This window comes from Mycobacterium persicum, from assembly GCF_002086675.1.
Lineage (GTDB): Bacteria > Actinomycetota > Actinomycetes > Mycobacteriales > Mycobacteriaceae > Mycobacterium > Mycobacterium persicum.
On sequence record NZ_MVIF01000004.1, the window covers coordinates 56,591 to 112,836 of the forward strand.

At 65.7% G+C, this 56,246-nt stretch carries 57 protein-coding genes (2 of these 57 running past the window's edge); 22 read left to right on the forward strand and 35 right to left on the reverse strand.

The annotated features are described in order from the left end of the window. Window positions 1–631 carry the 3' end of an RNA polymerase sigma factor gene (locus BST40_RS02790; protein WP_083153398.1) on the forward strand. Its footprint begins 926 nt before the window's first position, so 631 of the gene's 1,557 nt are visible here — the last part of the coding sequence; its start codon lies off the left edge, out of view; it ends in the stop codon at window positions 629–631. Window positions 632–669: 38 nt separating this feature from the next. Here the strand turns inward: BST40_RS02790 and BST40_RS30675 are convergent, their stop codons facing one another. Next, window positions 670–825, reverse strand: a complete 156-nt coding sequence (locus tag BST40_RS30675; RefSeq protein WP_162877260.1) for a hypothetical protein — start codon at window positions 823–825, stop codon at window positions 670–672. Window positions 826–1,028: 203 nt separating this feature from the next. Here BST40_RS30675 and BST40_RS02795 point away from each other — a divergent pair, with 203 nt between their 5' ends. After that, the gene (locus BST40_RS02795) at window positions 1,029–1,400 is read left to right on the forward strand and encodes a RidA family protein (protein WP_075549977.1); all 372 of its coding nucleotides are present in this window, start codon (window positions 1,029–1,031) and stop codon (window positions 1,398–1,400) included. Here the strand turns inward: BST40_RS02795 and BST40_RS02800 are convergent. After that, a complete protein-coding gene (locus BST40_RS02800) occupies window positions 1,385–1,753 on the reverse strand; it encodes a DUF952 domain-containing protein (protein WP_083153360.1) in 369 nt (122 codons plus the stop codon). The genes BST40_RS02795 and BST40_RS02800 overlap by 16 nt on opposite strands. A 126-nt stretch (window positions 1,754–1,879) precedes the next feature. Between BST40_RS02800 and BST40_RS02805 the strand changes: the two genes are divergently transcribed. The 3 genes from BST40_RS02805 to BST40_RS02815 all read left to right on the forward strand — a co-directional run bounded on the left by BST40_RS02805 (window position 1,880) and on the right by BST40_RS02815 (window position 3,935). Next, a complete protein-coding gene (locus tag BST40_RS02805) occupies window positions 1,880–2,065 on the forward strand; it encodes a DUF7455 domain-containing protein (RefSeq protein WP_075549975.1) in 186 nt (61 codons plus the stop codon). Between the two features lie 74 nt (window positions 2,066–2,139). Next, window positions 2,140–3,072: a YihY/virulence factor BrkB family protein gene (locus BST40_RS02810; RefSeq protein ID WP_075550027.1), complete on the forward strand. Its 933-nt coding sequence runs from the start codon at window positions 2,140–2,142 to the stop codon at window positions 3,070–3,072. A gap of 377 nt (window positions 3,073–3,449) precedes the next feature. Continuing rightward, on the forward strand, window positions 3,450–3,935 hold the full coding sequence (locus BST40_RS02815) for an Rv1419 family lectin (RefSeq protein ID WP_075549974.1): 486 nt from the start codon (window positions 3,450–3,452) through the stop codon (window positions 3,933–3,935). Window positions 3,936–3,984: 49 nt separating this feature from the next. On the opposite strand, the gene BST40_RS02820 is transcribed toward BST40_RS02815, so the two are convergent. Next, window positions 3,985–4,224, reverse strand: coding sequence for a DUF3039 domain-containing protein (locus tag BST40_RS02820; RefSeq protein ID WP_075549973.1), 240 nt, complete (start codon window positions 4,222–4,224; stop codon window positions 3,985–3,987). 45 nt (window positions 4,225–4,269) lie between these two features. Between BST40_RS02820 and BST40_RS02825 the strand changes: the two genes are divergently transcribed. From BST40_RS02825 to ideR, 3 genes are all read left to right on the forward strand, one after another. Next, window positions 4,270–4,704, forward strand: a complete 435-nt coding sequence (locus tag BST40_RS02825; protein ID WP_075549972.1) for a DUF3099 domain-containing protein — start codon at window positions 4,270–4,272, stop codon at window positions 4,702–4,704. A 150-nt stretch (window positions 4,705–4,854) separates the two neighbouring features. Next, complete coding sequence (gene sigB, locus BST40_RS02830; RefSeq protein WP_075511208.1) at window positions 4,855–5,814, forward strand: sigma-70 family RNA polymerase sigma factor SigB; 960 nt, start codon at window positions 4,855–4,857, stop codon at window positions 5,812–5,814. A 180-nt stretch (window positions 5,815–5,994) separates the two neighbouring features. Then, on the forward strand, window positions 5,995–6,687 hold the full coding sequence (gene ideR / locus BST40_RS02835) for an iron-dependent transcriptional regulator IdeR (RefSeq protein ID WP_023372597.1): 693 nt from the start codon (window positions 5,995–5,997) through the stop codon (window positions 6,685–6,687). Here ideR and BST40_RS02840 read toward each other — a convergent pair whose 3' ends face one another. Next, a complete protein-coding gene (locus BST40_RS02840) occupies window positions 6,688–7,764 on the reverse strand; it encodes a DUF4192 domain-containing protein (RefSeq protein ID WP_083153362.1) in 1,077 nt (358 codons plus the stop codon). It abuts the gene before it with no gap. Between the two features lie 114 nt (window positions 7,765–7,878). On the opposite strand from BST40_RS02840, the gene sthA reads away from it, so the two are divergent. The 4 genes from sthA to BST40_RS02860 all read left to right on the forward strand — a co-directional run bounded on the left by sthA (window position 7,879) and on the right by BST40_RS02860 (window position 12,374). Further along, complete coding sequence (gene sthA, locus BST40_RS02845) at window positions 7,879–9,285, forward strand: Si-specific NAD(P)(+) transhydrogenase (protein WP_089024986.1); 1,407 nt, start codon at window positions 7,879–7,881, stop codon at window positions 9,283–9,285. Between the two features lie 297 nt (window positions 9,286–9,582). Beyond that, window positions 9,583–10,560 carry a proteasome assembly chaperone family protein gene (locus tag BST40_RS02850; RefSeq protein ID WP_075549970.1) on the forward strand — a complete coding sequence of 326 codons (978 nt, stop codon included), beginning with the start codon at window positions 9,583–9,585 and terminating at the stop codon, window positions 10,558–10,560. 56 nt (window positions 10,561–10,616) lie between these two features. Continuing rightward, window positions 10,617–11,642 carry an alpha/beta fold hydrolase gene (locus tag BST40_RS02855; protein WP_075549969.1) on the forward strand — a complete coding sequence of 342 codons (1,026 nt, stop codon included), beginning with the start codon at window positions 10,617–10,619 and terminating at the stop codon, window positions 11,640–11,642. 45 nt (window positions 11,643–11,687) lie between these two features. Beyond that, window positions 11,688–12,374 (forward strand): PhzF family phenazine biosynthesis protein, encoded by a 687-nt coding sequence (locus tag BST40_RS02860; RefSeq protein ID WP_075549968.1) that lies wholly within the window; start codon window positions 11,688–11,690, stop codon window positions 12,372–12,374. 2 nt (window positions 12,375–12,376) lie between these two features. Here BST40_RS02860 and BST40_RS02865 read toward each other — a convergent pair whose 3' ends face one another. The 3 genes from BST40_RS02865 to BST40_RS02875 form a co-directional block, all read right to left on the reverse strand. After that, the gene (locus BST40_RS02865) at window positions 12,377–12,862 is read right to left on the reverse strand and encodes a peroxynitrite isomerase (protein WP_075549967.1); all 486 of its coding nucleotides are present in this window, start codon (window positions 12,860–12,862) and stop codon (window positions 12,377–12,379) included. Window positions 12,863–12,892: 30 nt separating this feature from the next. Further along, window positions 12,893–13,357 carry a transcriptional regulator NrdR gene (gene nrdR, locus BST40_RS02870; protein ID WP_075549966.1) on the reverse strand — a complete coding sequence of 155 codons (465 nt, stop codon included), beginning with the start codon at window positions 13,355–13,357 and terminating at the stop codon, window positions 12,893–12,895. Between the two features lie 166 nt (window positions 13,358–13,523). Further along, the gene (locus BST40_RS02875; protein WP_075550026.1) at window positions 13,524–14,027 is read right to left on the reverse strand and encodes a LysM peptidoglycan-binding domain-containing protein; all 504 of its coding nucleotides are present in this window, start codon (window positions 14,025–14,027) and stop codon (window positions 13,524–13,526) included. A 326-nt stretch (window positions 14,028–14,353) separates the two neighbouring features. Here BST40_RS02875 and lexA point away from each other — a divergent pair, with 326 nt between their 5' ends. Next, a complete protein-coding gene (gene lexA, locus BST40_RS02880; protein ID WP_075549965.1) occupies window positions 14,354–15,034 on the forward strand; it encodes a transcriptional repressor LexA in 681 nt (226 codons plus the stop codon). 42 nt (window positions 15,035–15,076) lie between these two features. On the opposite strand, the gene BST40_RS02885 is transcribed toward lexA, so the two are convergent. Continuing rightward, the gene (locus BST40_RS02885) at window positions 15,077–17,329 is read right to left on the reverse strand and encodes an LGFP repeat-containing protein (protein ID WP_176357468.1); all 2,253 of its coding nucleotides are present in this window, start codon (window positions 17,327–17,329) and stop codon (window positions 15,077–15,079) included. A gap of 291 nt (window positions 17,330–17,620) precedes the next feature. On the opposite strand from BST40_RS02885, the gene BST40_RS02895 reads away from it, so the two are divergent. After that, window positions 17,621–18,799 carry a TerC/Alx family metal homeostasis membrane protein gene (locus tag BST40_RS02895; RefSeq protein WP_083153365.1) on the forward strand — a complete coding sequence of 393 codons (1,179 nt, stop codon included), beginning with the start codon at window positions 17,621–17,623 and terminating at the stop codon, window positions 18,797–18,799. A 13-nt stretch (window positions 18,800–18,812) separates the two neighbouring features. On the opposite strand, the gene BST40_RS02900 is transcribed toward BST40_RS02895, so the two are convergent. The 7 genes from BST40_RS02900 to BST40_RS02930 form a co-directional block, all read right to left on the reverse strand. Then, window positions 18,813–19,973 carry an acyl-CoA dehydrogenase family protein gene (locus tag BST40_RS02900; protein WP_075549963.1) on the reverse strand — a complete coding sequence of 387 codons (1,161 nt, stop codon included), beginning with the start codon at window positions 19,971–19,973 and terminating at the stop codon, window positions 18,813–18,815. Window positions 19,974–20,055: 82 nt separating this feature from the next. Continuing rightward, complete coding sequence (gene hflX, locus BST40_RS02905; protein WP_083153367.1) at window positions 20,056–21,498, reverse strand: GTPase HflX; 1,443 nt, start codon at window positions 21,496–21,498, stop codon at window positions 20,056–20,058. Window positions 21,499–21,544: 46 nt separating this feature from the next. Then, window positions 21,545–22,417 (reverse strand): diaminopimelate epimerase, encoded by an 873-nt coding sequence (dapF, locus tag BST40_RS02910; protein WP_083153368.1) that lies wholly within the window; start codon window positions 22,415–22,417, stop codon window positions 21,545–21,547. 4 nt (window positions 22,418–22,421) lie between these two features. Continuing rightward, a complete protein-coding gene (miaA, locus tag BST40_RS02915; RefSeq protein ID WP_083153370.1) occupies window positions 22,422–23,351 on the reverse strand; it encodes a tRNA (adenosine(37)-N6)-dimethylallyltransferase MiaA in 930 nt (309 codons plus the stop codon). Further along, window positions 23,348–24,049, reverse strand: a complete 702-nt coding sequence (locus BST40_RS02920) for a class III extradiol ring-cleavage dioxygenase family protein (RefSeq protein ID WP_075549959.1) — start codon at window positions 24,047–24,049, stop codon at window positions 23,348–23,350. Before BST40_RS02920 ends, miaA begins: the two co-directional genes overlap by 4 nt. Window positions 24,050–24,120: 71 nt before the next feature. After that, window positions 24,121–25,110 carry a DMT family transporter gene (locus BST40_RS02925; RefSeq protein WP_075549958.1) on the reverse strand — a complete coding sequence of 330 codons (990 nt, stop codon included), beginning with the start codon at window positions 25,108–25,110 and terminating at the stop codon, window positions 24,121–24,123. A gap of 445 nt (window positions 25,111–25,555) precedes the next feature. Continuing rightward, complete coding sequence (locus BST40_RS02930) at window positions 25,556–26,458, reverse strand: DMT family transporter (protein WP_083153371.1); 903 nt, start codon at window positions 26,456–26,458, stop codon at window positions 25,556–25,558. A 588-nt stretch (window positions 26,459–27,046) separates the two neighbouring features. Here BST40_RS02930 and BST40_RS02940 point away from each other — a divergent pair. Next, on the forward strand, window positions 27,047–28,825 hold the full coding sequence (locus BST40_RS02940) for a serine/threonine-protein kinase (protein ID WP_075549955.1): 1,779 nt from the start codon (window positions 27,047–27,049) through the stop codon (window positions 28,823–28,825). A 197-nt stretch (window positions 28,826–29,022) separates the two neighbouring features. After that, window positions 29,023–30,381 carry a DUF349 domain-containing protein gene (locus tag BST40_RS02945; RefSeq protein WP_083153373.1) on the forward strand — a complete coding sequence of 453 codons (1,359 nt, stop codon included), beginning with the start codon at window positions 29,023–29,025 and terminating at the stop codon, window positions 30,379–30,381. Here BST40_RS02945 and BST40_RS02950 read toward each other — a convergent pair. The 4 genes from BST40_RS02950 to recA form a co-directional block, all read right to left on the reverse strand. Then, the gene (locus BST40_RS02950; protein ID WP_083153374.1) at window positions 30,378–30,992 is read right to left on the reverse strand and encodes an Rv2732c family membrane protein; all 615 of its coding nucleotides are present in this window, start codon (window positions 30,990–30,992) and stop codon (window positions 30,378–30,380) included. The two genes, BST40_RS02945 and BST40_RS02950, sit on opposite strands and share 4 nt — an antisense overlap. After that, window positions 30,976–32,562 (reverse strand): tRNA (N6-isopentenyl adenosine(37)-C2)-methylthiotransferase MiaB, encoded by a 1,587-nt coding sequence (gene miaB, locus BST40_RS02955; RefSeq protein WP_425270688.1) that lies wholly within the window; start codon window positions 32,560–32,562, stop codon window positions 30,976–30,978. The genes BST40_RS02950 and miaB overlap by 17 nt, the downstream gene beginning before the upstream one ends. A 100-nt stretch (window positions 32,563–32,662) precedes the next feature. Continuing rightward, window positions 32,663–33,193 carry a recombination regulator RecX gene (recX, locus tag BST40_RS02960; protein ID WP_075549951.1) on the reverse strand — a complete coding sequence of 177 codons (531 nt, stop codon included), beginning with the start codon at window positions 33,191–33,193 and terminating at the stop codon, window positions 32,663–32,665. After that, entirely contained in the window at window positions 33,159–34,211 is a 1,053-nt protein-coding gene (gene recA / locus BST40_RS02965) for a recombinase RecA (protein ID WP_075549950.1), read from the reverse strand. Before recA ends, recX begins: the two co-directional genes overlap by 35 nt. A gap of 175 nt (window positions 34,212–34,386) precedes the next feature. Between recA and BST40_RS02970 the strand changes: the two genes are divergently transcribed. Next, on the forward strand, window positions 34,387–35,037 hold the full coding sequence (locus BST40_RS02970; protein WP_083153378.1) for a (2Fe-2S)-binding protein: 651 nt from the start codon (window positions 34,387–34,389) through the stop codon (window positions 35,035–35,037). Window positions 35,038–35,129: 92 nt separating this feature from the next. Here BST40_RS02970 and BST40_RS02975 read toward each other — a convergent pair whose 3' ends face one another. After that, a complete protein-coding gene (locus BST40_RS02975; protein ID WP_425270687.1) occupies window positions 35,130–35,324 on the reverse strand; it encodes a DUF3046 domain-containing protein in 195 nt (64 codons plus the stop codon). Window positions 35,325–35,354: 30 nt separating this feature from the next. Beyond that, the gene (locus tag BST40_RS02980; protein WP_075549947.1) at window positions 35,355–36,509 is read right to left on the reverse strand and encodes a glycosyltransferase; all 1,155 of its coding nucleotides are present in this window, start codon (window positions 36,507–36,509) and stop codon (window positions 35,355–35,357) included. 72 nt (window positions 36,510–36,581) lie between these two features. Between BST40_RS02980 and BST40_RS02985 the strand changes: the two genes are divergently transcribed. After that, window positions 36,582–37,022 carry a limonene-1,2-epoxide hydrolase family protein gene (locus tag BST40_RS02985; RefSeq protein WP_083153381.1) on the forward strand — a complete coding sequence of 147 codons (441 nt, stop codon included), beginning with the start codon at window positions 36,582–36,584 and terminating at the stop codon, window positions 37,020–37,022. Window positions 37,023–37,035: 13 nt separating this feature from the next. Here the strand turns inward: BST40_RS02985 and pspM are convergent, their stop codons facing one another. The 4 genes from pspM to pgsA all read right to left on the reverse strand — a co-directional run bounded on the left by pspM (window position 37,036) and on the right by pgsA (window position 39,883). Continuing rightward, complete coding sequence (gene pspM, locus BST40_RS02990; protein WP_083153383.1) at window positions 37,036–37,848, reverse strand: phage shock envelope stress response protein PspM; 813 nt, start codon at window positions 37,846–37,848, stop codon at window positions 37,036–37,038. A 9-nt stretch (window positions 37,849–37,857) separates the two neighbouring features. After that, window positions 37,858–38,679 carry a phage shock protein PspA gene (gene pspA, locus BST40_RS02995; RefSeq protein ID WP_083153384.1) on the reverse strand — a complete coding sequence of 274 codons (822 nt, stop codon included), beginning with the start codon at window positions 38,677–38,679 and terminating at the stop codon, window positions 37,858–37,860. A 147-nt stretch (window positions 38,680–38,826) separates the two neighbouring features. Beyond that, the gene (gene clgR / locus BST40_RS03000; RefSeq protein WP_075550023.1) at window positions 38,827–39,156 is read right to left on the reverse strand and encodes a transcriptional regulator ClgR; all 330 of its coding nucleotides are present in this window, start codon (window positions 39,154–39,156) and stop codon (window positions 38,827–38,829) included. 157 nt (window positions 39,157–39,313) lie between these two features. After that, window positions 39,314–39,883, reverse strand: coding sequence for a CDP-diacylglycerol--glycerol-3-phosphate 3-phosphatidyltransferase (gene pgsA / locus BST40_RS03005; protein ID WP_083153386.1), 570 nt, complete (start codon window positions 39,881–39,883; stop codon window positions 39,314–39,316). Window positions 39,884–39,955: 72 nt separating this feature from the next. Between pgsA and BST40_RS03010 the strand changes: the two genes are divergently transcribed. Beyond that, the gene (locus BST40_RS03010) at window positions 39,956–40,480 is read left to right on the forward strand and encodes an amino-acid N-acetyltransferase (protein ID WP_075549943.1); all 525 of its coding nucleotides are present in this window, start codon (window positions 39,956–39,958) and stop codon (window positions 40,478–40,480) included. A gap of 51 nt (window positions 40,481–40,531) precedes the next feature. On the opposite strand, the gene BST40_RS03015 is transcribed toward BST40_RS03010, so the two are convergent. Beyond that, window positions 40,532–43,063 (reverse strand): FtsK/SpoIIIE family DNA translocase, encoded by a 2,532-nt coding sequence (locus BST40_RS03015; RefSeq protein ID WP_244174267.1) that lies wholly within the window; start codon window positions 43,061–43,063, stop codon window positions 40,532–40,534. A 206-nt stretch (window positions 43,064–43,269) separates the two neighbouring features. Here BST40_RS03015 and BST40_RS03020 point away from each other — a divergent pair, with 206 nt between their 5' ends. Genes BST40_RS03020 through BST40_RS03030 form a run of 3 tightly spaced genes read left to right on the forward strand, consistent with a single transcriptional unit; the run spans window position 43,270 to window position 45,293 of the window. After that, the gene (locus BST40_RS03020) at window positions 43,270–43,584 is read left to right on the forward strand and encodes a putative quinol monooxygenase (protein ID WP_075549942.1); all 315 of its coding nucleotides are present in this window, start codon (window positions 43,270–43,272) and stop codon (window positions 43,582–43,584) included. Next, window positions 43,584–44,417, forward strand: coding sequence for a mycofactocin-coupled SDR family oxidoreductase (locus BST40_RS03025; RefSeq protein WP_075549941.1), 834 nt, complete (start codon window positions 43,584–43,586; stop codon window positions 44,415–44,417). The genes BST40_RS03020 and BST40_RS03025 overlap by 1 nt, the downstream gene beginning before the upstream one ends. Window positions 44,418–44,420: 3 nt before the next feature. Beyond that, the gene (locus tag BST40_RS03030; protein ID WP_075549940.1) at window positions 44,421–45,293 is read left to right on the forward strand and encodes an SAM-dependent methyltransferase; all 873 of its coding nucleotides are present in this window, start codon (window positions 44,421–44,423) and stop codon (window positions 45,291–45,293) included. A gap of 31 nt (window positions 45,294–45,324) precedes the next feature. Here the strand turns inward: BST40_RS03030 and BST40_RS03035 are convergent, their stop codons facing one another. The 9 genes from BST40_RS03035 to BST40_RS03070 all read right to left on the reverse strand — a co-directional run. Continuing rightward, complete coding sequence (locus BST40_RS03035) at window positions 45,325–46,605, reverse strand: wax ester/triacylglycerol synthase family O-acyltransferase (protein ID WP_244174269.1); 1,281 nt, start codon at window positions 46,603–46,605, stop codon at window positions 45,325–45,327. A gap of 574 nt (window positions 46,606–47,179) precedes the next feature. After that, a complete protein-coding gene (locus BST40_RS03040; RefSeq protein WP_083153391.1) occupies window positions 47,180–48,856 on the reverse strand; it encodes a ribonuclease J in 1,677 nt (558 codons plus the stop codon). A gap of 19 nt (window positions 48,857–48,875) precedes the next feature. Next, window positions 48,876–49,778: a 4-hydroxy-tetrahydrodipicolinate synthase gene (gene dapA, locus BST40_RS03045; protein WP_075550021.1), complete on the reverse strand. Its 903-nt coding sequence runs from the start codon at window positions 49,776–49,778 to the stop codon at window positions 48,876–48,878. Window positions 49,779–49,847: 69 nt separating this feature from the next. Beyond that, the gene (thyX, locus tag BST40_RS03050) at window positions 49,848–50,600 is read right to left on the reverse strand and encodes an FAD-dependent thymidylate synthase (protein WP_075549937.1); all 753 of its coding nucleotides are present in this window, start codon (window positions 50,598–50,600) and stop codon (window positions 49,848–49,850) included. Between the two features lie 718 nt (window positions 50,601–51,318). Beyond that, window positions 51,319–51,666, reverse strand: a complete 348-nt coding sequence (locus BST40_RS29235; protein WP_131808389.1) for a hypothetical protein — start codon at window positions 51,664–51,666, stop codon at window positions 51,319–51,321. 382 nt (window positions 51,667–52,048) lie between these two features. After that, the gene (locus BST40_RS03055) at window positions 52,049–53,608 is read right to left on the reverse strand and encodes a class I SAM-dependent DNA methyltransferase (RefSeq protein ID WP_083153392.1); all 1,560 of its coding nucleotides are present in this window, start codon (window positions 53,606–53,608) and stop codon (window positions 52,049–52,051) included. After that, window positions 53,595–54,764, reverse strand: coding sequence for a restriction endonuclease subunit S (locus BST40_RS03060; RefSeq protein WP_116526579.1), 1,170 nt, complete (start codon window positions 54,762–54,764; stop codon window positions 53,595–53,597). The genes BST40_RS03055 and BST40_RS03060 overlap by 14 nt, the downstream gene beginning before the upstream one ends. Continuing rightward, window positions 54,761–55,978, reverse strand: coding sequence for a winged helix-turn-helix domain-containing protein (locus BST40_RS03065; protein WP_083153394.1), 1,218 nt, complete (start codon window positions 55,976–55,978; stop codon window positions 54,761–54,763). The genes BST40_RS03060 and BST40_RS03065 overlap by 4 nt, the downstream gene beginning before the upstream one ends. Beyond that, window positions 55,978–56,246, reverse strand: partial view of a dihydrofolate reductase gene (locus tag BST40_RS03070; protein ID WP_075549934.1) — the 3' portion only. The gene runs 217 nt beyond the window's last position; 269 of the gene's 486 nt are visible here — the last part of the coding sequence; the start codon falls outside the window, past its right edge; it ends in the stop codon at window positions 55,978–55,980. The genes BST40_RS03065 and BST40_RS03070 overlap by 1 nt, the downstream gene beginning before the upstream one ends.

The window sequence follows — 56,246 nt, forward strand, 5'->3', positions numbered from 1 at the left end:
CTTGATCCAGGAGGGCAACCTGGGCTTGATCCGGGCGGTGGAGAAGTTCGACTACACCAAGGGTTACAAGTTCTCCACCTACGCGACCTGGTGGATCCGCCAAGCCATCACCCGCGCCATGGCCGACCAGGCCCGGACCATCCGTATTCCGGTGCACATGGTCGAGGTGATCAACAAGCTCGGCCGAATCCAGCGGGAGCTCCTGCAGGACCTGGGCCGCGAGCCCACCCCCGAGGAGCTCGCCAAGGAGATGGACATCACCCCGGAGAAGGTGCTCGAGATCCAGCAATACGCTCGGGAGCCGATCTCGTTGGACCAGACCATCGGCGACGAGGGCGACAGCCAGCTGGGCGACTTCATCGAGGACAGCGAAGCGGTGGTGGCCGTGGACGCGGTGTCGTTCACGCTGCTGCAAGACCAGCTGCAGTCGGTCCTGGACACGCTGTCCGAGCGCGAAGCCGGCGTGGTACGGCTGCGCTTCGGCCTCACCGACGGCCAGCCGCGCACCCTCGACGAGATCGGCCAGGTATACGGCGTGACCCGGGAACGCATCCGGCAGATCGAGTCCAAGACCATGTCGAAATTGCGCCACCCCAGCCGCTCGCAAGTCCTGCGCGACTACCTGGATTGAGCGAGCCCGCCGACGTGGTGGGACCGTGCGGTTTCCACCTATGTCTCGTCGGCAAGTTGATCCCGAGTCTGCTGCAGACCGGGCGCGTCCGGGTCGTCGCCTTGGTGCTGCAGCTTTTCCTGCAGGTCGCGTTGCTCGTCGGTCGCCTTCCTGGCGTCGTAGGGTTTGGGCGACGGGTTCGTGTTCTGATCCATGAGAAATCCTCGTCTCGAATCGAGCCGTCAATCGAGGATCTCCGACATTTCATGCGACGAAACCGGTTGGGTCCGGGCAAAGTCGCGACAACCCGGGCTGCCTTAGACACATGCCTCGACACGGCATGCTTCCCGACGGCCGGAACACCAGATGCCCGCACCCAACGGCGGCGCATCGCCCGCCACCGTCGTACTGTCACGGCATGTCAGCAACCCGCAGGTGTATCTCCTCCGGATCCGACTTCGAATCGGTCGTTGGCTATTCGCGCGCGGTGCGCGTTGGCCGGCATGTGGCAGTGGCCGGCACCACCGGCAGCGGCAGCGATATCGCCGCGCAGACCAGAGACGCCCTACGCCGCATCGAGGCCGCACTCGGACAGGCTGGCGCAAGGCTCGCCGACGTGGTCCGCACCCGGATATACGTCACCGATATTTCCCGCTGGCGGGAGGTCGGCGATGTCCACGCCGAGGTTTTCGGCGGAATCCGACCCGCGGCGACCATGGTCGAGGTTTCGGCGCTGATCGCACCCGGCCTGCTGGTTGAGATCGAAGCCGACGCCTACGTGGGTGCCTGAGGGCCCGAAACCGGCGGGAAGGTGCCGTCTGCAGCCGGGGGGTAGGCGGCGACGCTGATCACCGCGCGTGCCGGAAGCTCGCCGTACAGGTGCGGGAACAGCATCCAGTCCGGATCGGCGACCGTTCCAGGCTCCCAACGCACGGGCGAATCGAGCGCCGCCGGGTCGATGTACAGCAGGACCATGTCACGACGGCCGTGGAATAGACGATTGGCCGGCAGATGTATCTGCTCAGGCGTCGACAGATGGATGAACCCGGTCGCTGATCCGGGACGGAAGCCACCGCGGCGGCGGGCGGACGACCATTCTGAGGCGGCACACATGTGCACCAAGACCGCCGGAGTGGACGACATACTAGCCAGCTTGCCCGACTCATTGTCGCCAAATCCGTGAGAAAGGACACACCTGATACCACCCGGGGAACAAGGCGAAAACGGGGAACGTCTGAGACAGTGAACTTACCGAGATATGGAGAAGCCATGAACGCGACGTTGACCAGTCCCGAGCTGACTAGAGCCGACCGCTGCGACCGCTGTGGCGCAGCAGCGCGGGTGCGCGCCAAGCTGCCGTCCGGTTCCGAACTTCTCTTCTGCCAGCACCACGCCAACGAGCACGAAGCGAAATTGATCGAGCTGTCGGCCGTGCTGGAGGTCAGTGGAAACTAGTTCGCCGAAACTCGCTCGCCTAAAGTCGGGTCCAATGTGCCACGTGTGACCGATCTTCGGTAATGCTGGACCGGATGAGCGACCAAACGCCAAAGCCGTCCCGACACCACATCTGGCGAATCAGCCTTCGGACGCTCTCCAAGAGTTGGGACGACTCGATCTTCTCCGAGTCAGCGCAAGCAGGTTTCTGGTCGGCGCTGTCCCTTCCCCCCTTGCTGTTGGGAATGCTGGGCAGCCTGGCCTACGTGGCTCCGCTATTCGGTGAGGACACCTTGCCCGCCATCGAAAAAACGATCCTTTCCACCGCCCACAGCTTCTTCTCAGCCAGTGTCGTCAACGAGATCATCGAGCCGACCATCCGCGACATCACCGCCAACGCACGCGGCGAGGTGGTGTCGCTGGGTTTCTTGATCTCATTGTGGGCAGGATCGTCGGCCATCTCTTCCTACGTCGACGCCGTGGTGGAGGCTCATGACCAGACTCCGCTGCGCCATCCGGTACGGCAGCGGTTCTTCGCGCTGTTCCTGTACGTGGTGATGCTGGTGTTCCTGGTGGCCGCGGCGCCGGTCGCGGTGGTGGGCCCGCGTAAGGTGAGCGACCACATTCCGGCCAGCTTGGCCAATGTCCTGCATTACGGCTACTACCCGGCTCTGATCGGGAGCCTTACGTTGGGGGTGATCATCCTTTACCGCGTCGCTCTGCCGGTACCGCTGCCGACACATCGACTGGTCATCGGCGCGGTGCTGGCCACCACGGTGTTCCTGATCGCGACGCTGGGTTTACGGTTCTATCTGAGGTGGATCACCAGTACGGGCTATACCTACGGCGCGCTGTCCACGCCCATCGCGTTTCTGTTGTTCGCGTTCTTCGGTGGTTTTGCGGTCATGATCGGAGCCGAACTCAACGCCGCGATCCAAGAGGAATGGCCGGCGCCGGTCACACACGCACATCGGCTGCGCAACTGGCTGAGGACCCGCACTGCCGCCATCACGGGAACGGCCGACTAGGCGTCTGACTGGGCGGGGCCAATCGACAGGGGCCCAGGTCAAGCGATGAATTCCATGGCATTGTGGGCGCCACATAGCAAGACAATCGAAAAACACAATTGTCCGCGCATTGGCGGACACCGAAGAATGAATGCCATGTCCTACAGCCGGTGGAACCCATGTCCACCGGGAAAGTTGATTGGACAGCGATCAACTTACGAAAAGCCTTGCACACCATCAGTATTCACATCGTAGAAACCGTCGAGCGGGCTAGTCTAATACCAAAGCAACCTGAAAGCTCAAGACGATTGTCGAGGTTCGAGCGACCAAGGATGGCTACGGTAGATAACTGCGCCTATGGCGCCTGAAGTAGCGCGAGACAAGGGGTTGCAGCCGCAATGAATAAATTACAGATGATAAGCGGTGTGCGCCGGGGCGTTGCCGCGTCTGCGGCAGCGTTCGGCGTCGCGCTGCTAAGCGCCGGTGTGGCAAGTGCCGACGACGACACATTCCAGTTGAGGAGCCGGCTGGGCAACTTCTGTCTGGACACCCCCAGTGGGAACGTCTACACACCAACGGTGATCAACCCCTGCGATGGATCGCCGACCCAGCGCTGGCATGTTGCCCCACTCTTGCGGATCGAAAGCGTCGCCTTCCCCGGGGCATGCCTAGGGGACATGCTGTTTAGCCAGTGGGTATCCGTCAACCGCTGCTATATGAACGACCAACCTTGGATCATCCAGCCCAATGGCCAGGTCACCGGCAACCTTTTCGATACACCCTGCCTCAACGTTGACGGCGGCGTGGCGAATCCTGGGACTCATGTGATCGTCGCGCTGTGCGCCCCAGATAACCCCGCTGAGGAGTGGGATACCATTTCGTGACCAGGCTTGCTGCGCGCAAACACCCCGCGACGGTCTCGCGTGGTGCCGATCAGCCCTTCTTGAGCTTGTCGTAGATCTGCTTGCAGTCCGGGCACACCGGTGAACCCGGCTTGGGTACCCGGGTCACGGGAAATACCTCACCGCATAACGCCACCACATGGCTTCCCAGCACCGCGCTCTCGGCGATCTTGTCCTTCTTGACGTAGTGGAAGTACTTCGGGATGTCGCTGCCGGTCCCGTCGTCGACGCGTTCCTCGGTGTCGGTGCGTTCGATCGTCTGCGTCTGCATACCAGACATTGTGCCCCCTGACTCGCTCCTGCCGGAATCGACTGGATGTGGGAGAGTAGAGAAATGAAGCGCGGCTTCGAGCTGAGTTTCGACGACTTCGATGAGCGGGGCCGCCCGGTACTGATCACCGCCGCCGCACCGTCCTACGAGGAACAGCACCGAGCGCGGGTACGCAAGTATCTGACCTTGATGGCGTTCCGCATTCCGGCCCTCATCCTGGCGGCCGTCGCCTACGGGGCCTGGCACAATGGTCTTGTCTCATTGCTGATCGTCGCCGTCTCGATTCCGTTGCCCTGGATGGCCGTGCTCATCGCCAACGACAGACCGCCCCGCGGCGCCGATGAACCCCGTCGGTTCGACGACGCCCGACGACGCACTCCGCTGTTTCCGACGGCCAAGCGTCCGGCGCTGGAGCCTCGGCAAGACCCTGCGTCCCGATCGGACCCCCCGGACTTCGACGGCTGGTCCAATCCCGGTTAAACCGGCTGCCGCGGCACACTTCTCAGGACATTCTCAGGTCGCTGGCACATTTCTGCACGTCACGGTGTGTGAGATGACAGCGCGGCGGGAACTCTGTGGTCGAGCCTGTCGTTAAACCCCGTGACAGGACAAGCCGATCGGGAGGGCGCTATGGCACATGCCACCACAAGCCGGGCTGACAGCGATCTGGATGCTCAAAGCCCCGCAGCGGACTTGGTGCGCGTATATCTGAACGGCATCGGTAAGACGGCGTTGCTCAACGCCGCCGATGAAGTTGAGCTGGCCAAGCGCATCGAAGCCGGGCTGTATGCCGAGTATCTGCTCGAAACCCGAAAGCGGTTGGGCGAGAACCGCAAACGCGAATTGGCGGCCGTGGTACGCGACGGCCAGGCAGCGCGCCGTCACCTCCTCGAGGCCAACCTTCGGCTGGTGGTGTCACTGGCCAAGCGCTACACGGGCCGCGGAATGCCGCTGCTCGATCTCATCCAGGAGGGCAACCTGGGCCTGATCCGCGCGATGGAGAAATTCGACTACACAAAGGGATTCAAGTTCTCGACGTATGCCACCTGGTGGATCCGCCAAGCCATCACCCGTGGCATGGCCGACCAGAGCCGTACCATTCGTCTGCCCGTTCACCTGGTCGAGCAGGTCAACAAGCTGGCGCGGATCAAGCGGGAGATGCACCAGAACCTGGGCCGGGAAGCCACCGACGAGGAACTCGCCGAAGAGTCCGGCATTCCGGTTGACAAGATCAACGACCTGCTCGAACACAGCCGGGACCCGGTGAGCCTGGACATGCCGGTCGGCTCTGAGGAAGAGGCGCCGCTGGGTGACTTCATCGAGGACGCGGAAGCCATGTCCGCGGAGAACGCCGTCATCGCTGAACTACTGCACACCGATATCCGCAGTGTGCTTGCCACTCTCGACGAGCGTGAGCACCAGGTGATCCGGCTGCGCTTCGGCCTGGACGACGGTCAGCCCCGCACGCTGGATCAAATCGGCAAGCTGTTCGGTCTGTCGCGCGAGCGTGTGCGCCAGATCGAGCGGGATGTGATGTGCAAGTTGCGCCATGGCGAACGTGCCGATCGGCTGCGGTCATACGCCAGTTGAGAACCGGCCGGACGCCCAGCGGAAGGCACTAAGAAAAGCGCCAGAGAACGGCGCTTAGAATCTAGGTACAAGACAGTGTGCCCGCCGCGGTGAGCGGGGGGCACACTGCTGTCGGGGGCGTTTTGGGCCAACCACATGCACAGCTGGCCAAGTAGACTCGGCGGCGACGGAGGATGCTGAATGAACGACTTGGTCGATACCACCGAGATGTACTTGCGGACGATCTACGACCTCGAGGAAGAGGGCGTAACGCCGCTGCGCGCCCGGATAGCCGAGCGCCTGGAGCAGAGCGGGCCCACTGTCAGCCAAACCGTTTCCCGGATGGAGCGGGACGGATTGCTTCGGGTGGCCGGGGATCGCCACCTCGAACTCACCGACAAGGGCCGGGCGCTGGCGATCGCCGTGATGCGTAAGCACCGCCTCGCCGAACGACTCCTCGTCGACGTCATCGGGTTGCCGTGGGAAGAGGTACACGCCGAGGCATGCCGGTGGGAGCACGTGATGAGTGAGGATGTCGAACGTCGGCTGGTCAAGGTGCTGAACAACCCGACGACGTCTCCGTTCGGCAATCCGATTCCGGGCTTGCTGGACCTGGGCGTGGGCCCGGAATTCGGCGCCGAAGACGCCAACCTGGTGCGGCTGACCGAGTTGCCGGCCGGTCCGCCGGTGGCAGTGGTCGTTCGCCAGCTCACCGAGCATGTTCAAGGCGACATCGACTTGATCACGCGGCTCAAGGACGCCGGCGTCGTGCCGAACGCCCGCGTGACGGTCGAAACCAGTCCGGGAGGCGGAGTGACCATCGTCATCCCGGGGCACGAGAACGTCACCCTGCCCCACGCGATGGCGCACGCCGTCAAGGTCGAGAAGGTCTGATTACCCCGCACATCGGCCGGATTGGCCGGATGGGCCGAACGCCCGTCGCGGCGGTAGCCGCACGCCGAGTTGCCGAGCCAGCCGATAGCCGGTGGTCGCGAGTTCCCGGATATGCTCCGGCCGAAGCCCCGACTGTAACGCCGTGTCGAGCATGCCGGCCATCCGATGCCCTGGCGAGCAGCGCAGCGCGGCCTCCAGGGACACCCCGGCCAGTGGACCGTCTCCGCGGGCGTAGGCACTGAACGCGAGCAACACCAGCGCCTCCACCCGCCACGGCTCGGGTAGCGCGCGGGCCAGTACTGCCCACAACGACTCGGCCGGGCCGGAGTTCTCACCGACCGCCAGGGCATAGAGCGTGTCGCGCACCCGCACGTCGGTCAGCGCACAGCCCAACTGGGCCAGCTCCACGTCCGATAGCGGTTGCCCGTCGGCCACCCGCGCGGCAGCGGCCATCGCCTTCTCCACGTCGCGACGGCTGCAGCCCAACGGGTCGGCGTGCTCGGCGATCTCACGCTCGGCGGCCTCTTGCCTCACGGTGGCGGCCAGTGTGTCGGTGCGCACCCGGTCGTCCACCGCGACCACGGCCTCGAGGTCGGCACGCCGCGGGTACAGCCGCCGACCGTCGAGCACCGCCGCCACCGCCAGCGGCGACGCCGCCGGGTCGTCGATGACGCCCCCCGAACCGCAGCCGTCGACGCAATGCCAGCGTCCGCCAACCGCGATGCGGTCGACCATGTGGGCCGCCCAGAGCACGATGTCACGCTGCGCCAGCGCCTCGGTCAGCGCATCGCACGCCCGCCGGTACTCGTCGCTGCATCCCGGACACTGCGCTCCGTCCGCGTCGACGATCACGGCGATCGCGGCCTCGGGGTCAGCCGCGGCGGCGACCTCCGCGAGTTGCTCGACCTGGTGGCCAAGGTCTTCCGACAGGTCAACGCGCATCACCGATCCCAGTTCACCCTCGGCCACCGAGACCAGGACCAGCGATTTTTCCGGCACGAAGCCGAGGATGGCCGGCAGCGCCGCGATCAGTGCGCCGGGGCGATTCAGTTCAAAGTCAGGTCGATGCTTCGTCATAGGCGTCAACGCTGACGACCGGCACCGTCAGCCGGTGCGCACGACGGGCATCTGGGCCGCGATCCTGTGGACGAAGTCGCCACTGTGCGTTCTACTGTCTATCTCATGGGGTCGATGCGCGAGTACGACATGGTGGTTCTCGGCTCTGGGCCTGGCGGCCAGAAGGCGGCCATTGCCTCCGCCAAGTTGGGCAAATCCGTTGCGATCGTCGAACGTGGCCGAATGCTGGGCGGCGTCTGCGTCAACACCGGCACCATCCCATCGAAGACGTTGCGCGAGGCGGTGCTCTACCTCACCGGCATGAATCAGCGCGAACTCTACGGGGCCAGCTACCGCGTGAAGGACCGGATCACCCCGGCCGATCTGCTGGCCCGGACCCAGCATGTGATCGGCAAGGAAGTCGACGTGGTACGCAATCAGTTGATGCGCAACCGGGTCGACCTGCTGGTGGGGCACGGCCGGTTCATCGATCCGCACACCATCATGGTCGAAGACCAGACGCGTCGCGAAAAGACCACTGTCACAGGCGATTACATCGTCATCGCCACCGGAACCAGGCCAGCCCGGCCGTCCGGCGTCGAATTCGACGAAGAACGGGTCCTGGACTCCGACGGGATCCTGGACCTCAAGTCGCTACCGGCCTCGATGGTCGTGGTCGGTGCCGGGGTGATCGGTATCGAGTATGCCTCGATGTTCGCCGCGCTGGGCACCAAGGTGACCGTCGTCGAGAAACGGGAAGACATGCTCGACTTCTGCGATCCCGAGGTTGTCGAGGCGCTCAAATTCCACCTGCGCGACCTGGCGGTGACATTCCGGTTCGGTGAAGAGGTCACCGCGGTGGACGTCGGCTCGGCGGGCACCGTCACCACCCTGGCCAGCGGCAAACAGATTCCCGCCGAGACGGTGATGTACTCCGCCGGACGCCAGGGCCAGACCGACCACCTCGACCTGTCCAATGCCGGCCTGGAGGTCGAACGCCGCGGACGAATATGGGTGGACGAACAGTTCAAGACCAAGGTGGACCATATCTACGCCGTCGGCGACGTCATCGGCTTCCCGGCCTTGGCCGCGACCTCGATGGAGCAGGGCCGGCTGGCTGCCTACCACGCGTTCGGGGAGCCGACCGACGGCATCACCGACCTGCAGCCGATCGGCATCTATTCGATCCCCGAGATCTCCTACGTCGGCTCCACCGAGGTGGAACTGACCAAGGAGTCCATTCCTTACGAGGTGGGCGTGGCGCGCTACCGGGAACTGGCCCGCGGCCAGATCGCCGGCGACTCCTACGGCATGCTCAAACTGCTGGTGTCCACCGACGATCTCAAGCTGCTCGGCGTGCACATCTTCGGCACCAGCGCCACCGAGATGGTGCATATCGGACAGGCCGTCATGGGATGCGGAGGAACCGTCGAGTACCTGGTCGACGCGGTTTTCAACTATCCGACATTCTCCGAGGCCTACAAGGTGGCCGCGCTCGACGTGATGAACAAGGTGCGGGCGCTCAATCAGTTCCGCCGCTAATACGTCACGAGGCCGTATCGTCGGAATCGGTCGGCCTAGGATCGCCGTAACATCACCCGGGCGCCGACTCGGCCTCGGCCGGCAGCGCAGGGCGATGCTCGTCGGACGACCGGCGCCGGTTTGGTTGTTTGCCTGGGCGTCCAGGGTCGCCCGTCGCGGTTCGCTGTGAATATGGCGTGCAGCTTTTCGCGTTATGAAGATGTGCGCATAAGTGAGATGTTCGTTGATTGGGGCCCGTTGATTTGAGACACACTGATCAGGGCGCCCCGGTTGAACCCCCGAGAGGAGGCAACACCCATGACGCACGATCAAGACCGGGATGACGCGCAGGACTACCAACCCGGACAACCTGGCATGTACGACCTCGAGTTCCCGGCGCCGCAATTGTCGACGTCGGATGGCCGTGGTCCGGTGTTGGTGCACGCCTTGGAGGGTTTCTCCGACGCGGGCCACGCAATTCGGCTGGCCGCTGCCCACCTGAAGGGGTCACTGGACACCGAGCTGGTCGCGTCGTTTGCGATCGACGAATTACTGGACTATCGCTCCCGGCGGCCGCTGATGACCTTCAAGACCGACCACTTCACCAGCTACGACGACCCCGAGCTCAGCCTGTACGCACTGCGCGACAGCGTCGGCACCCCATTTCTGCTGCTGGCCGGTTTGGAGCCGGACCTGAAATGGGAGCGATTCATCACCGCCGTGCGACTGCTGGCCGAACGCCTGGGGGTCCGGCAGACCATCGGCCTGGGCACCGTTCCCATGGCCGTACCCCATACCCGCCCGATCACGATGACCGCCCATTCCAACAATCCGGAACTGATCGCCGACTTCCAGCCGTGGATCTCCGAAATCCAAGTCCCGGCAAGCGCGTCCAACCTGCTGGAATACCGAATGGCGCAGCACGGTCATGAGGTCGTCGGGTTCACCGTGCACGTCCCGCACTACTTGACGCAGACCGACTACCCCGCGGCCGCGCAGTCCTTGCTCGAGCAAGTTGCCAAGACGGGATCGTTGGAACTGCCATTGGCGGCGCTGGCAGAAGCCGCGGCGGAGATCCGGGCCAAGATCGACGAACAAGTCCAAGCCAGCGCGGAAGTAGCCCAAGTGGTGGCCGCTCTCGAGCGCCAGTACGATGCCTTCATCGACGCTCAGGAAAACAGATCGTTACTCACACGTGACGAGGATCTGCCCAGCGGCGACGAGTTGGGTGCGGAGTTCGAGCGATTCCTGGCCCAGCAGGCAGAGAAGAAGCGCGACGACGACGACCAGGCTTGATGCCTCCAACACCGCCCCCGAGAAAGCCGTAGGCGGCCCGACAACGAGGTTGGCGAATGACCGAGCGGAAGCGCAATCTTCGCCCAGTGCGCGAAATTACTGCGCCTTCGCTGCAGTTCCGCACTATTCACGGCTACAAGCGCGCGTTCCGGATCGCCGGGTCGGGGCCAGCGATCCTGCTGGTCCACGGCATCGGGGACAATTCGACGACCTGGACCGGCATCCACGCAAAGCTTGCGCAGCGGTTCACCGTGATTGCTCCCGACCTGTTGGGTCATGGAAAGTCCGATAAGCCGCGCGCCGACTACTCGGTGGCCGCCTACGCCAACGGCATGCGCGACCTGCTCAGCGTGCTCGACATCGAGCGGGTGACCGTCATCGGTCATTCCCTCGGCGGCGGCGTGGCGATGCAATTCGCCTACCAGTTTCCCCAGCTGGTCGACCGGCTGATCCTGGTCGGCGCCGGTGGCGTCACCAAGGACGTCAACGTCGTGTTCCGGTTGGCCTCACTGCCGATGGGCGCCGAAGCACTGGCATTGCTGCGGTTGCCGATGGTGCGTCCGACGGTTCAGGTGGTCGGGCGGGTGCTGGGGCTGGCGATCGGCTCGACCGCCATTGGCCGCGACCTGCCCAATGTGCTGCGAATCCTGGACGACCTGCCCGAGCCGACGGCGTCGTCGGCGTTTACGCGCACCCTGCGCGCCGTGGTGGACTGGCGCGGCCAGATCGTTACCATGCTGGACCGATGCTATTTGACCCAAGCCATCCCGGTGCAGATCATCTGGGGCAGCCGCGACGTCGTGGTCCCCGTCCGCCACGCCCGGCTGGCACACGCCGCGATGCCCGGCTCGCACCTGGAAATCTTCGAGGGCTCCGGGCATTTCCCGTTCCATGACGATCCCGCCCGCTTCATCGACACCGTGCAACGCTTCATCGACAGCACCGAACCTGCCGAATACGATCAGGCGGCGCTTCGGGAATTGCTTCGTAGCGGCGGTGGTGAAGGAACTGTTTCCGGCCCGGCCGATACCCGCATCGCCGTGCTCAGTGCGATGGGTTCCGACGAACGCAGCGCCACCTGATCAACCCGGCCGTCATCGAATCTCGCGGCGTCGTACAGTCGGGCCATGGGCATCGAGGTAACGGTGTTGCGAGTGTTCACCGACTCCGAGGGGAACTTCGGCAATCCGCTCGGCATAGTCGATGCGAGCCGGGTCCAATCCCGCGACCGGCAGCAGCTGGCAAACCAATTGGGCTACAGCGAGACCATTTTCGTCGACCTTCCGGCCGCCGGCTCGCACACCGCCCATGCCACCATCCACACTCCCCGCACCAGCCTGCCGTTCGCCGGACATCCGATCGTGGGTGTGTCGTGGTGGCTGCGTGAGCGGGGAATGCCGATCAAGACACTGCACGTGCCCGCCGGTCTGGTACAGGTCAGCTATGACAACGATCTGACCGCCATCAGCGCACGGGCCGAATGGGCGCCCGAACTGGCCATCCATCATCTCGACTCACTCGATGCCCTGGCGGCCGCCGACCCCGACGACTTCTCCGACGACACCTCGCATTACCTGTGGACCTGGACCGACGAGCCTGCCGGCGCCCTACGGGCTCGGATGTTTGCGGCCAACCTGGGGGTCGAAGAAGACGAAGCGACCGGTTCGGCGGCCATGCGGATCACCGACTACCTCAGCCGCGACCTGACCATCACGCAGGGCAAGGGATCGGTGCTCACGACGACCTGGAGCGCCGAGGGCTGGGTCACGGTTGCCGGATTGGTCGCCGATGACGGTGTGATGCAACTGGTTTGACGTCAGCGCTGACGGTGCAACAAGGCGGCGACGTGATGCTGTAAGGGTTGCCCGACCGCGGCCATCCGCAACGAGTGCGAGAGTTCGTCGCCGGCGACGCTGAACGAACGGGTGATCGCCGTAACCTCTTTTGCGGTGGGAGTCAATCCGATGGTTGTGGTGGCCAACTCCAGGTGCACGGCGTCGTCGCCCACCGAATACGTGCCTAACTCGATTTCGGCGATGCCGCTGGGGTGCGCCAAGACCAACTCGGCGTGGCCCGGTTGGGGAACACGCAGGTAACCGGTCTCGGCATGCAATGGCCTGCCGTCGTCCGCCGCACGGGTCTTATGCCCGTAAATGAGAAACGGCTTGCCGACGTGTGAGAACTCGATCTCTTCGAAATAGTCGAACGGCTCGATCGTGGGATATTCCCCGGCGCCCCGGCCCACCCATGTGCCCAGCAATGGCTCCAAGGGCCCAAGATCGGGGTGCAACTCCGCAGGCATGACAGGGATCCTATCGGCGTCGCGCCCGAATCAGCGTGAGGTCGATAGCTTGCGGTGCGCGCGCAGTGCCTCGATCTCCCGTTCGAAATCCTCGGCCGACGAAAAGGATCGGTACACCGACGCGAAACGCAGATAGGCAACCTCGTCGAGTTCGCGCAGCGGCCCCAGGATGGCCAGGCCGACGTCGTGACTAGGCACCTCGGGCGAACCCGCGGCCCGCACGGTGTCTTCCACCTGCTGGGCGAGCAGGTTCAGCGCGTCATCGTCGACGTGGCGGCCCTGACACGCCCGGCGCACCCCGCTGATGACCTTTTCCCGGCTGAACGGTTCGGAGACCCCGCTGCGCTTTACCACAGCCAGAACCGCGGTCTCCACGGTGGTGAAACGTCGCCCGCATTCCGGGCACGACCGGCGCCGCCGGATCGCCTGGCCCTCATCGGTTTCCCGTGAGTCGATCACCCGCGAGTCGGGATGCCGGCAGAACGGACAGTGCATGGCCGCTCCTTCGCCGTCATGGCATCCCGGTGTTTCAGACCACTCCGAGACTACCTGCGCACTCCCACGCACTGCCAACGCCGTTGCCATCCACGCACGTTCGATTTCGCGGCCTCTCGGAAACTTTGGCGCGCAGTGGCTTTCGCTGCCATCCTGCATGATGTCGTCAGCCGACCGGCGCGATCAACGTCTGCCCGGCGACAGGCATCGACGAATCCAGGTCGTTGAGTTCTCGGATCCGTTCGACAACCTGACGCACCGGCGTATCGGGCGCGACCCGGGCCGCCACGTCCTGCAACGACTCGCCGGCCGCAACTCGCACCACGGCAAGCCGGTCCGGCATGCCAGACGAATCCGCGGAATTGCCGTTGACCAGCTCCCCGAAATGCGCCATCAGGCCCAGCCACAGCGTGATCATCCCGGCAAGCACCGCCAGACCCACCGTGGTCGCCACCGAGGCAGGACGCCTGCGATGCGGAGCCGTCGAGATCGCCACGCCAGTGCGCGGGTAGCGCAGCGCCGCGCCGCCCGGCCGGCACGGCCCCGGCCGCCGCCGCGGCGCCGTCCCGCCCCGGGCCCCAAGGGGCTCGCGAAGAGGCCTGTAGACCGGCCTGTTTCCCGGCAGTGGCACGCCACGGGTACGCGCCGGGAATGCCTGCATGAGTGTCATGTTCGTTCCTCCGCCCGAAAATTCGTCGCTCATGTGTTCGACACCTTAGTCGATTGTGTGTTCGATTGCCGAACATCTGATCGAAGCGTGTCGTGCAAACGAAACGCTAGCCCGTGCCACCGACAAGGCCGGTCGGTCGCCATCACTGCCATGGGGCACGGATACCCGATCGCGCGAATAGTGACGCGTTTGTAATTCAGCACCTCAGCGGGTCAGCCCAGCTCCGGCTGGGCTGGGATTGAACCGGCATCACCGTCAAGCCCGCTCCGACACACCGGTCGAACACATGTTTGATTCTCGGGCGCCGTCGGGTTACATTCAGTGCCATGAGCGACAGCAACGCCCCCGCAGTCGGTTCCGTGGACCCCACACTCACCGAGCGGCAGCGCACCATCTTGAACGTCATCCGCACCTCGGTCACCAACCGCGGATATCCCCCCAGCATCCGCGAGATCGGCGACGCCGTTGGTCTCACGTCGACTTCGTCGGTAGCCCACCAACTGCGCGTTCTGGAGCGCAAGGGCTATCTGCGGCGTGACCCGAACCGGCCGCGTGCGGTCGACGTCCGCGGCGCCGAAGACGTCGTGACACCAGCGGCGGTCACCGAGGTAGCCGGCTCGGACGCGCTGCCCGAGCCCACCTTTGTCCCGGTTCTCGGCCGCATCGCCGCCGGCGGCCCGATACTTGCTGAGGAAGCGGTCGAAGACGTGTTCCCGCTGCCGCGCGAGCTCGTCGGCGAGGGGACGCTGTTCCTGCTCAAGGTCGTCGGCGACTCGATGGTCGAAGCCGCGATCTGCGACGGCGACTGGGTGGTCGTGCGACAGCAGAACGTCGCCGACAACGGCGACATCGTCGCGGCCATGATCGACGGCGAGGCAACCGTCAAGACCTTCAGACGAGCAGGCGGTCAGGTGTGGCTGATGCCCCACAATCCGGCCTTCGACCCGATACCAGGCAACGACGCAACGGTGCTGGGCAAGGTCGTCACGGTGATCCGCAAGATATAGGACCCGGCCGCCACCCGGCAGACATCGCCGGGAGCCGGACTTCTAGTCCGCCTTGATGAAACCGTTGGCTTGGGCGGCTTCCTCGCTGGCGAACCAGATCTCGGCGAGCGTGTCGTAATAGAGCGCACTGCTGGGGGTGTAATACAAGCCGAACCGAGCACTGGCTTTGATCGGATACCCCGCTGGCGCCTGGTATGGGTCGTGGTCCAGCGGCATGTGGATAGTCGGTCGCACAGCCGGGCCCGGCCCGGAGGCAACCGTCGGCGTCAGAGCCGATTCCGGCGCTTGCGGCTCGTCCTGGGGCTCTGCGGCAGCGTGGCGCCCCGTCCTCCCCTGAGGACCCGAAACGTCCGGGAAGACTTCCGGGAACGCCTCCGGAGCGACCTCCGCGTAGCCTGGCTCGGCATCGGCGAAGGCGGCGCGCGGGGCGAAAGCATCCGGGAAGGCGGCATCGGCAACCGCGGTCTCCGGCACACCTACCTCGGGAGCCGCTGCCTCTGGAACCGCCGCTTCCGGCGCATATGTTTCTGGTACCACAGGTTGCCCGGTCACGGTTTCTGGAACATCGGGCTCGGGAACCGCCGCCTCCGCGAGATCGGCGCGGGTCACGATGGGCGTCGGCGTGGTATCCACCGCGTCGGGATTTTCTTCGTCAAACTCGAAGCCCATATCCGACGCGCGCAGTGCATCGCCGCCGTATTCGCCACTGCTAGAGGCATATTCGTCGACACCAGCGCCGGTCGCGGCGCCCCGTGGCCAGCTGACCCGCGACGCCGCCCCGGCATCCGGACCGCGATGTTCCTGCAGGTGCTGGTCGTCGGCCGGGAAGTCTTCGGAGCCGAAATCGATGTCGTCATGCGGCCAGCGCCCACCGGCGGCGTCATAGCCGGCCTCCACATCGCGATCCTGCTCGTGCTCGTAGCCCTCGTAGGCGGCGGGTTGGCCGGTGCGCCGCCGGCGCACGCCCAACACAACCAACACGAACATCACGATCAGCAGCACGACGGGGACCACGGCCACCAGCCACCACCAGTGCCAGGTGAACTTCTTGCCGTGCGATGGAGCCGCCGACGTACTGGGCTGATTCTGCCCGGACACCTGCAGCCCGGATAGCAGCGGCGCCAGGTTCGCCGGGTCGGTGGTGAAGGTGTTGCTCGAGCGGTTCCAGGACACCTTGCCGCCGGTGAACTTCTGCGACACCACGTCGCCGTCGACGGTCTGGTCGGCGACCGGCGCACCGAGTTTGCCGGTGGCACCTTTGAGCTTGTCCCAAGCGGCCTTCATCGCTCCGCGCACCACAAAGGCGCCGTGATCAGGGGTCCAGAAGATCACCGGCTTGTCGGCGGCGGAGAACGCCGCGATCCGGCTGGTCGGCGTGATGCCGCCGTCGGATTCGTTGGCGATGGGGAAGCCAAGGTCGCTGCTGACCGGACCGCCGAGCGACTCGTATTTGGCCAGGATCGCGCCCTCCACGGCGTTCGCACCGGTGGCCGGACTGAAAAAGATCTTGCCGCCGACGAAGTCCTGGGCGATACCGTCACCGCCGATCGGGTAGGGCGCGCCCTTCTTGGCACCCAAGGCGCCGGCGGCGCCGCCGGCGGCGCGCCAGGCCATGTTGATGGCGGCGGTGGGGTCAAGCGCCACCTGCAAGCCCTTCAGCTGATCAGCCAATACCGCCGGGTTGGTGGTGAAATCTTTGGTTTTCTTGTTCCAGGAGACTTCGCCGCCGGTGAACTTCTGGGACACGACGTCGCCGTCGTAGGCTTCATCGGCTATCGGGGCACCCAGGACGCCCCCAGAGCTGCCGAGCTTGTCCCACGCAGCGTTCATCGCGCCGCGCACCACGAATGCGCCGTGGTCGGGCGTCCAGAAAATCACCGGGTTGTCGCTGGCGGAAAAGGTGCTCACCCGACTGTCGGGGCCGGCGAGGCCGGGAACCTCGTTGATGGTCGGAAATCCCAAATCGCTGTCGGCCGGCCCGCCCAGCGCCTCGTATTTTGCCAGGACCGGGCCGTACAGGTATTTGGCACCCGTATCCGTGGTGTAAAACATCTTGCCGCCGTCGAAGTCCAGGCCGAACCCATCCCCGACGGGATAGACGTCACCTTTCCGGGCGCCGAGCGTCGATGTCTCGCCCCCTGCCTTCTCCCACGCGGCCATCATGGCGGCTTCCGCATCACCTATCGGAGACGCTGCCGCAGTAGGCGCCAGCAGCCCGACAGCCAGCAACGTAGCCGCCAAGCTGAGCACCGCACGCCCGACCAGCCTGCTCAATTGACCTCTCTGCCCGTTCACCAAGCCTCCCAGCCGATGCCCTGCCCGCGCCGCGAGCTGGCGGATTTCCCACCTGTGGGCCGTCCCCCAGCTACGTTCCGCATCGTCGCCGGGCCCGCATAACTTTGCTCTAGCGAACGACAAATGCGAAGTCAAATCGTAAATATTCCGAAAACGGATACCCAGCTGATTCCGAAATGATGCCGGATCGCGTGCGTGTCGCGAGGAACCGCGACTCGGCCCGCACCGGTCGTACGCTACCGTGCCCCAGAGCCCAGCCCGACTCACCCCACGAGAGGATACCCGGCTGACATGGGTGTTTCCGCAGTTGTCTGGGTCCTCACGATCGTCATGATCACGGCCCTCATGCTGATTGATTACGTCTTCCACGTACGACACACGCACGGCCCGACGCTACGGGAGTCCGCGCTGTGGTCGGCGATGTTCATCGGTATCGCCGTGCTGTTCGGTATCGCGGTGGCCGTGTTCGGCAGCGCTGCCATGGGAATCGAGTACTTCGCGAGCTACCTGAGTAACGAGGCTCTGTCCGTCGACAACCTGTTCGTGTTTCTGGTGATCATCAGCAGCTTCGGGGTTCCGCGGGTCGCCCAGCAGAAGGTGCTGTTGTTCGGTATTGCGTTCGCGCTCGTCGCACGCACTGGATTCATCCTGCTGGGGGCCGCACTCATCGACACCTTCAACTGGACGTTCTACGCGTTTGGCCTGGGTCTGTTGGTCATGGCGGGCAACCTCGCCAAGCCGGAACCGCCCGAATCCCGCAATGACAACCTGATCCTGCGGTTGGCCAACCGATTCCTGCGGACATCCCCGGACTACAACGGCGACCGATTGTTCGTCGTCGAAAACGGCAAGCGAGTGATGACGCCGCTGCTGCTGGTCATGATCGCCATCGGCGGCAGTGACGTGCTGTTCGCGTTCGATTCCGTGCCGGCGCTGTTCGGACTGACCCAGAATGTCTACCTGGTGTTCGCCGCAACCGCCTTTTCGCTGTTGGGGCTGCGCCAGTTGTATTTCTTGATCGACAATCTGCTGGACCGGCTGATCTACCTGTCCTATGGGCTGGCCGCGATCCTGGGCTTCATCGGCGTGAAGTTGGTGCTGGAAGCGCTGCACGACAACAACATTCCCTTCATCAACGCCGGCAAACCGGTGCCGATCGTAGAGATCACGACGGCGACGTCGTTGACGGTGATCGTCGCCGTCCTGTTCATCACCACCATGGCGTCGTTGTTCTCCGCCCGCGGCCGCAGGCAAAACGCCGTCGCCCGGGCACGCCGACACGCACTGGAATATCTTGACCTGCATTACGAGGCAGATCCGGCCGAACGCGAGAAGATATTCGCGGCACTGCTGGCCGCCGAGGATGAGATCGACTCGCTCTCAACAAGGTATCGCGCACCGACCAAGCAAGAAGAAGAGCTGACGGCGTTGTTGCGCAGCGCCCACGACGCACACGAAGCGCACGGATGAGCCGCCGGGGCGGCTAGACACCCAGACCGCGGCCGATGATCTCCTTCATGATTTCGGTCGTGCCGCCGTAAATGGTCTGCACCCGCGCATCCAGAAAGGCGCGGGCGACCGGGTATTCGCGCATGTAGCCGTAACCGCCGTGCAGCTGCAGACAGCGGTCGTTCAAGTACACCTGCTTCTCGGTGGAATACCACTTGGCCATGGCGGCCTGCTCGACAGTCAGCTTGCCTTCGAGGTGCAGGGCGATGAACTCGTCGACCATGATCCGCACCACGGTGGCCTCGGTGGCCAGCTCGGCCAGCACGAACCGGTTGTTCTGGAAGCTGCCGATCGGCTTGCCGAAAGCCTTGCGTTCCCTGACGTATTGCAGCGTCTGCTCCAGCACGGCCTCCATCCCGGCGGCCGCCATGATGGCGATTGAGATGCGTTCCTGCGGCAGGTTCTGCATCAGATAGATGAATCCCATGCCTTCTTCCCCGAGAAGGTTTTCGGCCGGAACCTTCACATCGGTGAACGAGAGTTCGGCGGTGTCTTGCGCGTCCAGCCCGATCTTGTCCAGGTGGCGGCCGCGTTCGAACCCCTGCATCCCACGCTCGACCACGAGCAGCGAAAAGCCCTGCGCGCCCTTCTCGGGATCGGTCTGGGCGACCACGATCACCAGGTCGGAGTTGATCCCATTGGTGATGAATGTCTTCGAGCCGTTCAGCACGTAGTGATCACCGTGCTTGACCGCGCGAGTCTTGATGCCCTGCAGGTCACTTCCGGTTCCCGGCTCGGTCATCGCGATCGCCGTGATCAACTCGCCGCTGCAGAACTTCGGCAACCAGCGCTGCTTCTGCTCTTCGGTGGTCAGTGCCAGCAGGTACGGCGCCACGACGTCGTTGTGCAGCCCGAAGCCGATGCCGCTGTAGCGTCCGGCGCTGGTCTCCTCGGTGATGATCGTGTTGTACCGGAAGTCGGGGTTACCGCCGCCGCCGTACTCCTCGGGCACCGCCATGCCGAGGAAACCTTGCTTGCCGGCCTCCTGCCACACCCCGCGGTCAACGATCTTGGCCTTTTCCCATTCATCGTGGTACGGCGCCACGTGGCGGTCCAGAAAGGCCCGGTAGGACTCGCGAAACAAGTCGTGCTCGGGTTCGAACAGCGTGCGCTGATACTTGATGGCACTGCCCATGAAAACCTCCGGCGAAGCGAACTCTGCTGCCCAACATATACCAACCAGCCGGTTGGTCGGCAGCCGCCGACGGTCTGGTGCTTCAGCGGACGGCGAACTCCTGCAGGCGCCCGGCCAACGTCACCGGAACCCGCGCCTTGATCCGGGTGCCGTGAGCGCTGTGCTCCTGGTGCTGGACGCGCCCGTCGGAGTGCAGGCGGGCCAGCAGATCGCCGCGATCGTAGGGGATCACGACGTCCACGGCGGCGTCGGTGGGAGCTACCAGCTCGGCCATCCGGCGTCGCAGCGCCTCGACACCGTCTCCGGTGCGGGCCGAGATGAATACCGCGCCGGGCAGCGCGTGACGCAGTTTGGCCAACGCCAGGTCGCTGGCGGCGTCAACCTTGTTGACCACCAGCAGTTCCTGCGGCGCGTCCCCGCCGTCAGCCCCGTGGTCGGCGATCACTTCGGAGATCACCTGACGCACCGCGTTGATCTGGGCCAGGGGGTTCGCGTCAGCGCCGTCGACGACATGCACCAGCAGATCCGCGTCAACGACCTCTTCCAAGGTGGAGCGGAACGCTTCCACCAGCTGGGTGGGTAGATGCCGGACGAAGCCGACGGTGTCGGTGAGCAGGAAACGGCCCGGCCGGCCCAAACCGTCATCGAACTCCGCGCGCCGGGTGGTCGGTTCCAACGTCGCGAACAGCGCGTCCTGCACCAGCACCCCGGCCCCGGTCAGCGCGTTGAGCAGGCTGGACTTCCCGGCATTGGAGTAGCCCACGATGGCGATCGAGGGCAGGTCGCTGTGCACCCGACGGCTGCGCCGGGTGTCGCGGGCCTGCTTCATGTCCTTGATCTCGCGTCGCAGCTTGGCCATCCGCTCGCGGATCCGGCGCCGATCGGTCTCGATCTTGGTTTCACCCGGACCGCGCAGCCCCACTCCGCCGCCACTGCCGCCGGCGCGGCCACCGGCCTGCCGCGACATCGACTCGCCCCAGCCCCGCAGCCGCGGCAGCATGTACTCCATCTGGGCCAGCGACACCTGAGCCTTGCCCTCCCGGCTCGTGGCGTGCTGGGCGAAGATGTCGAGGATCAGCGCGGTGCGGTCGATGACCTTGACCTTGACCGCCTTCTCCAGCGCAGTCAGCTGGGCTGGAGAGAGCTCTCCGTCGCAGATGACGGTATCGGCTCCGGTCGCCACGACGATCTCGCGGAGTTCGGCCGCCTTACCGGAGCCGATGTAGGTCGACGGGTCCGGCCGGTCGCGGCGTTGGATGATCCCTTCCAGTACCTGGGAGCCGGCGGTTTCGGCAAGCGCCGCCAATTCCGCCATGCTGGCCTCAGTGTCGGCGGCGCTGCCCTCGGTCCAGACGCCTACCAACACCACGCGCTCCAGGCGCAGCCGGCGGTACTCGACCTCGGAGATGTCGGCCAACTCGGTCGACAACCCCGCGACCCGGCGCAGCGCCGACCTGTCCTCGAGGGCAAGTTCGCCGGTGCTGGGCTCCAACGGATCTTGAGGGGGAAATTCGGGATGTGTCATAGGCAATTAGCAATAGTGCACGCTGAATCGGTGTCGTGCACCTCAATTAACGCTGCTGGGCGTGCCACCATTCCCCGCTGACTTCGCCGTTGGCCACCAGCACCGACGGCCCACGCAGGAAGCTGGTGGCATCGGTGACGGTCACCGTGACCGCGCCGCCGGGAACCCGCACGATGAGCGTGCCGGTCTCGGTCCCGTCGTCTGCCAGCGCGGCGACGGCGGCTGCGACCGTCCCGGTACCGCAGGAACGGGTTTCACCCACCCCTCGCTCATGGACCCGCATGCTGACCACGCCGTCGATCGGAGCCGTCAGCACCTCGACGTTGACCCCGTCGGGGAACTGCTCCGGGTCGAAGCTCACCGGCGCCGCAACGTCCAAAGCCGCCAGGTCCGCAACGGTTAACCGGGGATCGAGGCAGGCCAGGTGCGGATTGCCCACGTCGACGGCCAGGCCGGGAAACCGCCGAGCCCCGACGACAGCGGTCCCCGTGCCGATCCGGTTGGCCTTGCCCATATCGACGGTGACGTCGGCGTTGCTCGCATCGACGCTGTGTACGGTGACCGGCCGGGGGCCGGCCAGCGATCCGACGACGAACTCGTCTCGGTGCTCCAGACCGCTGGCGCGCAGGTAGTGGGCGAACACCCGCACGCCGTTGCCGCACATCTGCGCTACCGACCCGTCGGCGTTGCGGTAGTCCATGTACCAATCGGCCGCACCGACGCCGTCAGGTAGCCGGTCGAGCACACCGGCGGCCACCGCGGCTTCGGCGATGGTGACCCGCAGCACCCCGTCGGCGCCCAGTCCCCGGCGGCGGTCACACAAGGCGGCAATCTGGCCCGCGCCGAGCGACAGCTGCGCCTTGACGTCGGGCAACAGCACAAAGTCGTTCTCGGTGCCGTGGCCCTTGGCGAACATCACCAGATCAGCCTACGTCCCGCCAGGCGCGGATCGCGTGGTCGACCACGCTGTCGGCCGAGTTCACATCCAGCCAGTGCACCCGGTGGTCGCGGCGGAACCAGGACCGCTGCCGTCGCACGTAGCGACGGGTGCCCACGTAGGTCTGCTCGCGCGCATCGCGCAGCTGGGCAGCGGTCCCGCCGGCGTCCAGCGCCGCGATCACCTGGGCATAACCCAGCGCTCGTGCGGCCGTGACGCCGCCCCGCAGGCCCTCACCGAGCAGCGCGCGAACTTCGGCAACCAGTCCCTGCTCGAACATCGCGTCGGTTCGGCGCTGTAATCTTTCATCGAGAATTGTTGTGGCACAGTCTAATCCGACGATAACGGTGCCCCACCGGGACTCTCGGATGCGCGGTGCGGACGCGGCGAACGGGCGCCCGGTGAGTTCGATCACCTCGAGCGCCCGCACGGTTCGGCGCCTATCGGTCGGCAGGATCACCGCGGCCGCGGCCGGGTCACGACGAGCCAACTCGGCGTGCAACTCGCCCACCCCGACTTCGGCAAGGCGCTGTTCCCATCGCGCGCGCACCGAGGGATCGGTGGCCGGAAACGTCCAGTCGTCGAGCAACGACTGAACATAGAGCATCGAGCCGCCCACCACGATCGGCAGCGCTCCCCTGCCCAGGATGTCCGCGATGTCGGCTGCGGCGGCCTGTTGATAGCGCGCGACGGTGGCCTTTTGGGTGACGTCGAGGACGTCGAGTTGATGATGCGGGATGCCGCGGCGGTCTTCGACGGTCAGCTTCGCTGTCCCGATGTCCATGCCGCGGTAGAGCTGCATAGCGTCGGCGTTGACGATTTCCGCGCCCAGCTCGCCGGTGAGCCGGTCGGCGATATCGAGCGCGAGTTGCGATTTGCCGGTCCCCGTCGGCCCGATGATCGCCAGTGGCCTCATGGCAGCCAAACGCCGACGAAGTACCCCACCCCGTAGGGCGCCCCGCGGTAGAGCTCCTTGGCCGATTGCGGCCCGGATCCGGTCAGGCCCGCCAATACCTGAAATGCCGCCCGCCCGAGGACCGTTGCGGGCAACGTGCGCAGCGCCGCCACGTCGCCGGCTCCCAGCGCGTCGTCGAGGGCCAGCTGGACGTCGGCGCCGCCGGGGTCGTAACCGCCCGGGGCCTGGGACGTCAGGGCGTTGACGCCGTCGGCCACCACCAGCACGCCGATCGGATCGGGCACTCGGTCGATCTGGGCCCGCAGGTCTCTGCCACGCGCCAGCGCCGTATCGACATCGTGGTCGCCGGCATAAACGCGGACCTCGGCAGTGGCCTCCGGCCGTGCCCGGCCCCGTATCCAGGCCGTCATCAGCGCGCACAGCGGCAACTCGGCCGGCAGTCGCAGTCCCGGCTCGTCGTCACACAGCGGCGAGAGCCGGACGCGGACGTCAGTGCCGAAACCCGCGAAGGAGCCGACGGCATCGCGGTCCACGACCCCGTCGGCGGCGCCTACCCCGACGGCAACCCACCGCGGCGGCAACATGGCCGCCGCCGCGGTCACCGCCGCACCGATGTCGGCCACCTCATCAGCCGCCGCCCCGGCGAGCTCGGCAACGAGCACCGGCGCGGACGGAACGATCGCAATGGCGCCCAGCACGCCACCAAACTAACCCGTCCGGCGGTGGACCCAGGCGGGCACGCGGGCCCGCGGCAACCCCATCGCGGGGATTACACAGAGGAAGATCCCCAAACCGGACCATCGACCACCACGACGGGATCGGCGATCTGATCGACGCCGGCATCGCGCTTGGCCGACGACGTCGGCGGCGCTGTCAGTATCCTGTCGCGCCCGGCCTGAGCAACCATGGTCGCGGCCTCGCCACGGGCCAGCGCCACGGTCGCCGCGATCACCGCCGCCACCGCGAGCACCAGCACAATCGCCTCCGGACCGCTGGCTTCCAAGGTCTCGCCCAGCACGGTAACGCCCAGAACCGCCGCCACCACGGGCTTGGCGACGGTGATCGTTGGTAGCGAGGCGGTCAGCGCACCAGCGCGAAAAGCGGACTGCTGGAAAATCATGCCGGCCAATGCCGCCAGGAGCCAGGGGTAGAACTCCGGTGCTCGCAGCACCGCGCCCAGTCCGTCTTCGGCGACCTCGACCACTCCCTTGGTCAGTACGGCGAACAATGCCAGCGATGCACCCGACACCACCGCCAGCAACACCGCCGCTTGGGGGCGCCCGAGGCATAGCCGGGCCGCAAGCACGCACAACACCAAAATCGGGCCCAGGACCACACCAACGATGACCCAGGTGTGCAGCGGGGCGCGCTGGTGGCCGGCCGCCGGGTCTCCGACGATGATGACCACCGCCAACGCGGCCGCCAAGGCCACCGCCCACATCCACTCCCAGCGGGTGATCCGGTGATGCGCGAACCGCGCGTAGATAGGCAGGGCGAACAGCAGCGCGGTGACCTGCAACGCGGTCACCAGCATCACCGACGCCCAGGCCAGTGCCAATGCCTGCAGGCTGTAGTTGAGAACCGCGGCCGCGCCGCCCAGCCACCACCGGCCGTCGCGCAGGGACAGGCCGAACAACCTCAGGTGACCGACCTGCTGGTCGGTAATCTCCTGGGCGGATCGTTGGCGAATAACGTCGCCCACCGCCGATGCCAGCGCCGCGCACAATGCGATCAGCGCGGCAACCTCAACCTTGGACATGGCCGACCCTCCACCTCTTCGCTCGGCTACCAGCGTTCCCCCGGTCAGCTGGACGTACACCCGTTGTTCGCTAGCAGTTCACTGAAAATCCTATGGCGCCGCTCACACTTGCTTGTGCTCGTCTTGGTGCTGGTTGCTTATAGTTCGCCTCCGAATACTTCCGCAACGACCTATGCACGACCTGTCATCAGCTATGCGGCAGCTGTGAAACCCCCATGATCGACGGCGCCCGATATCTCTGCCTCGCGCGTTAGCGCCAGGCGACGCGCCCATACCCCACCACTGACACCCGCTGGTCTGGCCCAGGCGGCCATGCCGCCGATCCGCCGATGTTCTGCGCCACGTTACCGGCCATGGGCAGGTCGTCACGCGTACCCGCCCAACGACAACCGAACTGTTACCGCCCTCGTGGCCGATGGCGTCAAAATCGGGGCGGCAAAAGCCTTTACGAGACCGCAAGCTGGCCTGGCACGTTCAGATCGCCGACAGGTGCGGCCATCATGGCCGCCTCGTCGCGGGCCAGTGCCACCGTCGCGACGACCACCACCGCCACCGCAACCGCCAGCGTGAACAGCTGCCCTTCACCCGAGTGGACCACCTCGTCGAGCACGGTGATTCCCAGCAGTGACGCGATCACCGGTCTGGCCACCGTAATCGTCGGCAGTGATGCCGTCAGCGAACCCGCCCTCAGCGACGATTGTTGCAGCATCAGCCCCGTCGGCAGGACCAACATCCAGCCATAGAACTCAGGAGTCCGAACCATCGCCTCGAACCCGTGCGGCAGTTCGGCGACCACTCCCTTGGTCAGCACGGTGAACACCGCCAAAGCCGCCGATGACGCCAGCGCCAGCAACACCGCCGCCGCCGGACCCGGCCAGACACGCGCGCCGACCACACACAGCAGTACCACCGGAACGATCACGATCGCGACCACTGCCCAGTCCGACAGCGGAGCACGGGCGTGGCCGGCCGTCGGATCACCCGCCAGGACGATCACGGCAACCGCCCCGGCCAGCAACACCGCCCACATCCACTCCCTGGCGGTGCACCGGTGGTGGGCCAGGCGAGCGTCGATCGGCAAGGCAAACAGCAACGCCGTAGCCTGCAGGGACTGCACCAACACCACCGACCCCATGGTCAGTGCCACCGCCTGCAGACCGAAACTCCCCAGGGCTGCCAGGCTGCCCAGCCACCACAGGGTGTGGCGCAGCGAGAGATGGAACAACGTGAAGTGGCCGACTTCCTCGTCGGTGACCTGCTGAGCGGACCGCTGAAGGGTCACATATCCGACGCCGGCCAGCAACGCAGCGCCCAGGGCGAGCAATGTCGCGAACTCGACGTTGGCCAAGGTGACCTCCCTGCGAACGGCCGGAAGCGCTCAGACGAACGTCTGCTACACAGTTGTTCAATAATGACTCTTGTGCGGCGGTTAAGCATCACAACGGGACTTTCCGTTGGAAATGGCTCATTTGCCGCCGGCGTCGCACTTTGCGGACCACAAGGCACCGATGTTCGCGACGATGCGAATCACGGTGCCGGCATTTCGCGCCTGGCTCCGCGGCCGGAAATCCGGCTCGGGCAGCAAAGCGACCCGCGGGCAGCGCCCACGGTGAGCAACGCCGCTGACAGCTACGATCCGGGCCCCACGCCGATCACCGTCGAACACCACAAATCGGGCGTCTGTCGTGCTGCACGCACACACCGCACGGTCGGGTTCCGGCACCGCGGTGCCGATCACCCGTGCCCACCCGCTACCGACAGGCGGGCACCCCAGCTAACGGAACGATTGCAGCTGTGGGACGGATGCTTCATTTTTGGTGCGCCCGCTATAGCAAGCAATTACCGTCATGATTGCTAGGCCGGGGTGTGCGGTCAGCAGGTCGGCCGGTGAGTATGGCTTGCTGGTGCGATTACCCGTTGGTTTGAGGAGTCGGCGATGAGTGCCTCCACGCGCGGTTCGCGAGTGGGTACCCGGTTCGGGCCCTACTACCTCAAGCGGCTGTTAGGTACCGGCGGGATGGGCGAGGTCTATGAGGCCGTCGACACCGTCAGGCAGCGAGTCGTGGCGCTGAAACTGATGTCGGAGTCGCTGAGCCACGATCCGGTGTTCCGCATGCGGATGCAACGCGAAGCCCGCAACGCTGGCAGGCTGCAGGAACCGCACGTGGTGCCCATCCACGATTACGGAGAAATCGACGGGCAACTGTACTTGGACATGCGCTTGATCGAAGGCACCCACCTGGCACTGCTGTTGGAACGATTCGGCCCGGTCACGCCCCCGTGGGCGGTGGCCCTGGTGCATCAGGTGGCCTCGGCGTTGGACGCCGCGCATGCGGCCGGGGTGATGCACCGCGACGTCAAGCCGGAGAACATCCTGGTCACCCGCGATGACTTCGTGTACCTGGTGGATTTCGGGATCGCCAGCGCGGCAACGGACGAGAAGCTGACCCAACTCGGCAGTGCGGTGGGGACCTGGCGGTATATGGCCCCGGAAAGATTTTCCGATGCCGAGGTGACGCACCGCGCCGACATCTATTCCTTGACGTGCGTGCTGCACGAATGCTTGACCGGGACGCCGCCTTATCGGGCCGACAGCGCCGGCATGCTGATCACCGCCCACCTGATGGCACCGATTCCACGCCCCAGTCAGTTACGCCCCGGGATCCCCGCCGCTTTCGACGCGGTGATCGCACGCGGGATGGCCAAACGGCCGGAGGACCGCTACGCAAGCGCGGGCGACCTGGCGCTGGCGGCTCATCAAGCACTCAGTGGGCCCCACCAGGCCCAGGAGTTTCGCATCCTCAAGCGCAGCGAGGAGGCGGGTGGGCTGTACAGCGACGTCCTGGCTGAAGACATCACCGGCGTCAGCTACGGGAGTCTTTCGACCTCCACCCCATCGGCGCCCACCCCGGTGGCGGCGACGCCGCAGCCGGACCTCAATGTGTCCGGGCCGCTGGCACTTCCGTCACTTCCGACGTCGGAGGTGAACGTTTCATCGTCCAACCCGCAGGCCAGCTCCTGGCCCGGCGTGACCAGCACCCCACCACCGCCGTCGCAATCGCCGCCGCCACCACCGCAGAAAGCCGATGCCACCCCACCTTCCGGCCGGCGCGCGCCGTCATTTTCCGGGCGGCTGCGCAACCCGTGGATACTGCTGGCGGCCGCGGCTCTGGCGGTATTGCTGGTGTTTGCGGCACAGGGGATCTGGCTCACGGTCCGGCCGAACACGGCGTCGGGCCCCCGGACGGTCACGGCCTCACCGTCACCGACATCTCCCACTTCGACGGCGTCCGCAGACGCGTTGGCCCGGCTGCTCAGCCTGCTGCCGTTGGGGTACGCACCAGGCACCTGCAGGCCTTTCCTGCCGCCCAAAGACGCACTGGCCAGGGTCATCTGCGACAAGAACGTCGACGCCGGCGGACCATCCCGGGCGATTTACACGCTGTTCGGCGAAACCGCCACCTTGCGTCAATTCTTCGACGGACTGCTGCGAACCGACATCATGGTCAACTGTCCCGGGGAATCCAAGTCGCCGACGGGTTGGCATCGCCCCGAGAGCCCACAAGTGGGCGGCATGGTCTTCTGCGCGGTCCAGGAAAGCAGCCCGACGGTGGTATGGACCAACGAGGCCCAACTGATGATCTTCCTCGCCCAGGGGGATCCCGAGGGGCCCAACCTCGACCAGCTCTACGCCTGGTGGAAAAAGCACTGGTGACCGGACCGCCCGTACCGCGGCACCGAATAAGGTGGCGGCGCACGGCCCGGCAAGCTGCTTCAATACTGTTGGAGCCGGTCGGAAACCCTGATGACGCATAGGGCCCATCAGACCTGCCGGCCGTACGGTGCCGCTTCGCGCGGCCGATGCGCGGGTATCCAACGCGCGAAAGGGTGCAAAGGGTAGGTGACGAGCACATGACGGCTGACGAGCCCCGCAACAGCGATCCGCACCCGCCGGTGCCGGGGCCGGTTTCCAGGCCGGTTCCAGGCCCCGTGCCACGTCCGGGACCGCGCCCGGGTCCGGTGTCGCGGCCCGTCCGGCACCCGGTGGCACTACCCCCGCACAGCGATCCGCACCGCTTCGGGCGTGTCGATGGCGACGGCACGGTGTGGCTGATCACCTCGGCCGGCGAGCGTGTTGTCGGCACCTGGCAAGCGGGCGATCCCGAAGCCGCATTTGCGCATTTCGGCAGGCGGTTCGACGACCTGAGCACCGAGGTCACGCTGATGGAAGAGCGGCTGGCCTCGGGCACCGGGGATGCCCGCAAAATCCGGGCCAACGCCGTGGCGGTGGCCGAGACCTTGCCCACCGCAAGCGTGTTGGGCGATGTCGAGGCGCTCGCGGAAAGGCTGAACTCCCTTCGGGACCGCGCCGAGGCGGTCATCGCGGCGGACCGCTACAAACGCGATGAGCACCGTGCCACACAGACCGCGCGCAAGGAGGCACTGGCCGCCGAAGCCGAGGAGTTGGCTGCTAACTCCACCCAGTGGAAGGCCGCCGGTGATCGGATGCGGGCGATCCTCGACGAATGGAAGACGATCACCGGTCTGGATCGCAAAGTCGACGACGCACTGTGGAAGCGGTATTCGGCTGCCCGCGAGACCTTCAACCGCCGGCGCGGATCCCACTTCGCCGAACTCGACCGTGAGCGATCCGGTATCCGTCAGACGAAGGAACGGCTCTGCGAGCGCGCCGAGGAGTTGTCCGGCTCGACTGACTGGACCACCACCAGTGCGGAATTCCGCAAGCTGCTCACCGAATGGAAAGCCGCCGGACGGGCCAGCAAGGACATCGACGACGCATTGTGGCGCCGTTTCAAGGGCGCCCAGGATGCGTTCTTCAGCGCCCGCAACGCCGCGACCGCAGAAAAAGATGCCGAGCTGCAAGCCAATGCTGCGGCCAAAGAAGCGCTGCTGGTCCAAGCCGAAAAGCTCGACACCAACAACCTTGACACGGCCCGGGCCGCGCTGCGCACCATTACCGACAAGTGGGACGCGATCGGCCGTGTACCGCGGGAGCGATCAGCCGAGTTGGAGCGCCGTTTGCGCGCGGTGGAGAAAAAAGTGCGCGACGCCGGCGAATCGGATTGGGCCGACCCGCAGGCCCAGGCACGCGCCGAACAATTCCGCGCCCGTGCCGAGCAGTTCGAACAGCAGGCCGCGAAAGCTGCCGCCGCCGGCAGGACCAAGGAAGCCGAAGAGGCCAAGGCGAACGCCGAGCAGTGGCGGCAGTGGGCCGAGGCTGCCGCCGACGCGCTGAGCCGCAGGTCCTAGCGGTCCCTGCCGTTGGCAGCGGTGCCGTCACCGGGCTGGTCGGGCTCGTCCAGGCTGTCCAACAGCGTTTTGGATTGTTGCTGTGCCGCCGAGCGGCGACGCTGTTCCTCGGCGGCGAGTTGCACGATGGTGCGCTGCCATACCACCCGCGCCCAGTGAAACGTCAGAAGCATCACGGTGATCCACGACACGATCAGCCCGATACCCGGCCCGGGGTGACCCGCGGCGACAGTCTGGCGCGACCACACCGCCAACAGGCCGGTGGCGCTGGCCAGTGCCGACCCCACGAGCGCGATCCAGGCCAGCGCCCAGCGCCTGGTCATCAAGGCGAGCATCGAGAACCCCACCCCGAAAACCAGCGCCAACCAGGCAAAGACCCGTGACGGTAACGCCACCGCAGCGGCGGCGGCGCCGTGGCTGCTGAACAGCCCGTCCCATCCCCGCACGCTGCCGGTGTGCGGCAAGATGAACGATCCCACCAATACGAACACCAGGATCGCCACCACGAAACCCCTTGCGCCAGGCTCGATCTCACCTGCTACCCGGCGCTCGGCCGCCTCGATTTCGGACCGGTAGGCATCGAAGTCGGCCACGTCAACTGCTCCGTTCATCGCAAGACCCGTTACCCGGATCGTCCGTCGGGCCGCACCCGGAGCCGCATCCCCCGGAATCGGCGGCCACGGGCCGTCCCACACCGGGGATGCCAAGCCCGACGCCGGGTGATCGCCCTCCGGCGGCGTAGGCGTCGCCGGCGCGGGTGCGGCGGTGATCAATGATGCCCGCGTCGGCGATGAGATGGTGCGGGGCGGCGCCGGTGATCCGTGTGGTGATGATGTCGCCGGGACGCACGTGCTGAACGCCCACTCGGAAATGGACCAGTCGTCCGTCGCGTGCCCGCCCGCTCATCCGGGAAGTGCGGCTGTCCTTGCGGCCTTCACCGGTGGCGACCAACACCTCGACGCTCTGCCCGACGAGCTCCCTGTTGCCCTCAAGCGAAATCTGCTCCTGCAACTCGATGAGCCGCTCATAGCGTTGCTGCACAACGGCTTTCGGCAATTGTTCGTCGAAGTCGGCGGCCGGAGTGCCGGGGCGTTTGGAGTACTGGAAGGTAAACGCCGCCGCGAATCGGGCCTGCCGCACCACATCGAGGGTGGCCGCAAAGTCCTCCTCCGTCTCACCGGGAAAGCCTACGATCAGGTCGGTGGTGATGGCGGCGTGCGGCATCGCCGCACGAACCCGTTCAATGATGCCGAGATAACGGTCGGATCGGTAGGACCGCCGCATGGCCCGCAGCACCCGGTCCGACCCGGATTGCAGCGGCATGTGCAGCGCGGGGCAGACATTGGGTGTCTGCGCCATCGCCTCGATCACGTCGTCGGTGAACTCGGCGGGATGCGGGGAGGTGAACCGGACGCGCTCCAGGCCCGGTATACGGCCGCAGGCGCGCAGGAGTTCGGCGAACGCGCCCCGGTTGCGCGGCAATGCCGGGTCGGCGAACGAGACGCCGTAGGCGTTGACATTTTGTCCCAGCAGAGTGACTTCGAGCACACCGGTGTCCACCAGCGACTGCACCTCGGCCAGGACGTCGGCGGGACTGCGGTCGATTTCCTTGCCCCGCAGCGACGGCACGATACAAAAGGTGCAGCTGTTGTTACAGCCTACCGAGATGGAAACCCAAGCAGCATAAGCGGATTCGCGAGCGCTCGGTAGCGACGACGGGAACTGCTGCAGCGCCTCGGCGATTTCGAGTTGGGCGACCTTGTTGTGCCGGGCCCGGTCGAGCAATGTCGGCAGCGAGCCGATGTTGTGGGTACCGAAGACGACGTCGACCCACGGCGCCCTGCGCAGCACCACGTCGCGATCTTTCTGGGCCAGGCAACCGCCGACCGCGATCTGCATGTCGGGATTGGTGCGCTTGCGCGGGGCCAGATGGCTGAGGTTGCCGTACAGCTTGTTGTCGGCGTTCTCGCGAACGGCGCAGGTGTTGAACACCACGACGTCGGCATCTCCAAAATCTGAGCCGTCGGCCGCACGCTGGTAGCCGGCAGCTTCGAGAAGGCCGGCCACACGCTCGGAGTCGTGGACGTTCATCTGACAGCCGTAGGTCCGGACCTGGTAGGTACGTGCGGCAGTGGGCGCAGCCTTGCCCGCCACATTCGCAGCATCGGCCCGCTGCGCCACCGTCGAAGTCACGGGGTCATGGTACGGCGACCGGCCGGTTGGCGCCGGGCCGGATGTGCGGCCGCACGCCTAGCAGGGCGCGTCGCGACTCGGCGCGGCCCTAGACGCGCCGGCGCTCCCGTTCGGCGGCCAGCTCGGCGGCCACCACCTCGCACGCCACCGTCTGGCTGTAGCCGCGGCGGGCCAGCATAGCCACCAGCCGGCGGCTGACTCGCGTTTCATGCCTGTTGTCCTCGCCCAGCGTTTCCCGCCGCAGCCTGGTCCGTACCAGTTGCTCGGCCCGTTCCCGCTCGGCAGCGCCATCGATCCCGGCCAGCACCGTGGTGATTACGTCGTTGTCGACCCCCTTGGTGTGCAGCTCAGCAGCCAACGCACGCTTGCTTTTTCCCGCGTTGGCCCGCCGGGACTGCACCCATTGTTCGGCGAAGTCAGTGTCGTCCACCAGACCAACGGCGGCCAGCCGATCCAAGACCCGGTTGCTGATGTCGTCGGGGTATCCGCGCTTGGCCAGCTGGCCGGATAACTCAGCGCGAGTTCTCGATCGCGCGGTGAGCAGGCGCAGGCACAACGCCCGCGCCTGCTCTTCGCGGGATGGCTCAGAAGTCGACGGGGGCGGGCAAGACGTCGGCATTTGCGGGGTCATCGGTCACCACTGCGCCAATGCCAAGCTTTTCCTTGATCTTCTTCTCGATCTCGTTGGCCACGTCGGCGTTCTCCATCAGGAAGTTGCGGGCATTCTCCTTACCCTGGCCGAGCTGCTCGCCCTCGTAGGTGAACCAAGCCCCGGACTTGCGGATAAAGCCCTGGTCCACGCCCATATCAATCAGCGAGCCCTCTCTGCTGATGCCCTTGCCGTAGAGAATGTCGAACTCGGCCTGCTTAAACGGCGGCGACACCTTGTTCTTGACGACCTTGACCCGGGTGCGGTTGCCGACCGCGTTGGTGCCGTCCTTGAGCGTCTCGATCCGTCGCACGTCCATGCGCACCGACGCGTAGAACTTCAGCGCCTTTCCGCCGGTGGTCGTTTCGGGCGATCCGAACATGACGCCGATCTTGTCGCGGAGCTGGTTGATGAAGATCGCCGTGGTTCCCGAATTGTTCAGCGCGCCAGTCATTTTCCGCAGCGCCTGGCTCATCAGCCGGGCCTGCAGTCCGACATGGCTATCCCCCATCTCACCTTCGAGTTCCGCGCGCGGCACCAGCGCCGCCACCGAGTCGATGACCACGATGTCGAGCGCGCCGGAGCGGATCAGCATGTCGGCGATCTCGAGCGCCTGTTCACCGGTGTCCGGCTGGCTGACCAGCAGGGAATCGGTGTCGACGCCGAGCTTCTTGGCGTACTCGGGATCCAGCGCGTGCTCGGCGTCGATGAACGCCGCGACGCCGCCGGCGGCCTGCGCATTGGCCACCGCGTGCAATGCGACGGTGGTCTTGCCCGAGGACTCCGGGCCGTATATCTCCACCACCCGGCCACGCGGCAGGCCGCCGATACCCAGGGCGACGTCCAGGGCGATGGATCCGGTCGGAATGACCGAAATCGGCTGACGCACCTCGTCACCGAGGCGCATCACCGAGCCTTTGCCATAACTCTTCTCGATCTGGGCCATCGCCAGTTCGAGAGCCTTCTCACGGTCGGGGGCTTGCGCCATGGTGCCTCTCCTATAGTCGGTGTTCGGTTGACCGGTATCGGTCGGTTGGCCGTGACACTAGAGAAGGCCACCGACAAGTCGACATCTTCGCCAATGCCCACCACAGTAGCCGAACATCTGTTCGACTCAAGTTGACACGCCGAACGCGCCAACATCGCTTGCTACCGAAGGACACATGAACATCGCCGCGGAACTGACCGAAATATCCACCTACGGTGGGTTTTTCGCGCCGGTCGTGGGCGGTGACGCCACCGGATGGCATCCGGTAGCCCACTTCTACGCCGCCGGGTTCGCGGACCTGATCGACACCACCCTCACCCGTTACCGCACCACGGAGTTGCGGATCGGCGCCTCGCTGGTTCACCTCGGCCACGCCGCCCGGCTGTGGTCACCCGTTCTCGCCTGTGCGCTGGCCCACGGCGTCCTTCCGGACCTCCGCGACCTGCAACGCGCTGACGACGGAGCGCAGCTACGACTGCCCGAACCTGCCGGAGCAGCTGTCCCGTCTTTCCCGGGGCTCCCGGCCAGGTTGTACCGCCTTGTCGTACAGGACCATCTGGAACCGTTCGCGGCCGGCCTGCGGGTCAAGGTTGCGCCCGTCCTGCTGGCCGGCAATATCGCATCAGCCCTCGTCGGAGCCTCGCGGGCGTTGCTCTCGGCGCGGCCTGACTTGCGTCAGCCGATCGTCGAGACCACCAACCGCCTACTGGACACCGGCGTTCTGGCCGGAACCGGTGTGTTCACCGGGCTGGACTTCAGGCGTCGCAGCTGCTGCCTCTTCTACCGCGTGCCGGGTGGCGGCACCTGCGGCGATTGCCCGCTGTAGCGAGGCGAGTCTGCGGCCAGCGCATCGAATCTGCGGTGAGCGCGCGCTTTCGCCGCTCGGACGCGCTGCACGCGGACTCGAAACCCACAAACTCACCACTGGTCGCGGGGGACGTCGAAGTCGGCGCACAGCGCCCGCCACACATCGCGGGGTTCGACACCGTCCTCGATCGCCTGGGCCGCGGTACGACCCCCGAAGCCGGTCAGCACATGGTCCACCAACACGGATGTCCCATAGGCGGCACCGAATCGCAGGGTGACCCGCTCGTGGAACTCCGCCAACCGCACGCCAGTCAAGATACCCAGCGGATCACCACGCTATAGCGCCTCATGGCACACCCGGACCGGATCGGCGACCGCGGCGGCACCGGCGGCGGCCTGCTGCGCGGCCCGGCGGTACCCGGGCGACGACAACACCTCGTTCACCGCGGCCACCAGCGCCTCGGCGGTCAACGGCCGGACCAACCGGCCGCTGCCCTGACGCACCACCCGGTTGGCGATCTCCCACTGGTCCCCGCCGCCGGGTACCACCACCAGCGGAACCCCGGCCAGCAGCGTCTTGGCCACCATCCCATGACCGCCGCCGCAGATCACCAGGTCGGCATGCGTCAACAGCTCGGCCTGGTTTCCCAGCCCGACCACCGCCCAGGCCGGCACCGGCAGATCCCCGCCACCCAGCCGGGAGACCACCACCCGCGAACCCTCCGGCAGCGTGTCACCCGGCGTCAGGCACCCCAGCGCGACCTCGACCAGTCCGGCGGTCCCGGTCACCGCGGTGGACGGCGCGACGACCACCACCGGCCCCGACCCCGGAGGAACCGGTAGCACCCGATCGGTCGGCTCGAAATGCAACGGACCCACCACCACGGCCTCGGCCGGCCAGTCCGGACGAGGCACCTCCAGCGCGGGCAGCGTGGCGATCAGGCGCCGCAGCGGCCCGGGATCGCGTGCCGGCAAACCGATCTGGACCCGGACGGCGGCTCGCTGTCGCAGACCCGCACGCCAGGACCGCCCCGTCAGCGCCCGCATGGTGGCATCGCGCAGCCGGCCGCGGATGCCGGTGCCCCGTGCCAGCCCGCTGCCGATCGGCGGCAGACCTTTCGAGGGCAGATACAGCGGATGCGGGTTGAGTTCGATCCAGGGAATGCCCACCAGCTCGGCGGCCAGGCCCCCGCAGGCGGTGATCACATCGGAGACCACCAGATCGGGCGCCAGCTCGCGCAACGCCGGCGCATTGAGCACCGCCATCTCCGCGGCTCTTCGATGAATCCTCGCCCCGGCGTCCAGATCCTCGTCGGTGGCCGTCAATCCGTCCAGCTCGACGGCGTCGACCCCGACCGCGTGTGCGGCGTCCAGCCATTCCACCCCGGTGAACAACGTGGGTGCGTCCCCCGCCGCTTGAAAGCGTTGGCACAGCGCGATCGCAGGAAACGAGTGCCCGGGATCCGGCCCGGCGACCACGGCGACGCGCATCGGCCCTACCCTGCCACAGCGCCCGGCCACACGCTCGCCCATGCTCGTTCGTGCTCGCCTAGGCTGGCAACCATGACCGAGCTGACCCAGACCACCCCCGAAACCGCAGACAACATCCGCACGGTCGAGGGTTTCCTGAACGCCCTGCAGAACGCGGACTTCGACGCCGTAGCAGCGGCATTCGACGACAACCTCGTCTATGAGAACGTCGGATTCTCCAGGATCCGCGGCGGCCGCCGGACGGTGAAGCTGCTCCGCAAGATGGAAGGGCGCGTCGGTTTCGAGGTCAAGATCCACCGCATTGCCGCCGACGGCGCGGCGGTACTCACCGAACGGACCGATGCGCTGATCCTCGGACGGCTGCGGCTGCAATTCTGGGTCTGCGGCGTGTTCGAAGTACACGACGGCAAGATCACGCTCTGGCGCGACTACGTGGATGTCTACGACATGACGAAGGCGCTGCTGCGCGGTCTGGCCGCACTGGTGATCCCACAGCTCAGGACGACGTTGTAGGCAGCGGCAAGCGCTACCGGCGGGGCAGCCCGCCGAGTTCGTCGAACGCCTGCGCCCAACCGACCAGACGATCGGTGGCACCGGCCAGCTCCTCGCGGTAGCGCTGTTGCGATCCCGGCTCACCCACCGCGCCGCCATTGGCCGACGAGACCAATTGCGCTGCGGCGGTAACCATTTCGTTGTACTGACGGACGCCGGAACTGAGCTGCGCGGTGAACGCGTTGATGGTGGGCACCAGATGCGACCGCGACGATTCCGAACACTGCGCCGCCCGCTCCATCGACACCACTTCGGCCGCTGTCGCCGCCATCGCCGCCGAGGTCTGGTTGGCAGCGGCCGTCAAGTCAGCGACCTCGTCGGCCGGCAGCATCGCGCCCCGCTCGATCACACCCAACAACGAGAAGAACCCCCGTTCGGAGGCGCCCAACGCCGACATCGCGGGCCGGGCCGCCGAACCGGGCGGGGGTAACCGGCGGGTGTTGGCCGGCCGCGGCGTCGGCAGCGGCTCCGCCCGCAACCAGCGATAGCGGAAGAACAGCAGCGTCGCGGGAATGACCTGTACCACCGCGATCGCTCCGGTGATCTGCAGCAGCAGCGCGAACCAGCCCCAGGCCGCCAGCACCGCCGTCACCGCAGCCCAGAACACGCATCCGGCGCTGAATATCAACGCCCAGCGCAGCGCACGGCGGCGGCGGCGAAGCAACCGAGCCCGCGGGTCGGTAACGGCGCTGATCTTCCGCGCGGCGAAGTCGAAGATCTCGGCGATCATGTCGAGCCAGCGCTGCAGCAACGCACGCCGCCCACGCCGAGCCGACTTGACCGCCATCTCAGGTCCTTACTGGCCGAACGGTTTCTCGGTGATCTGCCCGCCGCCCTCGGCGGCGGGTGTGGCCGGGGCGGCGGCCGGACCGGCGGAACCCCCGGCCGGCAACGCTTCTCCGCGCATCGACGCCCGGATCTGCTCCAGCCGGGAATGACCGGCCATCTGGATGCCGGCCTGCTGCACCTCGAGCATGCGGCCCTGCACCGACGATTGCGCAAGCTCGGCCTGACCAAGCGCGGTGGCGTAGCGACGTTCGATCTTGTCGCGTACCTCGTCGAGGCTGGGCACATTGCCGGGGGCGGCGAGCTCGCTCATCGACCGCAGCGATGCGCTGACCTGCTCCTGCATCTTCGCCTGCTCGAGCTGACTGAGCAGCTTGGTGCGTTCGGCGATCTTCTGCTGCAGCACCATGGAATTCTGCTCGACGGCCTTCTTGGCCTGAGCGGCCGCGTTGAGCGCCTGGTCATGCAGGGTCTTGAGGTCTTCGACGCTCTGCTCGGCGGTCACCAACTGCGCGGCGAACGCCTCCGCGGCATTGTTGTACTCGACCGCTTTGGCCGCGTCGCCGGCCGCGGTGGCCTGGTCGGCCAGCGTCAGCGCCTGACGGACATTGACCTGAAGCTTTTCGATGTCGGCCAGCTGCCGGTTGAGCCGCATCTCCAGCTGGCGCTGGTTGCCGATCACCTGCGCCGCCTGCTGAGTCAGCGCTTGATGGGTGCGCTGCGCTTCCTCGATGGCCTGCTGGATCTGCACTTTGGGGTCGGCGTACTCGTCAATCTTGGAGCTGAACAGCGCCATCAGGTACTTCCACGCCTTGACGAACGGATTGGCCATCGGTTAGCTCCGCCTTCGCTTTCTTGTGTGCCGGATGGGCTCTGCATCGCCCACCGCTTACCCTGCCGCTCAATTTATCGGGTCAGGCCCGATCTCCCCACCCGTGGTTGCCCAACTGGCCGGCACCAAGTTCCGCCCCGGTGATGCTCAGGCCACCGCCAGCGACGCGACCGCGGGGATGACCACCTTGGTGCTGACGTCGATGCTGGCGCCAGCCACCGACGGGACACGCTTCGCACGCTCCTCCCCGGCCAACCGCTCCCCAGCGACGATGAGGACCTCCGACAGCGGGACCTCCAACGCCTCGCAAATGGCGTTGAGTAGCTCACTGGAAGGCTCCTTGCGGCCGCGTTCGACTTCCGACAGGTATCCGAGGCTCACCCGCGCTGAATCGGACACTTCCCGCAGCGTCCGGCCCTGCGAAGTCCGAGCCCCGCGCAACACGTCGCCAATGACCTCGCGCACCAATGACGCCATCGTGGTCTCCTTCATCCGGTCACGCCCCGATATCTCAACCACATCCGATCGCAACCCGATCGCAATGGTCCTTTGGTCAACGCCGAGCGGGCTGATGCGGTTCCCAGAGGCGGAGGAGCACGGGCGCCGGAATATCCCGAAGTACCCCGATTACTTGTTACTTGGCGGGGCTACCCGCGCGAATCTCCCTGACTGTGGATGCCACGTAATCGACACCGGTCACCACGGTAAGCACGATGGCAGCGGCCATCACCACCGCCGCCGCCGTGTGCAGCGCGCCCGACAGCGGCAACACGAACAAACCGATGGCCACCGCCTGGACAACGGTCTTGAGTTTGCCGCCCCAACTGGCGGGTATGACACCGCGGCGAATCACCGCCAGCCGCAACACCGTCACCCCGATCTCGCGGGCCAGGATCAACACCGTGACCCACCAGGGCAAGTCGCCCAACATCGACAGGCCGATCAACGCCGCCCCGATCAGGGTCTTGTCGGCAATGGGATCCACGAAGGCGCCGAATTCGGTCGCCATGCCGTAGTTGCGAGCCAGCAAGCCATCGAACCGGTCGGTAATGCTGGCGACGGCAAATATCGCCCATGCCGCGACTCGGGCAGGCGTTTGGTGGCCGCCGTCATAGAACAGTGCGTACAAGAAAATCGGTACTAACACCAGCCGCAGGCCGGTCAGAATATTGGCGAGGTTGGCAATACGGGCGGTTCCTGGCATCTGACCTGTTTGCGGCTGCCCGGGCACGGCAACAGAATAACGGTTGACCAGCCCACCCGATACTGTTCCCACGTGACTGAAAGTCCACGAGATTTCCGACCGGTAGTCCGGCGCGCCCGCACGTCCGATGTACCTGCGATCAAGAAACTCGTCGACACCTATGCGGGAAAGATCCTGCTGGAAAAGAATCTGGTAACGCTTTATGAAGCGGTGCAAGAGTTTTGGGTAGCCGAACATCCCGGCGTCCCGGGAAAAGTGGTCGGCTGCGGCGCGTTGCACGTGTTGTGGTCAGATCTGGGCGAAATCCGCACCGTGGCAGTCGACCCCACAGTGACCGGCCTCGGCGTCGGCCATGCGATCGTCGATCGGCTGCTCGAGGTCGCGCGGGAACTGCAACTGCAACGGGTGTTCGTGTTGACTTTCGAGACCGAATTCTTTGCTCGACACGGCTTCACCGAAATCGAAGGAACGCCGGTTACCGCGGAGGTGTTCGAGGAGATGTGCCGTTCCTATGACATCGGGGTCGCGGAATTCCTCGACCTGAGCTACGTCAAGCCCAACATCCTGGGCAACTCGCGAATGCTGCTGGTTCTATAGCCGGGCGAGCAGACGCAGAATCGCCCCGACACGCCGGGAAATCGGACGACTCTACGTCTGCTCGTCGAGGTCGTCGGCGCTCACAGCCCCGCCTCGGATCAATGCCAGCGTTCCCGCCAGCTCGTCGGGCTTGACCAGCACCTCACGCGCTTTGGAACCCTCGCTGGGCCCGACGATGCCGCGGGTCTCCATCAGGTCCATCAACCGGCCGGCCTTTGCGAAACCCACCCGCAGTTTGCGCTGCAGCATCGACGTCGAGCCGAACTGACTGGACACCACCAACTCCACGGCCTGCAGGAAGACGTCCATGTCGTCACCGATGTCCGGATCGACGTCGGTGCGCTCAGCGGTGGGCTTGGCGGTGGTCACGCCCTCGGTGTACTCAGGTTCGGCCTGGTCTTTGCAGGCGCTGACGACGGCGTGGATCTCCTCGTCGGTGATGTAGGCGCCCTGCAGCCGGATCGGCTTGCTGGCGCCCATCGGCAGGAACAGGCCATCGCCCATGCCGATCAGCTTTTCCGCGCCCGCCTGGTCCAGGATCACCCGGCTGTCGGTGAGCGACGACGTCGCAAACGCCAGCCGCGACGGCACATTGGTCTTGATGAGCCCCGTCACCACGTCCACCGACGGGCGCTGGGTGGCCAGCACCAGGTGGATGCCGGCTGCCCGCGCCTTCTGGGTGATCCGCACGATGGCATCCTCGACGTCACGCGGGGCGGTCATCATCAGGTCGGCCAGCTCGTCGACGATCGCCACCACGTAGGGGTAGGGCCGGTACACCCGCTGGCTGCCCAGCGGCGCGGTGATCGCGCCGGATCGCACCTTGTCGTTGAAGTCGTCGATGTGGCGCACCCGCGACGCCTGCATATCCTGGTAGCGCTGCTCCATCTCCTCGACCAACCATGCCAGCGCGGCGGCGGCCTTCTTCGGCTGGGTGATGATCGGCGTAATGAGATGCGGGATGCCTTCATACGGTGTCAGTTCCACCATCTTCGGGTCGATCAGGATCATCCTGACCTCGTCGGGGGTGGCCCGGGTCAACAGCGATATCAGCATCGAGTTGACGAAGCTGGACTTGCCGGATCCGGTGGAGCCGGCGACCAGCAGGTGCGGCATCTTGGCCAGGTTGGCCGAGATGAAGTCGCCTTCGATGTCCTTGCCCAGCCCGATCACCAGCGGATGATGGTCGCGACGGGTCGACGGCGCCGTCAGCACATCGGCCAGCCGCACCATTTCCCGGTCGGTGTTGGGCACCTCGATGCCGACGGCGGACTTGCCGGGGATCGGGGCCAGCATCCGCACACTCTCGGTGGCCACGGCGTAGGCGATGTTCTTCTGCAGCGCGGTGATCTTCTCGACCTTGACGCCGGGCCCCAGTTCGACCTCGTAGCGGGTGACGGTGGGCCCGCGGGTGCAGCCGGTGACTGCCGCGTCCACCTTGAACTGGGTGAGCACCTCGCCAATGGCGGCGGCCATGTGATTGTTGGCCGCACTGCGTTTCTTGGGCGGATCGCCGGCCACCAGCAGCTCCAGCGAGGGCAGTGTGTAGGGGCCTTCGACGACGCGGTCCAGTGCTTGGGTGTCCCGCTTCTTGGAGCCGCCCTTGCGACCGCGCCCGATCGCCGGTTCGGGAACGGTCGGTACGTCGTCGTCAGCCGGCGGGCAGCTCTCGGGCCCCGGCGGGACTTCGTCGTAGTAGCCGTCGGAGAAGTCCTCGCGCGCAACCTCGACGGTGTCCGCGTCGTCGCCCGCGAAGTCGTCACAGCCCTGGTCGTATTCGTGGTCGTAGTCGTGGTCTTCGAGGTACTCACGCTGGAATAGCCGGGTGCCGAAGATGCGGCGCAGCGCGTCGGGCACCTCGCGGACCGTGGTTCCGGTCAGTAGTAGCAGCCCGAACAGCGCACCGATGAACAACAGTGGCGCGGCGATCCACGCCGTCAGCCCGTCCGACAACGGCCCGCCGATCGCAAAACCGATGAACCCAGCCGCATGCCCGCGCAACGCCGGAGTTTCCGGCGAACCGGCCCACAAATGCCGTAATCCCAGGAAAGACGATGCGATCAGGCTGGATCCCAGGATCAGCCGCGGGCGGGTGTCAGGATTGGGCTGGGTCCGCATCAGCACTACCGCCGCGGCGACGAGGACGATGGGCAGCAATACGACGGCCGAGCCGATGAGCATCCGCAGCACCGCGTCGACCCACGCCCCGACGGGCCGGGCGGCGTGGAACCACGAACCGGCGGCGACGACCACGGCAAGGCCCAGCAGGACCAGTGCCACACCGTCGCGGCGATGTCCGGGTTCGATGTCACGCGCGCGCCCGATCGACCGCGCCGCTCCCCCGGTGCCCCTGGCCGCCATCAGCCAGGTCGCGCGCAGGACCCGGCCGCAGGCCAGCCCGGTCGATGCCAGCAGGGATTGGTTGCGCCGCCGCGGGGGCCGGCTCACCCGCTTGACCGACCTGGCCGGGCTCTTGCTGCCCGTCCTGGGCGCAGCCGATCGCGCACTGCGCGTCGCCCCCCGCGAAGTGGCTTTTGACCTGCTCGTTCTGCTTCCGGAGCGGGCAACGGTCCGATTCGCCATGCCGGCAAGCGTAGTCGCAAATACATCTTCTGCACCACATGCCACACTGGTAACGCTCGCTTGTCCAACCCGTGCTCGCCTCGAGATCGGCGGTCGTGAGTAGGGTGGCCAGAGGTGACAACCGTCATCCGCGGTCATCCGCGGTCATCCGCGGTCACGCCGCGTCACGCCGCCGATAATCAGCCACGGTCCCAGGAGGCCCCAGCATGCCCGTCGTCGTCGTCGCCACGCTGACCGTCAAGCCCGGATCGGTCGACACCGTCCGCGACATCTTGACCACCGCGGTCGAAGAGGTGCACGGCGAACCCGGCTGTGAGCTGTACTCGTTGCATCAAGCGGGTGAGACATTCGTCTTCGTCGAGCAATGGGCCGACGCCGACGCACTCAAAGTCCACAGCACCGCTCCCGCAGTCGCCAAGATGTTCAAGGCGGCCGGTGACCACCTGGTCGGTGCCCCCGACATCAAGATGTTGCAGCCCATCGCGGCGGGCGATCCGGGCAAAGGGCAGCTTCGGCCCTGATGGCACGGTCGTCGCAAGTGCCGCTGAGCGGCCGGGTCGCCTTCGTCACCGGAGCCGCGCGCGGTCAGGGTCGCGCCCACGCGGTTCGGCTGGCGGCCGACGGCGCGAACGTGATCGCGATCGACCTGTGCCGCCAGATCGCCAGCGTGCCCTACCCGCTGGGCACCGCCGACGACCTGGCACACACCGTCAAGCTCGTCGAGCAGACCGGCGCGCGCATCGTGGCACAACAAGCCGACGTCCGCGATCGCGCGTCGCTGGCCGCCGCGCTGCGGGCCGGTCTCGACGAGTTCGGCCGGGTCGACATCGTCGTCGCCAATGCCGGGATTGCGCCGATGCAGTCGGGCGCCGACGGCTGGCGCGACGTCATCGACGTCAACCTCACCGGCGTCTACCACACCGTGGATATCGCGATACCTGAGATGATCTCCCAAGGGGTTGGGGGCTCGATCGTGCTGATCAGTTCGGCGGCGGGGCTGGCCGGCTTCGGCAGCGCCGATGCCGGCTCCATCGGCTACACCGCCGCCAAACACGGACTGGTGGGGTTGATGCGGCTATACGCCAATTTGCTTGCACCCCATAATATTCGAGTAAACTCCGTGCATCCGTCCGCGGTCGGCACCCCGATGATCGACAACGAGTTCACCGCGCAGTGGCTTGCCGACCTGGCCGCTCAGAGCGGCTCGGCGACGGGCTCGGGCAATGCGTTGCCGGTAAAGATCCTGCAAGCAGAGGACGTCGCCAATGCCGTGGCATGGCTGGTCTCCGACCAAGCCCGATACATCACCGGCGTCGCGTTGCCGGTGGACGCGGGTTGTGTGAACAAGAGGTAGTTGATGGCCCGAAATCCCGCTGCACAGACCGCATTCGGCCCGATGGTCTTATCGGCCGTCGAACAAAACGAGCCACCCGAGCACCGGCTGGTGGACGACGACCTCGCGGACCTGTTCTTGCCCAGGCCGCTGCGCTGGCTTGTCAGCGCCACCCGGCCGACCACACTGCGGCGCCTGTTCATCGCGGCGTCGGAGTGGTCAGGCCGCGGGCTGTGGGCAAACCTGGTGTGCCGCAAACGATTCATCGCCGACTTGCTCACCGCGGCACTCGACGACGTCGACGCGGTCGTCATTCTCGGCGCCGGATTGGACACCCGCGCTTATCGGTTGACCCGGCAGGTACGCATCCCGGTCTTCGAAGTGGACCTGCCGGTCAACATCGCGCGCAAGGCCAAAACAGTCCGACGGGTGCTGGGCGAGTTGCCGCTGTCAGTTCGGTTGGTAGCCTTGGATTTCGAGCATGACGATCTGCTCACCGCACTGGCCGAGCACGGCTATCGCACCGATTACCGGGTCTTCTTCATCTGCGAGGGCGTGACCCAGTACCTCAGCGAACGCGCCGTCCGGCGGACGTTGGACGGACTGCGCGCCACCGCACCGGGTAGTCGGCTAGTATTCACCTACGTGCGCCGCGACTTCATCGACGGCAGTAACCGATACGGCACCCGGACGCTGTACCGTGCCGTCCGGCAACGGCGTCAGTTGTGGCATTTCGGCTTGCTGCCCGAGCAGGTGGCCGATTTTCTCGCCGAGTACGGATGGCGGCTGGTGGAACAAGCCGGGCCCGACGAACTCGTCCAGCGCTATGTCGCGCCCACCGGCCGCAAACTCAAGGCCTCGCAAATCGAGTGGTCGGCCTATGCGGAGAAGATCTAGACATCTACCCTGTCAGCAGTAGAGCCAGCCGCTAGACGATCGCGCCGCTCAGGCCGAACTCCGTCAGCGTTTCCGCCGCCAGCTCACGCAGGTCAGACGTGGAATTCAGGTCGAGTTGGTAGACGACGACGGCGAGAGAAACCTTGCCGCCGATGCGGCCGCCCGACACGGCGGTCATGCCACGCACCTGCTCGACGATCTGTCGCGTTACCTGCTGCGTGACCCCTCGCACGAACAATGAATCCGCATCGCTGCCGTCGGGCCGGCCGATCAACGGGTCGATGTCGCCAAGGTAGGAACAGCCCACCGCTGGAGTCGCCAACAATGTGCCCGTCATTCGTCTTGCCAGCCACTCCGGCGTCAACGGGATCAACGGTTGCAGCTGCGCCGACTTGGCAACTGCCTCCGGCAAAGCGGCGAGAGCGCGTTTGATGCTCGCCCGTAAACCGGATAAATCCGTTGTGAGGCCACTCGGGTCGACGTCGACGGTCGCCAGCGAGAATGCGTTCGCACGCATGTCGCCCTCGGAGCGGTCGTTGACGGTGATACCCACCCGGATCCGGCCGTCGTGGGCACGTCGACTTCCCAGTCGCTCGGCAAGTTTCGCGGCGAACGCTGTGAACAGCGAATTACTCGTGCCGCCAAGAGCTTTCGCCCGGTGATCCCAATCGTCAGGATCAACAAAGATGACGATAGCCGGTATCGCAACAGCGTCACCCTTGCCAGCACCGATGACGAGCGGCCGCGATGACCCTGACGGGGCAATGTTTCGCTTGCGACGCCGGGCAAGCTTGGTCGCCGCCACCAGTGCCCGGGCACCCTCGGGCAAGCCTTGCACGGTTTGGCGGGCATCGGACAGCGCTGCGACCAGTCGAGTACCTGAACGCGGCGGCGGGTAGCCGAGATCGCCCACATTGCCTCTGATCGCATCGGCAATCGCGAGACCGCCACCGACCCCGTCGACCAAGCAGTGCGAAGCCACCAAGCTGACGCCCGTCGAGCCGTCGGAAAACGGTTGCACGCCGAGGTGCCAACCAGGGCCCCGTTCCGGATCGACAGGCAGTTGTGCCCGTTCGTCGGCCCACTCGATTAACTCCGCGCGCGGACGGGAGTGCCGCGCGATATCAATGTCCGACGAGACCCTTGGCGAGATCCACCGATGCCGGGCGAATGGCAGCGCAGAACGCTCGATCCGCCGTCCCAACAACCCGCGACCGAGATTGCGCTGAAAACGCCTCAGACCATCCAGGTCGACGGGGCGCTGGTAAACCCACACCCACTGAGCCACCGGTGCCAGACCGGTCGCGCGCACTGCGAGAAACCTCGCTTGATCATTGAACGCGAGTCGATTGTCTAGCGGCATAAGGCATTTCATCTGATGTCATGCATCGCCGGCGCAACGCCAGCGGATCGACGCCCCGTGCCGCGCTCTGGAATCGGACACGGGACGTAGCGAGTGCATGCTTCCCGTACGCCATGCAATGAAGGCGGGTAGCTGCCGCCCGCTAACCGACGGCGTTCCTGCTAACCGATGACGTCAACCACGAAGACGGGGCTCGAGTATGTGGTTTCCACTTGCCGGAAGAGGGACTCGTGGCAGACGGTGTTGCGGGACATATCTCTCCTCGGCGTGGAACTACGGCATGAAAATAGGACGTAAGACTGGAAAAGCCTTCCGGCACAATGTCATCAAGCCGGGAGCCAACTGTTACCGCTAGCAACAGTAGTCATTGTAGCTTTCCTTCGTTGCATGGTAGGGCAGGCAAGCGGGAAACGCCAATCGATGTCGTGCGGCGTGGTTTGCCTGCTCCTCGATCGAGGTATGCGCGGTAAGCCCGGGCAGTTGGGCCGCTCGAATGGCCACCTGCTACGACGAGGTTCGAGTGTCAGACCTCGATCACCGTGGGCACGATCATCGGCTGACGGCGGTAGGTTTCGCCCACCCACTTGCCGACCGTGCGACGCACGCCCTGCGCGATCCGGGTGGGATCGGTGACGTTGGCGGCGACCAGCGATTCCAGCTCCGCCTCGACCTTGCGCACGGCGGGTTCCAGCGCCTTGGGATCTTCGGAAAAGCCGCGCGAATACAGATGCGGCGCCGCCACCGGGCGGCCGGTACCACGCTTGACGACCACGGTCACCGCGACAAAGCCCGACGACAGGATCAGCCGTTCACCCAGAGTGATTTCGCCGACGTCGCCGGTGATCAGCCCGTCCACGAACATCTTGCCGACCGGCACGGCACCGGCGATCGATGCTCTGCCACCGACCAGATCGACGCTGACCCCGTTCTCGGCCAATAGGATCGACTCTTCCGGAACTCCGGTGCCGGCCGCGAGCTTGGCGTTGGCGCGCAGCATTCGCCAGGTCCCGTGTACCGGCATCACATGGCGGGGCCGCACCCCGTTGTACAGAAACAGCAGCTCGCCGCTGTATGCGTGTCCGGAAACATGCACCCGCGCTTGGGCATTGGTGACAACGCGGGCTCCGATCTTGGAGAGCTCGTCGATGACGCCGTAGACCGCCTCCTCGTTTCCGGGGATCAGCGACGACGACAACACGATGAGATCACCCGAAGTCAGAGTGATACTGCGGTGTTCGCCACGCGACATCCGGGACAACGCCGACATCGGTTCGCCCTGCGTGCCGGTGGTGATCAGCACCACCTGCTCGGCTGGCATCATCTCCGCGGCGGCGATGTCGATCAGATCGGAATCGGCCACCCGCAGGAAACCCAATTCCCTTGCGATACCCATGTTGCGCACCATCGACCGGCCCACGAATGACACTCGTCGGCCCAAAGCCACTGCGGCGTCGATGATTTGCTGCACCCGGTCCACATTGGAGGCAAAGCATGCCACGATGACCCGGCCCTCGGCGCCCCGGATCAACCGGTGCAGCGTCGGACCCACCTCGCTTTCCGATGGCCCGACACCGGGAATCTCGGCGTTGGTCGAGTCGCACAAGAACAGATCCACGCCGGCGTCGCCCAGGCGCGACATGCCGGGCAGGTCGGTGGGACGGCCGTCGAGCGGCAGTTGGTCGAGCTTGATGTCGCCGGTGAACAAGACCGTGCCTGCGCCGGTGTACACAGCGATGGCCAACGCATCCGGGACGGAGTGGTTAACCGCGAAGTATTCACACTCGAAGACCCCGTGTCTGCTGCTCTGCCCCTCGGCCACCTCGACGAACACCGGTTTGATCCGATGCTCACGGCACTTGGCGGCGACCAGCGCCAGGGTGAAACGGGAACCGACGACGGGAATATCGGGACGCAATTTGAGCAGGAAGGGAATGGCCCCGATATGGTCCTCGTGCGCGTGCGTCAGCACCAGTGCTTCGATATCGTCGAGGCGGTCTTCGATATGACGCAGATCAGGAAGGATCAAGTCGACGCCCGGCTCGTCGTGGGTGGGGAACAGCACCCCGCAGTCGATGATCAGCAGCCGGCCCAGATGCTCGAAAACCGTCATGTTGCGGCCGATTTCGCCGACGCCGCCCAGCGCGGTGACCCGTAGTCCGCCCGCGGCCAACGGAGCTGGCGGCGGGAGGTCTTCGTTCACGGGTGACTCGCCCTATCACTCACCGAAGCACCGAAACCGCACGCATGTCGGCGGCCAACGCGTCGATCTGTTCCGGTGTTGCGGGCATCTGCGGCAGCCGGGGGTCTCCGACGTCGATGCCCTGCATCCGCAGGCCCGCTTTGGCCATGGTCACGCCGCCCAGACGGCTCATGGCCTTGCACAACGGGCTTACCGCGACATTGATCTTGCGTGCGGTGGCGATGTCGCCCGACTGGAAGGCCGACAGCAACTCGCGAAGCTGACCTGCCACCAGATGACCGATCACGCTGATGAACCCGATGGCGCCCATTGCCAGCCAGGGCAGGTTGAGCGCGTCGTCGCCGGAGTAATAAGCCAGCCCGGTGTCGGCGATGATCTGGGCGCCGCTGGGCAGGTCGGCTTTGGCGTCCTTGACCCCGACGATGTTGGGGTGCGACGCCAGCGCGCGGATGGTCTCGGGCTCGATCGGCACGCCGGACCTGCCCGGGATGTCATAGAGCAGCACCGGCAGATCGGTCGCGTCGGCAACGGCGGTGAAGTGTGCCGTCAGCCCGGTCTGCGGGGGCTTCGAGTAGTACGGGGTGACCACCAGCAGCCCGTGTGCACCTTCGGCAGCGCAGGACTTGGCCAACCGGATGCTGTGCGCGGTGTCGTAGGTGCCGGCGCCGGCGATCACCCGGGCCCGATCCCCCACCGCCTCCAGGACGACCCGCAGCAACTCGAGCTTCTCGTCGTCGGTGGTCGTCGGCGACTCACCCGTGGTACCCGAAACCACCAGGCCATCGCATCCCTGGTCCACCAGGCGATTGGCCAGACGCGCCGCCGCGGCGGTGTCCAGGGAGCCATCGGCGCCGAATGGTGTCACCATCGCGGTCAGCAGTGTCCCCAAGCGCGCGGGGACGTCGAATCCGACGGTGCTCACGTTGTCCAAGGTTACCTGGCGCCGCCAAGCTTTTTGGCAGCAGCGTCAGCGCGCGTGCCGGGCCGAAGCTCAGGCTTCGGTCGCCAACGGACTCGTCGCCACCTCGCTGCCGTCGGCCAGGGTCGTAACCTCGAAGTCGGCGAACACCGCGGGGGCAACGTCGGTGAGCTGACGCAGGCACTCGATGGCCAGCCGCCGGATCTCCACGTCGGCATGCTCGCTGGCCCGCATGGCGATGAAGTGCCGCCACGCCCGGTAGTTGCCGGTGACAACGATGCGGGTCTCGGTGGCGTTGGGTAGCACGGCACGGGCGGCCTGGCGTGCCTGTTTGCGCCGCAGCACGGCGTTGGGCTGGTCGGCGAACTTGGCCTCCAGCTTGGTCAGCAACTCGGTGTAGGTGGCGCGGCTGGCGTCGGCGGCGGCAGCCAGGATCTGCTGCAGTTCGGGGTCGTCCTCCATTCCCGGGGGCACGACGACCTGCGAGTCACCTTCCGGCACGTAGCGTTGCGACAGCTGCGAGTAAGAGAAGTGGCGGTGCCGGATCAGCTCATGGGTGCATGACCGCGAAATTCCGGTGATGTAGAACGACACGCTCGCGTGCTCGAGCACCGAGAAATGGCCGACGTCGATGATGTGCTTGAGGTAGCCGGCATTGGTCGCGGTCTTGGGGTTGGGCTTGGACCAGCTCTGGTAGCACGCCCGGCCGGCAAACTCCACCAGCGCCGAGCCGCCGTCGGCGTCGGTGGTCCACGGCACGTCGGGCGGCGTCAAGAACTCGGTCTTGGCGATTAGGTGTACGCGTAGCGCGGCGGTTTGGGCCACGGCGCTCACCCTAGCGGGACGACCTGGTGCGTTTTCGAGTGCGCCTCGAAGGCGTATTGAGGAGGCGGGCAATCAAGCCGGCCCGCCGAGTGTGCCTCCAGGGCGCCCAGTGTGGGTCCAGGGCGCCCAGTGTGCGTCCAGGGCAATCCCAACGGCGCGTCGCCGCCGTGTGTACACCCTCGAAGCCCTGGACGCACACTCGTGCTGGCTGGCGCATCCGGATCGCTCAGCCACGGGTATCCAGGTCCACATCCGCCGGATCACCGCGGTGAATGCGTTTCGTCGAGGCTGGCATTGAACAAACCCGACGGGTCGTGACAGGCTCCGAGATTGACAGGCCCTCCATTTCTCGCGAGGCGTCCGATTCGTCGTCGTCCCTGCTTGCGGCAATCGATAAATCAAGCTGCCGGCAATGCAATAACCTCTTCCGCAATGGCGCTGTTTGCAACGTCGATCCACGGGAGCGGGTGTCCAAAAGCAGTGACCAAGACCGACGCGAACCATTATGATCCCAAGGGATTTCGCGGCCGTCGAAACGATGTGCGGCGCTCATCGGTACTCCGATACCGAGATTGCCGACGAGGACTCCAGCCCACCACCCCTTCACCGGATAGGAGGACGACGGCACGCATCTCGAACGGAAACATGACCGTCGAACCGATGGATTAGCAGCAGTGTCGACATCGACAATGCCGCCACGCTGGCCGCGGAACCAAGCTCATGGGCGATGGGAACAATCGCGAGCGGCGCGAACGATGCAGCCATCGAAAGTGCCTGTGATAGCCCAGGGCCCGCGCGTTGCCGGCACATCCCACTCGACGTCTTCCGGCAGCGCCGGCACACCAGTCATGCCCCTTTGAGCCGCCCTGAACTCAACCAACTTCAACCCGAGTTGCCTAGCCGCCGCCGGCACGAGCGGTACAAGGAACAGGCCAAGATTCTCCGTATGAATGTTCAATATCAAATACGGATGCCCATGCTGATCAGATCCGGTATTGAACGAATACATTTGCGGCATAAGCTGGACCGGTTCCGGCTCGCCATTGCGAATAACACTGCCATTCACCGCATACTCCGATTCACATTCGCGTAAGCCCGACGCACACCAACCCCCACCGAACGCAACGCCTCCACCTTCTCGCTTAGCACGCGTCAATATCGCGGGCATCTTGTACGGGCGCCCGACCGGTGAGTAGCCGCATCAGCACGGGACTCCTGTCAGCTCAACCACGGTGGTCGCCGATGTGGACGACAACCACAACAGCCCTTGTCCACGCGGCCGAAGTGATTCATGGCAACTGGTAACTCATTCTTCGCAACGCGGAGTTCGCTGTCCAACACTTGTCGCCGCTTGACAGATAATCGCCGATTATCACGACCGTCGTTGTGGCGCCCCGGATACCGCTGCGGGACCTCCCCTTCACCAATCGCTAACCACGGCGCCGAGTTCACCACGCATTGAGCCGCTTCAACTGATTTCGCAACTCCGTCTCCAGACGCGCCGACTCGTCCAGCGCTGTCAACAGCTCCGCCGTCAACCGTGTGATTTCGCCGCCGTTCGGCTCACCCTCGCAACCGATTTCGGGAGCGTCGACGTACCGACCCGGGGTGAGCACATAGTTGGCAGCCCTTATCTCCGCCACCGTTACCGATTTGCACAATCCGGAAACATCCTGGTATGCAATGCTTTTCGAGTCAGCCGAATATGTTCCGCGCCACGCATGGTAGGTATCGCCGATAAGCGTGATTTCTTCTGCGGCCAATACCCGCTCGGTTCGGTCGACCAGCTGGCCGAATTCGCGCGCGTCGATGAACAGCACCTGGCCGGAGCGGTCTATCGTGCCTTGCCGACCGGCCTTCTTATCCGTGGCGAGAAACCATAGGCAGACCGGAATCGCGGTGCTGCGAAACAGCTGAGCCGGCAGTGCGACCATGCAGGCAACCAGATCTTCCTCGACGATACGAGCGCGAATTACGCCTTCGCCGTTAGAGTTCGACGACATCGAGCCATTCGCCATCACCACCCCGGCCCTGCCGCCCGGTGCCAGCTTGGACAAGATGTGCTGAATCCATGCGTAATTGGCGTTGTTGGCGGGCGGAACGCCGAAACGCCACCGTGGGTCTTTCTCGTTCCGCGCCCAGTCTTTGATGTTGAACGGCGGATTGGCCATCACGCAGTCCATCTGGACGTCCGGATGCTGGTCGCAGACGAACGTGTCACCCCACTTGAGACCGTTGTTGTCGATACCGTGGACGGCGAGGTTCATCTTTGCCATTCGCCAGGTCTCCTCCACGCTCTCCTGGCCGTAGATGTAAATATCGTTGACGTCGCCGCTGTGCTCGTAAGCGAACTTCTCGGTCTGCACAAACATGCCGCCAGACCCGCAGCACGGGTCATAGACCCGTCCGCGTGACGGCTCCAGCACCTCGACGATCAGCTTGACCACGCTCGCGGGAGTGAAGAACTCCCCTCCCCGCTTCCCCTCCGCGCGAGCGAAATTGCCGACAAAGTACTCGTACACCTCGCCCATCAGGTCCCGGGCGCGATGTTCACCCTGGCGACTGAAACGTGCCGTGCTGAACAGTCCGATCAGCTGACCGAGCCGGCGCTGGTCGATGTTGTCCCGGTTGTATATCCGGGGCAGGCTCACGGCGAGCGTCGAATTAGCTTGCATCACAGCGTCCATCGCCTCGTCGATGAGCACACCGATGCTTTTCGCCGGCTCACCGGCGACCACCGACTTGCCTTCTGCGTGTGCGGCCAGGAACTCCCAGCGGGCGTTCGCTGGCACGGTGAACGCACCGCGCTTCGCGCCGGACGACGCCGCCCCGATTGCGGTGCGCTGCTCGGTATCCGCGTCTGACAAGCACTTGAGGAACAGCAGGCCAAGGATGACGTCTTTGTATTGGCTGGCCCCGATCGACCCCCGCAGTTTGTCGGCGGCCTTCCAGAGCGTGTCCTTGAGCTCCTTGAGCGTCGACGGTTCCTGCTTCTTACCGGGAGGCATCCGTGGGTTCCTCCATCTCGATGTTGCGCCGCAGTGCCAGGCCACCGCCGGCCGATGAGTACCTCAGTTCCGCAGTGTGCGGCATCGGCGTGGCATCTGTGACATTGACGTCGCCGCACACCAAGAGCGGAAGCATCGCGTCGCGGCCCACCGCCAGCCGCACCGATTCGGCACGTCGGCCATGGCACAGAGCCCCCAGGCCGGATATCGCCGTCGCTTGTGCGGTGGTCAATCGCCGCACATCGCGCACCGGTGCGTGCAGAAGCTCACCCGGTTGAATGCGTTGACGGCTTCCTGTCACGCCCGCCACCCGACGCCGGAGCCTGGCCCCGACATCGGGTTGTCGCAACGCCGACCACAACGCCGACGTATCGACTCCAACGGGATGCAGGACGACGAACTCCGTACTCGTCAGCGCTATTTCCGCTGCGAGGCTGGTGACATTCCAGATTCGCGGGATCCTCGGATTCAGCTTGGAAAACAATACGCACGGCTGCGTCAAAACGGACTTGACGCTCTTGATCGTGCGGCTATCGACGACGGCGGGCACGGCGCCGTCGTCGAACGCGGGAAAGCTGTAATATGCGACGCTGCCGTCGAATTCCTGGGGATGACGACACGTGGCTGACCTTCTCGCCAGGGTCGACAGCGGCACCCGATCAGAAACGCTTTGGACGATCGCCAGCATCAACCCCTCGGCGGCTTCGATAACTCGGCTGTTGGCAGCGATCTTGTCGTCCAGTGCTCCAAGCACGTCACCAATTCGGGAACGGTCAGGTGCGGCGGCGGCACGCGTCGAAACGTCGCGCAGGATCGTCTGACTGAGCAGGGGCTGACCCGAGCCGGCGCGATACCGATTGAGTCCGCAGCCCTGCAGTGCGTAATACCAGTAGCGCGTTTCCTCGGGGCGCTTGGCGCGGCAGGCGAGTGCGTTGTCGGTGACCCACACATCGCCATCGTGGTAATGCACGCTCCCGCAATACGAACCGACGCGCCCGATGACGATCAACGGCCCCCGGGAATTGGGTTGGTCCGCGTAGCCGATGATCCCGTTGGCGCCACAGACCGGAAAGCCGCCGGCGGACAGCCGCGTCGGCAAAGCACGTCCGTGGGCGAAATCGAGATGATCGCCCAGTCTGACGCGTCCGGTCCTCATCCGCCGGCCCGCTTGGCGGCAATGCGAAGCGGCTCGGCCAGGTCGCCGCGCCCGGACACGCCGACACCGGATAACCCCAGCCAGGACGCCATCGACGCCAGTTCGCCGGCCAGCGCCGCGGCGACCCGCGTCCGTGGCGAATCGGGCTCACCGAACGCCCCCAGCACGCGCAACGAATCGGCGGCGCGGTCGGTTTTGAGGTCCACCCGCGCGACCAGCTGTCCGTCCAGCAGCAGCGGCCACACGTAGTACCCGTACTGACGCTTGGCCGCCGGTGTGTAGATCTCGATGCGGTAATGAAAATCGAACAGCCGCTTGACCCGTGGCCGGAAGAAGATCAACGGGTCGAAGGGACATAGCAGCGCGGTGCCGCGGTCGCGGCGTGGCACAGTCTGGCCGGCCCGCAGGTACGCCGGCACCGGCCAGCCCTCGACACGCACCCGCTCGATTTCACCCGCGGCCACCAGCTCTGCGATCACCGGCTTGATCTGTTGGGCGGTCAGCCGAAAATAGTCGCGGAGATCGGCCTCGGTGCCCACGCCCAACGCGGTGGCGGCACGCAGGGTGAGCTGCCGGACGGCTTGGTCGTCGTCGACCTCCCGCGCCAGCACCTCGGCCGGCAATACTCGCTCCACCAGGTCGTAGTGCCGGGCGAAGCCGACGCGGGTGGCGGTTGTCAGCGCACCGGAGGCGAACAGCGCCTCGGCGACCCACTTGGTGTCGCTGCGATTCCACCACGTTCCTTTTCGCATGCGCGGCTCGGCGGCCAGGTGGGCTTCGATCTGACCGGCGGTGCTGGGTCCGAGTTCGGCAACCGCGGCGACGATGTCGTCGGCCAGCTGCGGGTTGGCCTTGACGATCTGGGTTCCCCAACGTCCATGCCGATACTGACGCATCCGCCAGCGCAGCAACGGCCAGTCGTCGACGGCCATCAATGCGGCTTCGTGCGCCCAATATTCGACCAGTAATCGCGACGAGCGCGGGCCCCATGCGGCGCGGTCCAGCACATCGCGGTCGTAGGGTCCTAGGCGGCTGAACACTGGCGCGTAGTGCGCGCGCACCGCTACCGACACCGAGTCCAGCTGCAGCACCTGAATCCGCGAGATCGGCCGCCGCAGATGTGCGCGGGTGATCGGCCCGGCTGGTTTGGGCTCGGCGAAGCCTTGCGCCGCGACCGCCACCCGGCGGGCCTGCGCGGCAGTCAGGGCGCTCATCACCGGTGGTAGCTGTGAAACCGATAGCGCAATCCGGACCGGCTGACCAGCCACTGCCGGGCGTCGCCATGCCATGTCGCGTCAAGCAGCGGGGCCAAGACGTCGTCGTCGTCGCGGTGCAGGTCCACGTCGACCTCGGTGACCTCACACCTGATGGCCCGCGGCAGGGCAAGGGCGTAGATCTGCGCGCCGCCGATCACCCAGGTGTCCTCCGGGCCGGTGAGGGCGTCTTCGAGCGAACCGACCACCTCGGCTCCCTCCGCTACGA

Coding starts and splice junctions, on each gene's coding strand:
- BST40_RS02970 (WP_083153378.1), top strand. CDS start 34,387: ATGAACATCGCCGCGGAACTGACCGAAATATCCACCTACGGTGGGTTT.
- pspM (WP_083153383.1), bottom strand. CDS start 37,848: ATGGCGGTCAAGTCGGCTCGGCGTGGGCGGCGTGCGTTGCTGCAGCGC.
- ideR (WP_023372597.1), top strand. CDS start 5,995: ATGAACGACTTGGTCGATACCACCGAGATGTACTTGCGGACGATCTAC.
- BST40_RS02985 (WP_083153381.1), top strand. CDS start 36,582: ATGACCGAGCTGACCCAGACCACCCCCGAAACCGCAGACAACATCCGC.
- BST40_RS03025 (WP_075549941.1), top strand. CDS start 43,584: ATGGCACGGTCGTCGCAAGTGCCGCTGAGCGGCCGGGTCGCCTTCGTC.
- BST40_RS02840 (WP_083153362.1), bottom strand. CDS start 7,764: ATGACGAAGCATCGACCTGACTTTGAACTGAATCGCCCCGGCGCACTG.
- recX (WP_075549951.1), bottom strand. CDS start 33,193: ATGCCGACGTCTTGCCCGCCCCCGTCGACTTCTGAGCCATCCCGCGAA.
- BST40_RS02825 (WP_075549972.1), top strand. CDS start 4,270: ATGTGGGAGAGTAGAGAAATGAAGCGCGGCTTCGAGCTGAGTTTCGAC.
- BST40_RS03065 (WP_083153394.1), bottom strand. CDS start 55,978: ATGAGCGCCCTGACTGCCGCGCAGGCCCGCCGGGTGGCGGTCGCGGCG.
- BST40_RS02925 (WP_075549958.1), bottom strand. CDS start 25,110: ATGTCCAAGGTTGAGGTTGCCGCGCTGATCGCATTGTGCGCGGCGCTG.
- BST40_RS02895 (WP_083153365.1), top strand. CDS start 17,621: ATGGGTGTTTCCGCAGTTGTCTGGGTCCTCACGATCGTCATGATCACG.
- BST40_RS02810 (WP_075550027.1), top strand. CDS start 2,140: ATGAGCGACCAAACGCCAAAGCCGTCCCGACACCACATCTGGCGAATC.
- BST40_RS03060 (WP_116526579.1), bottom strand. CDS start 54,764: ATGAGGACCGGACGCGTCAGACTGGGCGATCATCTCGATTTCGCCCAC.
- recA (WP_075549950.1), bottom strand. CDS start 34,211: ATGGCGCAAGCCCCCGACCGTGAGAAGGCTCTCGAACTGGCGATGGCC.
- hflX (WP_083153367.1), bottom strand. CDS start 21,498: ATGACACATCCCGAATTTCCCCCTCAAGATCCGTTGGAGCCCAGCACC.
- BST40_RS02815 (WP_075549974.1), top strand. CDS start 3,450: ATGAATAAATTACAGATGATAAGCGGTGTGCGCCGGGGCGTTGCCGCG.
- BST40_RS03055 (WP_083153392.1), bottom strand. CDS start 53,608: ATGCCTCCCGGTAAGAAGCAGGAACCGTCGACGCTCAAGGAGCTCAAG.
- BST40_RS02950 (WP_083153374.1), bottom strand. CDS start 30,992: ATGAACGGAGCAGTTGACGTGGCCGACTTCGATGCCTACCGGTCCGAA.
- BST40_RS30675 (WP_162877260.1), bottom strand. CDS start 825: ATGGATCAGAACACGAACCCGTCGCCCAAACCCTACGACGCCAGGAAG.
- BST40_RS03030 (WP_075549940.1), top strand. CDS start 44,421: ATGGCCCGAAATCCCGCTGCACAGACCGCATTCGGCCCGATGGTCTTA.
- lexA (WP_075549965.1), top strand. CDS start 14,354: ATGAGCGACAGCAACGCCCCCGCAGTCGGTTCCGTGGACCCCACACTC.
- miaA (WP_083153370.1), bottom strand. CDS start 23,351: ATGAGGCCACTGGCGATCATCGGGCCGACGGGGACCGGCAAATCGCAA.
- BST40_RS02980 (WP_075549947.1), bottom strand. CDS start 36,509: ATGCGCGTCGCCGTGGTCGCCGGGCCGGATCCCGGGCACTCGTTTCCT.
- BST40_RS02940 (WP_075549955.1), top strand. CDS start 27,047: ATGAGTGCCTCCACGCGCGGTTCGCGAGTGGGTACCCGGTTCGGGCCC.
- BST40_RS02945 (WP_083153373.1), top strand. CDS start 29,023: ATGACGGCTGACGAGCCCCGCAACAGCGATCCGCACCCGCCGGTGCCG.
- BST40_RS02865 (WP_075549967.1), bottom strand. CDS start 12,862: ATGCCTGCGGAGTTGCACCCCGATCTTGGGCCCTTGGAGCCATTGCTG.
- BST40_RS02850 (WP_075549970.1), top strand. CDS start 9,583: ATGACGCACGATCAAGACCGGGATGACGCGCAGGACTACCAACCCGGA.
- BST40_RS03020 (WP_075549942.1), top strand. CDS start 43,270: ATGCCCGTCGTCGTCGTCGCCACGCTGACCGTCAAGCCCGGATCGGTC.
- pspA (WP_083153384.1), bottom strand. CDS start 38,679: ATGGCCAATCCGTTCGTCAAGGCGTGGAAGTACCTGATGGCGCTGTTC.
- BST40_RS02875 (WP_075550026.1), bottom strand. CDS start 14,027: ATGACACTCATGCAGGCATTCCCGGCGCGTACCCGTGGCGTGCCACTG.
- BST40_RS02860 (WP_075549968.1), top strand. CDS start 11,688: ATGGGCATCGAGGTAACGGTGTTGCGAGTGTTCACCGACTCCGAGGGG.
- BST40_RS02805 (WP_075549975.1), top strand. CDS start 1,880: ATGAACGCGACGTTGACCAGTCCCGAGCTGACTAGAGCCGACCGCTGC.
- sigB (WP_075511208.1), top strand. CDS start 4,855: ATGGCACATGCCACCACAAGCCGGGCTGACAGCGATCTGGATGCTCAA.
- BST40_RS02800 (WP_083153360.1), bottom strand. CDS start 1,753: ATGTCGTCCACTCCGGCGGTCTTGGTGCACATGTGTGCCGCCTCAGAA.
- nrdR (WP_075549966.1), bottom strand. CDS start 13,357: ATGCACTGTCCGTTCTGCCGGCATCCCGACTCGCGGGTGATCGACTCA.
- sthA (WP_089024986.1), top strand. CDS start 7,879: ATGCGCGAGTACGACATGGTGGTTCTCGGCTCTGGGCCTGGCGGCCAG.
- BST40_RS02795 (WP_075549977.1), top strand. CDS start 1,029: ATGTCAGCAACCCGCAGGTGTATCTCCTCCGGATCCGACTTCGAATCG.
- BST40_RS02900 (WP_075549963.1), bottom strand. CDS start 19,973: ATGGGCAGTGCCATCAAGTATCAGCGCACGCTGTTCGAACCCGAGCAC.
- clgR (WP_075550023.1), bottom strand. CDS start 39,156: ATGGCGTCATTGGTGCGCGAGGTCATTGGCGACGTGTTGCGCGGGGCT.
- BST40_RS03015 (WP_244174267.1), bottom strand. CDS start 43,063: ATGGCGAATCGGACCGTTGCCCGCTCCGGAAGCAGAACGAGCAGGTCA.
- BST40_RS02820 (WP_075549973.1), bottom strand. CDS start 4,224: ATGCAGACGCAGACGATCGAACGCACCGACACCGAGGAACGCGTCGAC.
- BST40_RS02855 (WP_075549969.1), top strand. CDS start 10,617: ATGACCGAGCGGAAGCGCAATCTTCGCCCAGTGCGCGAAATTACTGCG.
- pgsA (WP_083153386.1), bottom strand. CDS start 39,883: ATGCCAGGAACCGCCCGTATTGCCAACCTCGCCAATATTCTGACCGGC.